This window comes from Dyella soli (assembly GCF_054482295.1).
The window spans coordinates 283,921-340,313 of the sequence record NZ_JBTFFU010000004.1 but is presented as its reverse complement, the minus strand read 5'-3'; the positions used below and the strand labels follow the sequence as shown (position 1 = coordinate 340,313).

General features: G+C 66.1%; 51 protein-coding genes and 1 pseudogene (2 of these 52 only partly in view). 27 read left to right on the top strand and 25 right to left on the bottom strand.

Translation table 11 applies throughout. From position 1 onward, the window contains the following. From ACXU4B_RS17905 to mnmG, 6 genes are all read right to left on the bottom strand, one after another. A protein-coding gene (locus tag ACXU4B_RS17905) for an autotransporter domain-containing protein (RefSeq protein ID WP_131412952.1) crosses the window boundary here: on the bottom strand, positions 1-408 show its beginning. It extends 1,617 nt beyond the left edge of the window; only the first 408 of its 2,025 coding nucleotides appear in the window; it begins with the start codon at positions 406-408; the stop codon falls past the left edge of the window. Between the two features lie 155 nt (positions 409-563). Beyond that, positions 564-2,906 (bottom strand): Tex family protein, encoded by a 2,343-nt coding sequence (locus ACXU4B_RS17900; protein WP_131412954.1) that lies wholly within the window; start codon positions 2,904-2,906, stop codon positions 564-566. Between the two features lie 90 nt (positions 2,907-2,996). Beyond that, positions 2,997-3,758: a winged helix-turn-helix domain-containing protein gene (locus tag ACXU4B_RS17895; RefSeq protein WP_165583252.1), complete on the bottom strand. Its 762-nt coding sequence runs from the start codon at positions 3,756-3,758 to the stop codon at positions 2,997-2,999. A 492-nt stretch (positions 3,759-4,250) separates the two neighbouring features. Continuing rightward, entirely contained in the window at positions 4,251-5,462 is a 1,212-nt protein-coding gene (locus tag ACXU4B_RS17890) for a winged helix-turn-helix domain-containing protein (RefSeq protein ID WP_131412958.1), read from the bottom strand. A gap of 143 nt (positions 5,463-5,605) precedes the next feature. Continuing rightward, entirely contained in the window at positions 5,606-6,394 is a 789-nt protein-coding gene (locus ACXU4B_RS17885; protein ID WP_131412960.1) for an RDD family protein, read from the bottom strand. Positions 6,395-6,469: 75 nt separating this feature from the next. Further along, the gene (gene mnmG, locus ACXU4B_RS17880; RefSeq protein WP_131412962.1) at positions 6,470-8,344 is read right to left on the bottom strand and encodes a tRNA uridine-5-carboxymethylaminomethyl(34) synthesis enzyme MnmG; all 1,875 of its coding nucleotides are present in this window, start codon (positions 8,342-8,344) and stop codon (positions 6,470-6,472) included. Between the two features lie 536 nt (positions 8,345-8,880). Between mnmG and ACXU4B_RS17875 the strand changes: the two genes are divergently transcribed. Further along, positions 8,881-9,066 (top strand): hypothetical protein, encoded by a 186-nt coding sequence (locus tag ACXU4B_RS17875; protein WP_131413491.1) that lies wholly within the window; start codon positions 8,881-8,883, stop codon positions 9,064-9,066. 211 nt (positions 9,067-9,277) lie between these two features. On the opposite strand, the gene pepN is transcribed toward ACXU4B_RS17875, so the two are convergent. After that, positions 9,278-11,935 (bottom strand): aminopeptidase N, encoded by a 2,658-nt coding sequence (gene pepN, locus ACXU4B_RS17870; RefSeq protein WP_131412964.1) that lies wholly within the window; start codon positions 11,933-11,935, stop codon positions 9,278-9,280. Positions 11,936-12,001: 66 nt separating this feature from the next. Between pepN and ACXU4B_RS17865 the strand changes: the two genes are divergently transcribed. Then, entirely contained in the window at positions 12,002-13,006 is a 1,005-nt protein-coding gene (locus ACXU4B_RS17865; protein WP_131412966.1) for an aldose 1-epimerase, read from the top strand. Then, positions 13,003-13,968 (top strand): pyridoxal-phosphate dependent enzyme, encoded by a 966-nt coding sequence (locus tag ACXU4B_RS17860; protein WP_131412968.1) that lies wholly within the window; start codon positions 13,003-13,005, stop codon positions 13,966-13,968. Before ACXU4B_RS17865 ends, ACXU4B_RS17860 begins: the two co-directional genes overlap by 4 nt. An 89-nt stretch (positions 13,969-14,057) precedes the next feature. On the opposite strand, the pseudogene ACXU4B_RS17855 reads toward ACXU4B_RS17860, so the two are convergent. Then, positions 14,058-14,264 (bottom strand): annotated as a pseudogene (locus tag ACXU4B_RS17855) (alkylphosphonate utilization protein); the annotation flags it as partial. Positions 14,265-14,314: 50 nt separating this feature from the next. After that, entirely contained in the window at positions 14,315-15,199 is an 885-nt protein-coding gene (locus ACXU4B_RS17850; protein WP_131412972.1) for a DMT family transporter, read from the bottom strand. A gap of 94 nt (positions 15,200-15,293) precedes the next feature. Here ACXU4B_RS17850 and ACXU4B_RS17845 point away from each other — a divergent pair, with 94 nt between their 5' ends. Then, positions 15,294-15,866: a DNA-3-methyladenine glycosylase I gene (locus ACXU4B_RS17845; protein WP_131412974.1), complete on the top strand. Its 573-nt coding sequence runs from the start codon at positions 15,294-15,296 to the stop codon at positions 15,864-15,866. Here ACXU4B_RS17845 and bioC read toward each other — a convergent pair whose 3' ends face one another. The 5 genes from bioC to bioB are packed head-to-tail and all read right to left on the bottom strand — an operon-like array spanning position 15,867 to position 20,711. Continuing rightward, positions 15,867-16,748: a malonyl-ACP O-methyltransferase BioC gene (bioC, locus tag ACXU4B_RS17840; protein ID WP_131412976.1), complete on the bottom strand. Its 882-nt coding sequence runs from the start codon at positions 16,746-16,748 to the stop codon at positions 15,867-15,869. Then, positions 16,745-17,515 carry a pimeloyl-ACP methyl ester esterase BioH gene (bioH, locus tag ACXU4B_RS17835; RefSeq protein ID WP_131412978.1) on the bottom strand — a complete coding sequence of 257 codons (771 nt, stop codon included), beginning with the start codon at positions 17,513-17,515 and terminating at the stop codon, positions 16,745-16,747. The genes bioC and bioH overlap by 4 nt, the downstream gene beginning before the upstream one ends. Next, positions 17,512-18,441 (bottom strand): sulfurtransferase, encoded by a 930-nt coding sequence (locus ACXU4B_RS17830; RefSeq protein WP_131412980.1) that lies wholly within the window; start codon positions 18,439-18,441, stop codon positions 17,512-17,514. Before ACXU4B_RS17830 ends, bioH begins: the two co-directional genes overlap by 4 nt. A gap of 27 nt (positions 18,442-18,468) precedes the next feature. Continuing rightward, positions 18,469-19,662 (bottom strand): 8-amino-7-oxononanoate synthase, encoded by a 1,194-nt coding sequence (gene bioF, locus ACXU4B_RS17825; RefSeq protein WP_131412982.1) that lies wholly within the window; start codon positions 19,660-19,662, stop codon positions 18,469-18,471. A gap of 8 nt (positions 19,663-19,670) precedes the next feature. Beyond that, positions 19,671-20,711: a biotin synthase BioB gene (gene bioB / locus ACXU4B_RS17820; protein ID WP_131412984.1), complete on the bottom strand. Its 1,041-nt coding sequence runs from the start codon at positions 20,709-20,711 to the stop codon at positions 19,671-19,673. A gap of 145 nt (positions 20,712-20,856) precedes the next feature. Here bioB and ACXU4B_RS17815 point away from each other — a divergent pair, with 145 nt between their 5' ends. From ACXU4B_RS17815 to ACXU4B_RS17805, 3 genes are all read left to right on the top strand, one after another. Further along, positions 20,857-21,063, top strand: a complete 207-nt coding sequence (locus ACXU4B_RS17815; RefSeq protein ID WP_131412986.1) for a hypothetical protein — start codon at positions 20,857-20,859, stop codon at positions 21,061-21,063. Positions 21,064-21,079: 16 nt separating this feature from the next. Beyond that, the gene (locus ACXU4B_RS17810; RefSeq protein ID WP_131412988.1) at positions 21,080-21,802 is read left to right on the top strand and encodes a ComF family protein; all 723 of its coding nucleotides are present in this window, start codon (positions 21,080-21,082) and stop codon (positions 21,800-21,802) included. Between the two features lie 79 nt (positions 21,803-21,881). After that, complete coding sequence (locus ACXU4B_RS17805; RefSeq protein WP_240734184.1) at positions 21,882-23,312, top strand: amidohydrolase family protein; 1,431 nt, start codon at positions 21,882-21,884, stop codon at positions 23,310-23,312. A gap of 74 nt (positions 23,313-23,386) precedes the next feature. Here ACXU4B_RS17805 and ACXU4B_RS17800 read toward each other — a convergent pair whose 3' ends face one another. Further along, entirely contained in the window at positions 23,387-24,703 is a 1,317-nt protein-coding gene (locus ACXU4B_RS17800; RefSeq protein ID WP_131412990.1) for a Xaa-Pro dipeptidase, read from the bottom strand. Between the two features lie 209 nt (positions 24,704-24,912). On the opposite strand from ACXU4B_RS17800, the gene ACXU4B_RS17795 reads away from it, so the two are divergent. Beyond that, the gene (locus ACXU4B_RS17795; RefSeq protein WP_131412992.1) at positions 24,913-25,848 is read left to right on the top strand and encodes a M14 family metallopeptidase; all 936 of its coding nucleotides are present in this window, start codon (positions 24,913-24,915) and stop codon (positions 25,846-25,848) included. 62 nt (positions 25,849-25,910) lie between these two features. Here the strand turns inward: ACXU4B_RS17795 and ACXU4B_RS17790 are convergent, their stop codons facing one another. Then, on the bottom strand, positions 25,911-26,441 hold the full coding sequence (locus ACXU4B_RS17790; protein WP_131412994.1) for a hypothetical protein: 531 nt from the start codon (positions 26,439-26,441) through the stop codon (positions 25,911-25,913). Beyond that, positions 26,438-27,241 carry a DUF2092 domain-containing protein gene (locus ACXU4B_RS17785; protein WP_165583253.1) on the bottom strand — a complete coding sequence of 268 codons (804 nt, stop codon included), beginning with the start codon at positions 27,239-27,241 and terminating at the stop codon, positions 26,438-26,440. The genes ACXU4B_RS17790 and ACXU4B_RS17785 overlap by 4 nt, the downstream gene beginning before the upstream one ends. Positions 27,242-27,606: 365 nt before the next feature. Between ACXU4B_RS17785 and ACXU4B_RS17780 the strand changes: the two genes are divergently transcribed. Both ACXU4B_RS17780 and ACXU4B_RS17775 read left to right on the top strand, forming a co-directional pair. Next, positions 27,607-27,888 (top strand): hypothetical protein, encoded by a 282-nt coding sequence (locus ACXU4B_RS17780; protein WP_131412998.1) that lies wholly within the window; start codon positions 27,607-27,609, stop codon positions 27,886-27,888. Positions 27,889-28,036: 148 nt separating this feature from the next. Next, on the top strand, positions 28,037-29,656 hold the full coding sequence (locus ACXU4B_RS17775; RefSeq protein WP_131413000.1) for an MFS transporter: 1,620 nt from the start codon (positions 28,037-28,039) through the stop codon (positions 29,654-29,656). Positions 29,657-29,698: 42 nt separating this feature from the next. On the opposite strand, the gene ACXU4B_RS17770 is transcribed toward ACXU4B_RS17775, so the two are convergent. Beyond that, positions 29,699-31,174, bottom strand: coding sequence for an ABC transporter permease/substrate-binding protein (locus ACXU4B_RS17770; protein WP_131413001.1), 1,476 nt, complete (start codon positions 31,172-31,174; stop codon positions 29,699-29,701). Continuing rightward, positions 31,171-31,941: an ATP-binding cassette domain-containing protein gene (locus ACXU4B_RS17765; RefSeq protein ID WP_131413003.1), complete on the bottom strand. Its 771-nt coding sequence runs from the start codon at positions 31,939-31,941 to the stop codon at positions 31,171-31,173. The genes ACXU4B_RS17770 and ACXU4B_RS17765 overlap by 4 nt, the downstream gene beginning before the upstream one ends. 289 nt (positions 31,942-32,230) lie before the next feature. Here ACXU4B_RS17765 and ACXU4B_RS17760 point away from each other — a divergent pair, with 289 nt between their 5' ends. Next, positions 32,231-32,734, top strand: a complete 504-nt coding sequence (locus ACXU4B_RS17760; protein ID WP_131413005.1) for a hypothetical protein — start codon at positions 32,231-32,233, stop codon at positions 32,732-32,734. Between the two features lie 90 nt (positions 32,735-32,824). Here the strand turns inward: ACXU4B_RS17760 and ACXU4B_RS17755 are convergent, their stop codons facing one another. Next, positions 32,825-33,490: a toll/interleukin-1 receptor domain-containing protein gene (locus tag ACXU4B_RS17755; protein ID WP_131413007.1), complete on the bottom strand. Its 666-nt coding sequence runs from the start codon at positions 33,488-33,490 to the stop codon at positions 32,825-32,827. 3 nt (positions 33,491-33,493) lie between these two features. Then, positions 33,494-34,357 carry a Tll0287-like domain-containing protein gene (locus ACXU4B_RS17750; RefSeq protein ID WP_205746618.1) on the bottom strand — a complete coding sequence of 288 codons (864 nt, stop codon included), beginning with the start codon at positions 34,355-34,357 and terminating at the stop codon, positions 33,494-33,496. A 330-nt stretch (positions 34,358-34,687) separates the two neighbouring features. Here ACXU4B_RS17750 and ACXU4B_RS17745 point away from each other — a divergent pair, with 330 nt between their 5' ends. The 10 genes from ACXU4B_RS17745 (at position 34,688) to ACXU4B_RS17700 (ending at position 47,920) form a co-directional block, all read left to right on the top strand. After that, a complete protein-coding gene (locus tag ACXU4B_RS17745; protein WP_131413009.1) occupies positions 34,688-39,676 on the top strand; it encodes an alpha-2-macroglobulin family protein in 4,989 nt (1,662 codons plus the stop codon). 46 nt (positions 39,677-39,722) lie between these two features. Beyond that, positions 39,723-42,164, top strand: a complete 2,442-nt coding sequence (gene pbpC, locus ACXU4B_RS17740; protein ID WP_131413011.1) for a penicillin-binding protein 1C — start codon at positions 39,723-39,725, stop codon at positions 42,162-42,164. Positions 42,165-42,320: 156 nt separating this feature from the next. Continuing rightward, a complete protein-coding gene (locus ACXU4B_RS17735) occupies positions 42,321-42,452 on the top strand; it encodes a hypothetical protein (RefSeq protein WP_276322582.1) in 132 nt (43 codons plus the stop codon). 75 nt (positions 42,453-42,527) lie between these two features. Continuing rightward, the gene (locus ACXU4B_RS17730; protein WP_205746619.1) at positions 42,528-43,202 is read left to right on the top strand and encodes a cysteine hydrolase family protein; all 675 of its coding nucleotides are present in this window, start codon (positions 42,528-42,530) and stop codon (positions 43,200-43,202) included. A 31-nt stretch (positions 43,203-43,233) separates the two neighbouring features. Beyond that, the gene (locus ACXU4B_RS17725; RefSeq protein ID WP_131413013.1) at positions 43,234-43,662 is read left to right on the top strand and encodes a DUF1801 domain-containing protein; all 429 of its coding nucleotides are present in this window, start codon (positions 43,234-43,236) and stop codon (positions 43,660-43,662) included. Between the two features lie 180 nt (positions 43,663-43,842). After that, the gene (locus ACXU4B_RS17720; RefSeq protein WP_131413015.1) at positions 43,843-44,364 is read left to right on the top strand and encodes a hypothetical protein; all 522 of its coding nucleotides are present in this window, start codon (positions 43,843-43,845) and stop codon (positions 44,362-44,364) included. A 55-nt stretch (positions 44,365-44,419) separates the two neighbouring features. After that, on the top strand, positions 44,420-44,926 hold the full coding sequence (locus ACXU4B_RS17715) for a DUF695 domain-containing protein (protein ID WP_165583254.1): 507 nt from the start codon (positions 44,420-44,422) through the stop codon (positions 44,924-44,926). A 109-nt stretch (positions 44,927-45,035) separates the two neighbouring features. Beyond that, positions 45,036-45,467, top strand: coding sequence for a WapI family immunity protein (locus ACXU4B_RS17710; RefSeq protein WP_131413019.1), 432 nt, complete (start codon positions 45,036-45,038; stop codon positions 45,465-45,467). A 782-nt stretch (positions 45,468-46,249) separates the two neighbouring features. Beyond that, the gene (locus ACXU4B_RS17705) at positions 46,250-46,672 is read left to right on the top strand and encodes a DUF7832 domain-containing protein (RefSeq protein WP_131413021.1); all 423 of its coding nucleotides are present in this window, start codon (positions 46,250-46,252) and stop codon (positions 46,670-46,672) included. Between the two features lie 597 nt (positions 46,673-47,269). Continuing rightward, positions 47,270-47,920, top strand: coding sequence for a hypothetical protein (locus ACXU4B_RS17700; RefSeq protein WP_131413023.1), 651 nt, complete (start codon positions 47,270-47,272; stop codon positions 47,918-47,920). Positions 47,921-48,269: 349 nt separating this feature from the next. Here the strand turns inward: ACXU4B_RS17700 and ACXU4B_RS17695 are convergent, their stop codons facing one another. Together ACXU4B_RS17695 and ACXU4B_RS17690 are read right to left on the bottom strand one after the other, a co-directional pair. After that, complete coding sequence (locus ACXU4B_RS17695; protein ID WP_165583255.1) at positions 48,270-49,037, bottom strand: sensor histidine kinase; 768 nt, start codon at positions 49,035-49,037, stop codon at positions 48,270-48,272. A gap of 273 nt (positions 49,038-49,310) precedes the next feature. After that, a complete protein-coding gene (locus ACXU4B_RS17690) occupies positions 49,311-50,171 on the bottom strand; it encodes an oxidoreductase (RefSeq protein ID WP_131413027.1) in 861 nt (286 codons plus the stop codon). A gap of 155 nt (positions 50,172-50,326) precedes the next feature. Here ACXU4B_RS17690 and ACXU4B_RS17685 point away from each other — a divergent pair, with 155 nt between their 5' ends. Next, positions 50,327-51,226, top strand: a complete 900-nt coding sequence (locus ACXU4B_RS17685) for an AraC family transcriptional regulator (RefSeq protein ID WP_205746620.1) — start codon at positions 50,327-50,329, stop codon at positions 51,224-51,226. 307 nt (positions 51,227-51,533) lie between these two features. On the opposite strand, the gene ACXU4B_RS17680 is transcribed toward ACXU4B_RS17685, so the two are convergent. Continuing rightward, complete coding sequence (locus ACXU4B_RS17680; protein WP_458910914.1) at positions 51,534-53,006, bottom strand: porin; 1,473 nt, start codon at positions 53,004-53,006, stop codon at positions 51,534-51,536. Positions 53,007-53,225: 219 nt separating this feature from the next. On the opposite strand from ACXU4B_RS17680, the gene ACXU4B_RS17675 reads away from it, so the two are divergent. From ACXU4B_RS17675 to ACXU4B_RS17660, 4 genes are all read left to right on the top strand, one after another. Next, positions 53,226-53,627 carry a VOC family protein gene (locus tag ACXU4B_RS17675; RefSeq protein ID WP_131413033.1) on the top strand — a complete coding sequence of 134 codons (402 nt, stop codon included), beginning with the start codon at positions 53,226-53,228 and terminating at the stop codon, positions 53,625-53,627. 103 nt (positions 53,628-53,730) lie between these two features. Beyond that, on the top strand, positions 53,731-54,231 hold the full coding sequence (locus ACXU4B_RS17670) for a hypothetical protein (RefSeq protein ID WP_131413035.1): 501 nt from the start codon (positions 53,731-53,733) through the stop codon (positions 54,229-54,231). A 119-nt stretch (positions 54,232-54,350) separates the two neighbouring features. After that, the gene (locus tag ACXU4B_RS17665) at positions 54,351-54,683 is read left to right on the top strand and encodes an autorepressor SdpR family transcription factor (protein ID WP_131413037.1); all 333 of its coding nucleotides are present in this window, start codon (positions 54,351-54,353) and stop codon (positions 54,681-54,683) included. After that, complete coding sequence (locus ACXU4B_RS17660; RefSeq protein ID WP_458910913.1) at positions 54,680-55,111, top strand: hypothetical protein; 432 nt, start codon at positions 54,680-54,682, stop codon at positions 55,109-55,111. Before ACXU4B_RS17665 ends, ACXU4B_RS17660 begins: the two co-directional genes overlap by 4 nt. A gap of 138 nt (positions 55,112-55,249) precedes the next feature. On the opposite strand, the gene ACXU4B_RS17655 is transcribed toward ACXU4B_RS17660, so the two are convergent. Continuing rightward, positions 55,250-55,996 carry a 2OG-Fe dioxygenase family protein gene (locus ACXU4B_RS17655; protein WP_131413041.1) on the bottom strand — a complete coding sequence of 249 codons (747 nt, stop codon included), beginning with the start codon at positions 55,994-55,996 and terminating at the stop codon, positions 55,250-55,252. Between the two features lie 185 nt (positions 55,997-56,181). Between ACXU4B_RS17655 and ACXU4B_RS17650 the strand changes: the two genes are divergently transcribed. Next, on the top strand, positions 56,182-56,393 hold the 5' portion of the coding sequence (locus ACXU4B_RS17650; RefSeq protein ID WP_131413043.1) for a hypothetical protein. Its footprint extends 46 nt past the window's final position; only the first 212 of its 258 coding nucleotides appear in the window; it begins with the start codon at positions 56,182-56,184; the stop codon falls past the right edge of the window.

Below are 56,393 nucleotides of genomic sequence, written 5' to 3'. Positions count from 1 at the left end.
GTCATTGGCGCCGCCCCAGATGGAATAGAGGGCCTTGCTGTCGACCTTGCCTGCGGCCAGGTAGGCAGCCACCTGGGTGGTGATGGTCGGCACGCCCGCCGGGGTGCCCGGCGAGTTGTTCAGCACGCCGGCGCCGCCCCAGGCGAAGTCAGTGCCGCCGCCCAGCGATGCGGTCAGCGGAAGACCGTAGTGGCTGGCCACGTTCTGCACGGTCACCGCACCCGGGTTGGTGGTGAACTCGAGCGGCGGCTGGATGGCCGGGTTGGTGGCCAGCGAAATATTGCCGGCGTCGCTCAGGCTGTCGCCGAAGACGTAGACGTTGCTGAAAGGTGAATTGGCCGCGAAGGCGGTCGAGCTGAAAAGCAGCGCGGCGGTGATGGCGCCTGCCATGAGACGAATGCGGGGCATGGTGGTAACGCTCCTGGACCGGGATGGTCTTTGTTATTCCGGCGTTACGTTAATGCATGCCCATACGTAAGCGCATGCTGCGCCGCATCGCGGCGCCTTGCCCTGTCAGGTGACCGTGCTGGCGCCCGCGCCGAGCGGCGCGGGCGCTTGGGGGCTCAACGCTTCATGGCACGCGACAGCGCATCGGCGAAGGCGTTGTTGGCCGGTGCCGGCGTGGGCTTGGGCGCGCCGCCGCCCGGACGCGGTCCGCGGCCGTCGCGCGGGCCGTTGCGGGTGTCGTCGCCGCCGGCCGGGCGACCGCCGCGGGCTTGCTGGCCCGGTTCGTCGTCCAGGCGCATGGACAGGCCGATGCGCTGGCGCGGGAGGTCGACCTCCATCACCTTCACCTTGACGATGTCGCCCGCCTTCACCGCGTCGCGCGGGTCCTTCACGAAGGTGTGCGACAGCGCCGAGACGTGCACGAGGCCGTCCTGGTGCACGCCGATGTCGACGAAGGCGCCGAACGCCGCCACGTTGGTCACGCGGCCTTCCAGCACCATGCCGGGGCGCAGGTCCTTCAGGTCTTCCACGCCCTCGGCGAAGCTCGGGGCGACGAACTCCGGACGCGGATCGCGGCCAGGCTTCTCCAGCTCCTTGAGGATGTCGCGCACGGTCGGCACGCCGAACTTCTCGTCGGTGTACTGCTCGGCCTTGAGGCCGCGCAGGAACGTGGCGTCGCCGATGATGGAGCGCACCTCGCGCCCGCACTGGGCGATGATGCGTTCGATCACCGGGTACGCTTCCGGATGCACCGCACTGGCATCGAGCGGATTGTCGCCACTGGGCACGCGCAGGAAGCCCGCGCACTGCTCGAACGCCTTGTCGCCCAGGCGCGGCACTTTCAGCAGCGCCTTGCGGTTGGCGAACGGGCCGTTGGCATCGCGATGCTTCACCACGTTCTCGGCCACGCTGGCGGAAAGGCCGGCCACGCGCGACAGCAGCGCCGCCGAGGCGGTGTTCACGTCCACGCCGACCGCGTTCACGCAATCCTCGACCTTCGCATCCAGTGCGCGTGCCAGCTTCACCTGGTTCACGTCGTGCTGGTACTGGCCCACGCCGATCGACTTTGGCTCGATCTTCACCAGTTCGGCCAGCGGATCCTGCAGGCGGCGTGCGATCGACACCGCGCCGCGCAGGCTCACGTCCAGATCCGGGAATTCCCGGGCGGCGGTTTCCGAGGCGGAATACACCGAGGCGCCGGCCTCGCTCACCACAACCTTCGAGAGCTTGTGGTCCGGATGCGTCCTGGACAGGCCCTTGATCAGTTCGCCAGCCAGCTTGTCGGTCTCGCGCGAGGCCGTGCCGTTGCCGATGGCGATCAGGTCCACGCCATGCTTCTGGCACAATCGCGCCAAGGAGGCCAGCGATTCGTTCCACTGCCTGCGCGGCTCATGCGGGTAGATCGTGTCGGTGGCGAGCAGCTTGCCGGTGGCATCGACCACGGCCACTTTCACGCCGGTGCGGATGCCCGGGTCCAGGCCCATCACCGTCTTGGCGCCGGCCGGTGCGGCCAGCATCAGGTCCTTGAGATTGTCACCGAACACGCGGATGGCTTCGTCTTCCGCGCCTTCGCGCACGCGGCCGAACAGGTCCAGCGTGAGATGCAGGTGCAGCTTCACGCGCCAGGTCAGGCGCACGGTCTCACGCAGCCACGCATCGGCGGCACGCCCGCGATTGACGATGCCGGCGTGCGACGCCACGCGCCCTTCGCCTTCCACGTGGCCTTGCTCGGCATCGACGTTCGGCGCGAGTTCCAGTTCGATCACGCCTTCGTTGCGCGCGCGCATCAGCGCGAGCAGGCGATGCGAGGGAATCTTGCCGATCGGCTCGATGTGGTCGAAGTAGTCGCGGAACTTCGCGCCTTCGTTCTCCTTGCCTTCCACCACCTTGGCGCGGATCTGGCCCTTGTCCCACAGCCAGTCGCGCAGTTCGCCGAGCAGGCCGGCGTCTTCGGCGATGCTTTCCATCAGGATCGCGCGGGCGCCGTCGAGCGCGGCGCGCGCGTCGGGCACGCCCTTGTCCGCATCCACGAAGGAAGCGGCGAATTCTTCAGGCGAGCGCGAGGGATCGTCGCGCAGGCCGGTGGCCAGCGGCTCCAGGCCCGCTTCACGGGCAATCTGCGCCTTGGTGCGACGCTTGGGCTTGTACGGCAGGTAGAGGTCTTCCAGGCGCGCCTTGGTGTCAGCGCCGAGGATCTCGCCCTTCAGCGCATCGCTGAGCTTGCCCTGTTCCTCGATGCTGGCGAGGATCGCGCTGCGGCGCTCCTCCAGCTCGCGCAGGTAGCGCAGGCGCTCTTCGAGCAGGCGCAGCTGGGTGTCGTCGAGGCCGCCGGTGGCTTCCTTGCGGTAGCGTGCGATGAACGGCACGGTGGCGCCGCCGTCGAGAAGATCCACCGCGGCGTGGACCTGTTCCGGCTTGGCGGCGATGTCCTGGGCAATACGTTGTTCGATGCTGAGCATGAGTCTGAAACGATTCCTGTGCGTTCGACATGACGGCAGGGCACCGGGGCGGCCTGCCGAACGGTCGATGATAGCAAGACGTTCCTGAGCTCATTCCCGCGCGGCGGGGCCATGGTCCGGACCGATCGTGAGAAAGCCGGCGGCACGGGCTTCCGTGGCCTCGCTGTCGCGGTCAGGCTGGTAGTCCGTGGCGATGCGCCGGGTGCGTGGCCAGTGCCGGGGCCGCAGGGTGTGCGCATCCGGGCTGTGGGCAAAGGGCATCAGCACCAGCGCCGGCTGCGGCGTCATGCGCGGTGTGGACAGGTGGTCGTGCGGCGGGTGCCACAGCACGACGGCGAGCGTGGCGACGATCATGACCAACGTGATGGCGGCGGCCAGCCACCGGGTAATCCATGGCTCGGGCCGCGCCGGGGGCTTCGCGGGCGGCGCCGGGGCCACGGCTTGCGGCGCGGGTTCGCTGGCAGGCTCCAGGGCTTCAACTTCGGGCGCGGGTTCGGCTGCCGCGACAGTAGTTGCCACGCGCCGCACGTCGCCGATGAATCGATAGCCCAGGCTGTGCACGGTGGCGATGTAGCGCGGATGGCCGGCACAGTCGCCCAGCGTATGTCGCAGCTGCGAAACCGCCCGCGTGAGTACGCCCGGCGTGACGTGGCGGTGACCCCAGGCGGCGTCGAGCAGTTCGTTCTTGCCGACGACCTCGCCGGCCTGCTGCAACAGCACGACCAGAACGGCGTAAGCCTTCGGTTCGACCGAGACGGTTTCGCCCGCTCGCTCGAGGCGATGGGCGCGCGGCTCGACAACAATGTCGTCGCATTGATAGATCCAGCCGCTGTCAGGTGGGTACTGGGCCATGACCTTGCCTGTTACGCGGCCCCCTGTAATGGGGAGCATGCGCCATGCGGGCGGGACGCACATCCGCCAGAGGTCATAAGGTGCCTGCCCTGCGCGCACCGGTGCATGCATAGTGCGCATGCCACAGTCGATGCGGTGTCCATTTGTCATCCGGTCGAGTCGCGCGACCGCGTTTGCTGTCCGTACAGCGGCCTTGATACCTGCATGGCTTCAGCGCGTGAAAGCAGCGTTCAGCGCGGGCTTCAAGCGCGTGATGTATCCCGCGGAATGAGCGCCTCATCAGGCATTCCCTACATCCAATCACCGAAGCGCGGGAACGCTCCCCATGTGTCCCCGCTCGGGTTCCAGCCGCGGGTCGAGCCGTTGCTGCGGCGGCTCGAACGCCGTGTCGGCGGCCGGAGCAGTCCCGCCAGGTCGCGCCGCAACGCCGTGGCATCGTCGGCAGTGAGCAGGGCGGCGAAAAGGCCGCCGCGGAAATTCGCATGAAAAGCCTCATGGATTGAGGCGCTTGAGGGTGTGGTGGAGGGTGGCGTTTTGCGGGTCGATCCTGCGCACTTCATCGAATACGCGCTGCGCATCGTCCTGCCGCCCCTGCTTCCACAGCACCTCGCCCAGATGCACGCCGACATCGGCGTCCTTGTGTGCCGCCCAGGCGCTGCGCAGGGTTTGCTCCGCCTGTTCCAGGTGACCCAGGCGGTATTGCAGCCATCCCCAGGAATCGTCCATCGCCGAATCATCCGGCCGGGCCGCCCGTGCCCCCTCGATCAGCCGCTGCGCTTCGGGCAGATCGCGGTCGGCATCGGCCAGCGCGTAGCCGAGCGCATTGCTGGCGTCGGTATCGCCCGGCTTCAGCGCCAGCAAATGGCGGAAGTCGTCCAGGGCCTGGTCGGTCTTGCCTTCCGCGGCATAGGCCAGGCCACGGCCATAGAGCAGCGCCGGTTCATCGGGCATCACCTGCAGGGCGCGGCTGAAGGCATGCTCGGCGAGTGCATACTGTCGATCATTCATGTAGATCTCGGCGTCTGCCTCGTAGGCGCGACGCAGCATGGCTGGCTGGTCGAGGTAATCGGCCTGCATCTGCGCCAGTTGCTCGTGTGCTTCGGCGCCACGCCCCAGCTCCTGCATCAGCATGGCGCTGCGCAGGTCGGCGTCGAAGTCGTGATCGTCTTTCTGGCGGGCCACGTGCAAGCGACTCATGGCAATCAGCAGGCTCAGGGCGGCCACCAAGGCGGCCCATGCGACGAGCCGCGCCCGTGACCGCCTTGTGAAGGCGCGTGGGCGATGGGCATCGGGCATCGCCGCCGGTTCCGGCATCGTTGTGGCAGCAGGCAGCACCGATGGAAGGCCAGGTGTCTCCGCGCTTGCCTGTCGGCGTTGCACGTTGCCGATGAAGCGATAGCCAAGCGTATGGATCGTGGCGATATAGCGAGGCTCGCTGACCGAGTCGCCAAGCGCCTGGCGCAACCGTGAGATGACGCGGGTGAGCACGCCGGGCGTGACATGCCGATGGCCCCACGCGACGTCGAGCAGGGTGTTCTTGTCCACCACCTCGCCGGCGTTCTCGATCAGCGCGACCAGCACGGCAAAAGCCTTGGGCTCTACCGGGATGGTTTGATGCGCGCGCTCGAGCCGATGCGCATGTGGCTCGACGATGATGTCATCGCACTGGTAGACCCAGTGGATCACGGGCTCGCTCTGGGTCATGTCGGCGACCGACGGAGGCTCCCTGAGCGTGCAAGCATGCGCGCCGTGGGAAAAAGCGCCATCCGTCAGACGTTATACGCAAAAAAAAAGCCGCGACGCATGACGACGTCGCGGCCTTTCATCGAACCCCTGGCGCGCTGGCGTCAGGCGTTGAACGATCCGTGGTCTGTACCGGTGGATGGCCGGCGCAGCTCGCTTTCACCCGGTCGTCCATTGAGCACCAGCGTTTGTGCGAGCAGGTCGTGAAGACCTTGCTTGCGCTGCGTCCACGCCACCATCAGGAAGCCGATGCACAGGATGAAGGCGCTGAGCAGCTTGCCGAAGTAACGCCCGGTGGCACGCATGAAGTTGATGCGCTGGCCATCCATACCGGTCACGCGGATGCCGAGTGCGCGCTTGCCGAGCGTGGCTTGCCAGGGCGAGCTTTCGCACAGGGCGAAATAGAGCCAGGTCAGCACCGTCTGCGCCAGCAGGGCCGGTCCGAGGGCATGGAAGTAGTTGTTGAACGCCTCGATGGCAAGCTGCGGGTCCGTGCCGGCAGCCAGCTTGGCCTGCAGGTAGGATTCGGCCGCCTTGTTGGCGCCGAACATGCCGCTGATCAGCATGTTGGGAATCCACAGCACGATGGCATCAAGCACGTATGCCGCCACGCGCTTCCAGAAGCCGGCGTAGTCGGCGAGTGCGGCGGCGGAAGCGTCGGCACGCCCCGATGCGCCTGGTGCGATCGGTGGCGGTGGCGGTGGCGTGAACGCGGGCGGTGCCGCGGCACGCACTTCTTCGGGAAACAGCGTCGACAGCGGCTGCCAGTCCGTCAGGCCTTCGTGCCATCCGAGGTCGCTTGCACTGACCTCGCCGCTGCGCAGCCACTGGCGAACCTCGGCCTCCTGGTAGGGGCCATGGCGTTCGCCGTCTCGTCCGATCCAAACTTCCATAAATCCATGGCTCCGCTAGTCGACGTCGCCCATGATGCCATGCACGGGTGCGCGCATTCACGCGCGGCGTGCGGATCAGGCCGCGTGACGCTTCAGGTGGACGAGCAGCAAAGAAATCGCCGCGGGCGTGACGCCGCTGATGCGCGCCGCCTGGCCGATGGTTTCCGGCAGCGAGCGCTTGAGCTTGAGCAGCACTTCGGCGGAGAGGCCGCGCACCTTGTCGTAGTCGAAGCCCGGCGGAATCGACGTCGACTCATGGCGACGCTGCCGCTCGATCTCGTCGCGCTGGCGATCCAGGTAGCCGGCGTACTTGGTCTGCACTTCGACTTGCGCGGCGACATGCTCGTCAACGACGGCAGGGCCGATGCCGTCGACCGACGTGAGCATCGCGTAGTCGAGCTCGGGTCGGCGCAGCAGGTCGAGCGCATTGGTTTCGCGACTGAGCGTGATGCCAAGCTGGCGCTCGATGGTCGCGCCCAGCGTATTGGCCGGCGCGGCCCAGATCGCGCCGAGGCGCTGTGTCTCCTGCGCCACCGCGTCGCGTTTCGCACGCAGGGCGTCGTAGCGCGCCTGCGGCACCACGCCAAGGCGGTGGCCGGTTTCGGTGAGGCGCAGGTCGGCGTTGTCTTCGCGCAAATGCAGGCGGTACTCCGCGCGCGAGGTGAACATGCGATACGGCTCGATGGTGCCGTTGCTGGTGAGGTCGTCGATCAGCACGCCGACATAGGCTTCATCGCGGCGCGGGTACCACGGCGCGCTGCCCTTCACCGCCAGCGCGGCGTTGAGGCCGGCGATCAGCCCCTGCGCGCCCGCTTCCTCGTAACCGGTGGTGCCGTTGATCTGGCCTGCGAAATACAGGCCGGGAATGCTCTTGGTCTCCAGCCACGGATGCAGGCCGCGCGGGTCGAAGTAGTCGTATTCGATGGCATAGCCGGGGCGCGTGATGTGCGCGTGCTCGAAGCCCTTGATCGAATGCACCAGCGCGAGCTGCACGTCGTAGGGCAGCGAGGTGGAAATGCCGTTGGGGTAGACCTCGAACGTGTCGAGGCCTTCGGGCTCGATGAAGATCTGGTGCGAGGTCTTCTCGGCAAAGCGCACCACCTTGTCCTCGATCGAGGGGCAGTAGCGCGGGCCGATGCCCTCGATCTGGCCGCTGTACATCGGCGAGCGGTCCAGCGAGCCGCGGATCAGCTCGTGCGTCTGCTCGCTGGTGTGGGTGATCCAGCAGCTGACCTGGCGCGGGTGCTCGGCGCGCGAACCGAGGTACGAGAACACCGGCGCGGGATCGTCCCCGGGCTGCTCTTCCAGGCCGGCGAAGTCGATGCTGCGCCAGTCGATGCGCGGCGGCGTGCCGGTCTTCAGGCGGTCCGCGGCCACCGGCAGTTCGCGCAGCTTCTGCGCCAGCGTGCTGGCCGGCGGGTCACCTGCGCGCCCGCCGGCGTATTGCGCCTGGCCGATATGGATCTTGCCTGCCAGGAAGGTGCCGGCCGTGAGCACCACGGCGCGGGCGTGGAAGCGGAGGCCCATCTGGGTCGCCACGCCGGTCACCCGCCCGCCTTCCAGGATCAGGTCATCCACGGCCTGCTGGAACAGCTGCAGGTTCGGCTGCGTTTCCACGATCTGGCGGATGGCGGCCTTGTACAGCGCGCGATCGGCCTGGCAGCGCGTGGCGCGCACGGCCGGCCCCTTGGAGGCATTGAGGGTGCGCCACTGGATGCCGGCGCGGTCGGCGGCGCGCGCCATGGCACCGCCCAGGGCGTCGATCTCCTTGACCAGGTGACCCTTGCCGATGCCGCCGATGGCCGGATTGCAGCTCATCTGGCCGATCGTCTCGATGTTGTGGCTGAGCAGCAGCGTGCGCGCGCCCGTGCGGGCGGAGGCCAGGGCGGCTTCGGTGCCGGCGTGGCCGCCGCCGATCACGATGACGTCGTAGTGGGTCGGATGAAACATGAAACTGCCCCGAAAGCGCAGGAATGGACCAAATGCGGCGCTATGGTAACGCCAGCGGACGGCGCCAGCGGCTGGCACGCTTCCTGCTTCACAAATCAGGCACTTTCCACGGGCAGAAGCTGCGCGGCAACGCGCGCCGAGATCGAACGACAGGGGTTCGGTTGCGTGCCGGGAGAGGAAGCAAGACGGCGCCCCTTGGGGCGCCGTCGCCTTTTCAGGCCTCAATTAAGATCTGGCGCCCGGCGGTCTCAGGAACAGGGGGAATCCAGGATGACCGTGTTGCCGGGCGCCAGAAACCGTGAAAACAGGTCGCTGGCAGCAGCTGTGTGCTGCGCGTCTGGGGTGGATATTTACGCTTGGCGCGTGAACGTGAAGTGACTAAAACGCCTGTTTGTGCCGAGGCTTGGCACGTGCTGACGCGCAGCGTCATTCCGTGATTCAGGCCCAGACGTAGCGTGATGCACATCACATTGATGGCACGGCCATTGCTTCTCCTGACATGCCAACCAAGGCAACCGTTCCGGGAGACTCAGGTCATGGATTGCAGCTTCGATTTCCAACCGGTTTATCAGCATCACGATCTGCTGATCGAGCTCGGCCGCGTTGAGATGGCCATGGAACATCTGGAAGGACGCACCGAACACGAACGGCAAAGCTTGCGTCCGCGCCTGCTGTCGCGCATGAGCCGACTGCGGGACGAATTGCAGCACATGGCGGTCTGACGCTGGCCCGGCAAACGCGTGCCGGGCATAAGTTCAAAGTCAGATGGACGGCTAAACGCCATATGCCTTTCGCGAAGCAAGACGCGACGACCTTCGACAGGTCGCCACTCCGGCACTCGCATTGCGCGGTGCCCACCTATTGACGAATGACGCCCGGGTGCCCCGTCTCTGACGGGTCGCACTCGGGCGTTTCCTTGCGCGCGGCCGGCACTCAGTCGTGCAGCATGCCCTGCACGATCTCGGTGAGGTTGCGTGACAGACCCGGCTGTGCAGCCAGCGTGCCGATGGCCGTGCGTGCCGCCGCGCGCCGCGTCGGCTCCAGGCGCTGCCAGCCGTTGAATGCCGTGGCGAGCCGCGCAGCGACCTGCGGGTTGAGCGCGTCCAGCTGGACGAGGCGCTCGGCCAGCAGGCGGTAACCGCTGCCATCCGGTCGGTGGAAGCCATCCGGGTTGTTGCGCGCCCAGGCGCCGAACAGCGCATTGACGCGGTTCGGGTTCTTCAGGGTGAATGCGGCATCCGCCTCAAGCTCGCGCACGCGTTCGACCACCACCTCGGCGGGCAGCTGCGCCTGTATCGAAAACCACTTGTCCATGGCGAGCGGATTGTCGGCGTAGCGCTCGCGGAAATGCAGCAAGGCGGCGCGCGTTTGTGGCGCGTTGCCACGCGCCAGCACCACCAGTGCGGCGAGCCGGTCGGTCATGCTGGGCGCGCTGTCGTACTGCTGCGTGCCCAGGGCGTGGGCCGCCCACGGGTCGAGCAGCGCGAACAGCTCGAGCACCCGCCGCTTGAGCCGGCGCTGCGCCTGGCTGGCGGCATCGAGGGCGACCACGGCCGGCGTGGCCAGCGCCTGATGGCGGGCGTGCAGCGCCTCGCGCCCGATGCGCAGAGCGAGGCTTTCCTGGAGCTGCTGGCGCAACGCATGCACGTGCGACGGGTTCACCACCCGCTCGCGCTCGGCCAGTTCGATCTCGCCCGGTGGCGTCAGCAAGTCGGCCAGCAACGCGGCGTCCACCGAGCCCTCGGCGAACAGTGCGGACAGGGCCTCGCACCACGCATCCAGTGCGGCGGTGTCGTTGCCGTCGCGCAGGTTGTCGAAGGCGCGCGCGGCAAGCTGCTGCCCGGCCTCCCAGCGATTGAAGCCGTCGGCGTCGTGGCGCAGGAGCAGGGCCAGGTCAGCCGGTGCATAGTCGCATTCGAGGATGACCGGTGCCGAGAAGCCGCGCAGCAGCGACGGCACGGGCGCGGCATCCACTTGCTGGAAGACGAACGTCTGCTCCGCGCGGTCCAGTACCACCACGCGTTCGACGCCGCCCGACGTCGCGGCCGGTTCGCCTGCGAGGTGCAACGGAATCATGCGCCCGTCGCGACGGAACAGCGCCAGCTTCACCGGGATCGGCAGCGCCTGTTTGTGGGGCTGGTTGGGAGTGGGCGGCGTGTGTTGCGACAGCGTGAGCGCATAGGTGCGCTGCGTGGCGTCGTAATGGCCGCGCGCATGCAGGCGCGGCGTGCCGGCCTGCGCGTACCACGCCAGGTAGGGCATCAGATCGACGCCATTGGCGTCGCCCAGCGCGCGCAGGAAATCCTCCAGCGTGGCGGCGTGGCCGTCGTGGCGGGAAAAATACAGGTCCATGCCGCGCCGGAAACCATCGCGACCGAGGCTGCCCGCCACCATGCGCACCAGCTCCGAGCCCTTCTCGTAGACGGTGGCGGTGTAGAAATTGTTGATCTCGCTGTACTGCGCGGGCCGCACGGGGTGCGCCAGCGGGCCGGCGTCCTCGGGGAACTGTGCGCGACGCAGCAGCGCCACGTCTTCGATGCGCTTGAGCGGCGCGGAGTTCATGTCGGCGGAGAACTGCTGCTCGCGAAACACCGTGAGGCCTTCCTTCAGCGACAGCTGGAACCAGTCGCGACAGGTGACGCGGTTGCCGCTCCAGTTGTGGAAGTACTCGTGCGCGACCACGGCTTCCACGGCGCGGTATTCGTCGTCGGTGCTCGAATCCGGGTCGGCCAGCAGGTACTTCGCGTTGAAGATGTTGAGGCCCTTGTTCTCCATCGCACCCATGTTGAAGTCGTGCGTCGCGACCACGTGGAACACGTCGAGGTCGTACTCGCGGCCATAGGACTGCTCGTCCCAGCGCATCGACCGTTCCAGCGCGTCCATCGCGTAGTCGCAGCGGCCGATCGCATCGGGCTCGGCCCAGATCACCAGCTTCACGGCGCGCCCTCTGGCGGTGACGTAGTCGCGCGCGATCTGCTGCAGGCGGCCCGCGACCAGCGCGAACAAATAACTCGGCTTGGGATGCGGATCGACGAAGCGCGCCCAGTGGCGCCCGTCCTCGAGCTCGCCGTGGCCATCCGGATTGCCACCGGCAAGCAGCACGGGAAAACGCGCGCGATCCGCGCGCAGCGTGACCGTGTAACTGGCCAGCACGTCCGGCCGGTCCGGGAAGAAGGTGATGTGGCGGAAGCCCTCGGCCTCGCACTGGGTCAGCAGGAAGCCGCCCTCGCGCGTGCCCGACAGGTACAGGCCCTCGAGCGCCGTATTGGCCGCCGGCCGCACCCGCACCCGCGTCTCGAGCAGGCTGCCGTCGCGCGCGCCTTCGACCTCCAGCACGCCGTTTTCGTAGCGCCACTGGCCCTCCGGCAGCGCCTGGCCGTCAAGCGCGATCGACAACAGTTCCAGCCCTTCACCGTCCAGTCGCAGCGGTTCTTGCAGGGTCGCATCGCGCTGCAGGTGCAGGCGCGAGCTGACCACGGTGTCGTCGATGCCGAGGTCGAAGCTCAGATTCACCTGCGAGACCCGCCAGGCGGGGGCGCGGTAATCGCTGAGGCGGATCAGGACAGGCGCGGCGTCGTTGCGAGTATTCATCGGGACAGCTGGGGCGGAAGGGATCAGTCAGGCTAACATGCGGCCCTTTCCGGGCAGGACAAGTCGATGTCGGAATTCCTTGCGGAGCGTGGGCACCTGGGCCAGCACGAGCTGGCCGTGCTGGCCGATCCGACGCGCGGCCGCCGCGTGCGCATCGCCCGCCGCGGCGCCACCCTGCTCAACTTCGAGCTGCCATGTGCCGACGGCGTGCGCGACCTGGCCGACGGCTACCGCGACGCGGGCGAGCTCGACGCCCGGCCCAGTTCCCGCTTCGCCGTGATGGTGCCGTTCGCCAACCGCATCGACGCGGCGCGCTACCGTTTCGATGGCACGGCGCATGACCTGCAGCCGGGCGTAGAGGGCGCGCAGCGCGCGGCGCGCCATGGCTTCGTGCGTGGCGTGGACTTCGATCTCGTCGCGCTGTCCGCTGATGCGCAGTCGGCGCGCGTCACCTTCGCCACGCAGTCGATTCGGCCCGGCGTGCACGCCGGCTACCCGTTTGCGATCGACCTGTCGGTGACCTATACGCTCGACGCCGCGGGCCTTGCGCTGGAAGTCACGATGCGCAACGCGGGCGAGCACGCGGCGCCGTGCTTCTTCGGCTGGCATCCGTATTTCCGCCTCGGCGAGTCGCCCATCGACAGCTGGGAGCTGCAGATTCCGGCGGGCACGCTCGTGCGCACCGATGCGGAGTTCATTCCGCTCGCGGGTAACGCCGCGCGCATCGCCATGGAGCGCGAGCCCGCGCTCGATTTCCGGCAGCGGCAACCGATCGGCGCACGGGAGTTGAACCATGCGTTTGCCGACCTGCGCCTGGACGCCGACGGCAGGGCGCGCACGCGCCTGCGCGATCCGGCCAGTGGCTTGTCCATCGCGGTATGGCAGACAAGTGGCGTCATGCTCGCCTTCACCGCGGACACGGTGACGCGCGACGTGCGCCGTTCGGTGGCACTGGAGCCGATGGAAAGCTGGGCCGATGCCTTCAACCGGCCCGATTGCGCCGCGGCCATCCGGCTCGAACCAGGCGCCGAGCGGCGCTTCCTTTGCGGTGTGGAGATCGAAAGCCCATGAATCCTTCGTTGAACCCTGCGGCGCTGCCCACCTTCGCGCAGATCCAGGAAGCCGCCGCGCGCATCGCGCCGTATGCGGTGCTGACGCCGGTGTTGCGCAGCGCCGTGTTGAACGCGCTGGTGGGCGCGGATCTTCATTTCAAGTGCGAGAACCTTCAGCGCGGTGGTGCTTTCAAGTTCCGCGGCGCCTGCAATGCGGTGTGGTCGATGGATGACGGGCAGGCCGCCGGCGGCGTGGTCACGCATTCGTCCGGCAATCATGGCAATGCGCTGGCGCTGGCGGCCGCTACGCGTGGGATTCCCGCGCACGTCATCGTGCCCGACGGCGCCGTGCGTACCAAGGTCGAGGCGATCGAGCGCGCTGGCGCCATCCTGCATCGCTGCGCGCCCACGCAGGCCGCGCGCGAAGCGAAGGCCGACGAAGTGCGCCTGGCTACCGGCGCCGAGCTGGTGCATCCGTTTGCCGACACGCGCGTGATGGCCGGGCAGGGCACGGCCGTACTTGAACTGCTGCAGCAGACCGGTGGCGTGGACGCCATCATCACCCCGGTCGGTGGCGGCGGCCTGATGGCAGGCAGCGCCATCGCCGCGCACGGCGTGGCACCGCACATCGCCGTGCATGGTGCCGAGCCGGTGGGCGCCGACGACGCCGCCCGTTCGCTGGCGGCAGGCCGGCGGGTGGGGCCCTTCGTGCCCGACACGATCTGCGACGGCCTGCGCACGCTCATCGGCGAAACCAATTTCGACGCGCTGCGCATGCATCGGGTGGAAGTCACCACGGTCAGCGACGCCGAAGTCATCGCGGCGATGAAGCTGCTGTGGAACGAGCTAAAGCTGGTGGTGGAAACCTCGAGCGCCACGGTGCTGGCGGCGGTGCTCAAGCGTCCGGAGCGCTTTGCCGGACAGCGCGTGGGCCTGGTGCTCACGGGCGGCAATGTCGACCTCGACGCCTTGCCGTGGTGAGCGCCTGCGCAAGGTATTGACCGCGGCGCGCTGCGCCGGCCGGACCCTCGCGCGCCCGTTCCCGGGGATCGCGAGGGCCAGCCGCTGGCTCAGGCTTTCTTGACGAAGCAGGTCTTCAGCACCAGGGTCGAGCGGCCGTCGCGGCACTCGATCTCCTCGGGATTGTCGTGGTCCACGCGGATATTCCTGAACACCGCTCCGCGCTTGAGCGTCTGCGACGAGCCCTTCACCTTGAGGTCCTTGATGACCAGCACCGAGTCGCCATCGGCGAGTACCGTGCCATTGCTGTCTTTTACGTCCATGGGGGAATGCCTGGCGTTGCGGGGACGCTAGTGTAAGCCGCTGCTCAGCCGCGCCGGAGGCGCAGGCCGCTCACCGCGACCAGTCCCAGCAGCACGAACGCGATGCCCAGCCCCTCCATCGCGCTGGGCCGCTCGTGCAGGATCGCCCACGCCAGCAACACACTGACGATGGGCACGCCGAGGCTGGCGAGGCTAGCCACCGCCGTCGGCAGTCGCTGCAGCACGACCAGCCACAGGCCCCAGGCCACGCTCGACGCCATCACCACGCTGTAGGCGAGGCCGCCGATGAAGTCCAGGCTCCAGTCGATCGAGCGCTGCGGCACGCACCAGGCAATCGCCACCAGCGCCATCGCGCCGAACAGCATCTGCCACGCCGTGAGGTTCAGTGGCGAGGGCGCGTGGCGCAGGAACACCTGCTTGCTCAGCACCGTGCCCATGGCCCACGCCGCGCCGGCGCCCACGGCAAGCAGCGTGCTCTGGGTATTTCCCATGCCGCGCCAGGGTTCGATGATGCACGCGAGTCCGACCGCGGCCAGGCCCAGGCCGAGCCAGCGGCGCCGCGTGAGTCGCTCGTGCAGGATCAGCCACGCCAGCAACACGGCCCAGAACGGCATGGTGTAGGCCAGCAGTGCGATGTGTCCGGCGCCGCCGCTGACCAGCGCCCACTGCCCCAGGCCCTGGAATGCCGTGGTCTGGCACAGGCCGACCAGCACGGTGGGCAGCAGCGGCGGTGGACGCAGCGGTTGGCGCGTGACCAGCAGCGCGCCGAACAGCACGAGTGCGCCGAGCACGTAGCGCAGGGCGGCGAAGTCGAACGGGCCGGCGTGTTGCAGCACCTGCTTCATCACGACCCAGCTGTAGGCCCAGATGAGGATGGTGGCGAGCAGCGCCAGTACGGCGCCGCGCTGGGGATGTGGCGTAGTGGGCATGGTGGTCGGGTGACGGCGGGAGCCGCCAGTCTAGCCGCGCGCCAACGGCGGCGCCGGGCGGCACAATGGGGGCCCGACCTCGCGAAGCCGGCCCATGACCCTCGCTGACCGCCGTACCCGTTGCCCGTGGGGCAACAGTCCCGACATGCACGACTACCACGACACCGAGTGGGGCACGCCGCTGCATGACGATCGCGCGCTGTTCGAGTTCCTGTGCCTGGAGGGCGCGCAGGCGGGCCTGTCGTGGCGCACGGTGCTGCTCAAGCGGGACCACTATCGACGCGCCTTCCACCAGTTCGACATCGCAAAGGTGGCGGCCATGAAAGACCGCGAGCTGGAAAAGCTGCTGCTCGACCCGGGCATCATCCGCAACCGGCTCAAGGTGTATGCGGCGCGTGACAACGCCGTGGCTGCACTGGAGGCCATCGCGGAGTTCGGCAGCCTCGATCGCTACCTGTGGTCGTTCGTCGACGGCAAGCCGATCCGCAACCGCTGGACCGGCCAGGGCGACGTGCCCGCCAGCACGCCGCTGTCAGATCGCATGAGCAAGGAACTGAAGAAGCGCGGCTTCCGCTTCGTCGGCACCACGATCTGCTACGCCTTCATGCAGGCCACCGGCATGGTCAACGACCATGTAGTGAGCTGCTTCCGGCACAAGCAGGTCTAGTCAGCGCCGGCGCGAACCGCGCAGGCTGTCGAGCGAGAAGCTGGCGATTTCCCCGCCGCCGGCCATGCGTCGCGACTGGCCCGGCGGCGGACCCCAGGCATGCGCAGTCACCACTTCCCAGGTGGCGGGAATGCGCCCGTCGATGCGCATCGCCTCGTACGCGGCGAGCATGCGCTGGTAGTGGCGCTTGCCGAGCAGGTGGCGCTCGCGTTCGCGATCGGCGTTGGTGGCGCCCAGGCCCTGCAGTTCCTTCAGCAGCAGGCGCGGCTCGCTATAGGTGAGCGTGTAGCGGTCGACGTCGAGCACCGGATCGCGCAGCCCCGCGCTGATCATCGCGTCGCCGAGGTCGTGCATGTCGAGGAAGCGGCTCACGTGCGGCTGCTGGTCGGCTTGCGCCCAGGCGGCGCGCAGTTCCTTCAGCGTGTCGGGCCCGAAGGTGGAGAACACCAGCAGGCCGCCGGGCTTGAGCACGCGCACGCATTCGCCGAACAGCGCGGGCAGGTCGTCGACCCACTGGAAGCACAGGTTGGAATGCAGCACGTCCACGCTGTGGTCGGGCAGCGGCAGCGCGGTGGCTTCCGCGCAAACGCGCTGGAACGGCTTCAGCCAGCCGATGTGTTTCTTCGCGGCGCGCAGCATCGGCAGCGCCAGGTCCATCGCGATCACCTGCGCCTTGGGATAGCGCTTGCGCAGCAGCGTGGTGCCGCGACCGGTGCCGGCGCCGACGTCGATCACGCGTTCGGGCGTTTCCAGGTAGAAGCCGAGTCGATCGAGCAGCAACGTCTGCACTTCACGCTGCAGGGCGTCGTGTTGCTCGTACGTGCTGGCGGCGCGGCCAAAGTTGCGGCGCACCTGGCGCCGGTCGAAATGCGATTCGCTCATCGAAACGTTTCCAGCAGCGGCGCCAGCGCGCCGGCTACGTCGTCGGCATAGCCGAAGAAGGGGGCGTGTCCGGCGTGCGCGATCTCGACATAGTCGCCATGCCCGTGTTCGGCGGACCACGCCATCGCCGGCGGCGGTACCAGCCGGTCGCGGTGGCCGGCGATCCAGGTGTTGGGCACGCTGAGCGAGGCCAGTGCGGCGCGGCGGTCGGTGCTCTCCAGGATGCGGATGCCTTCCTGCAGCACGCGCATGTCCGGTTCGCCGCGCGTGAATACCAGGCTGCGCAGGTGGCGCAGTTCGGCGCGCGGATCGGGGCTGCCCATGGCTTCCAGCGCCATGAAGCGCTCCAGCGTGGCGTGGTAGTCGGTTTCCAGGTCGTCGGCGAGCTGGCGCACCAGCCGGGCGTCGCTGCCGTGCGGCCAGTCCGCATCACGCGAAAACTTGGGCGTGCCGCTGATGACGCCCAGGCCGCGCACGTGCTGCGGATGTTCCAGCGCGCCGGTGAGCGCGATCAGGCCGCCCAGCGACCAGCCGATCCACACCGCCGGCGGCGTGCGCTCGGCAATCGCCCGCGCGCAGGCTGAAGGCTCCAGCGGCAGCGTGCTGTCGCGCGAATAGCCGTGGCCCGGAAGATCCACCACATGCATCGCGCAGCGATCGGCCAGCGCTTCGACCAGCGGTTCCATCATACCCCCGTGCATGGCCCAGCCGTGCAGGATGACGACGGGGATCGAGCCGCGACCGTGCGTTTCGATATGGAGACTCACAGGTCCTTCTCCCCGCCGGGGAGAAGGTGCCCCGAAGGGGCGGATGAGGGGTGGGTGCTCGCGGGAGCGTTGAACGAAGCGCGCGCTGAAGACAGGTCGGCGCTAGAGCCGCCCCTTACCCCAACCCTCTCCTCGCTCTTCAGAGCCGAGGCCATCCATGGCCTCTCCCCGCGTGCCCCGCCGGGGAGAGGGAGCAACGACGCGGGCGCCAGGCTCTTGTCCACCGCGCCGCGCTCGTCGAACACGAAGCAGTCGCCGCGCCAGTGCGCGCCGTCGGTCTCTTCGAAATACTTCAGGATGCCGCCTTCCAGCTGGAATACGTTGTCGATGCCGAGGTCCTGCATGTGCAGCGCCGCCTTCTCGCAGCGGATGCCGCCGGTGCAGTACGACACCACGGTCTTGTTCTCGAAGCGCGCGCGGTCGGCGGCAATCGCATCGGGAAATTCGGTGAAACTGCCCAGGCGGTAGTCGACGGCATCGTGGAACAGGCCCACGTCGGTTTCGTAATCGTTGCGCGTATCCAGCAACACCACTTCGCGGCCCTGGTCGTCATGACCCTGGGCCAGCCAGCGCTGCAAGGTGCGTGGCGCGACCGCTGGCGCGCGCGCGCCTTCCGGGCGGATCGCCGGCATGCGCATGGTGATGATCTCTTTCTTCAGGCGCACGCGCATGCGGCCGAACGGCACGCTGGCGGAGACGGAGACCTTCGGCTCCAGGCCGACGAATCGCGGGTCGAGGCGCAGCCAGTCCATGAAGGCCTCGATCGGTTCGGATGGCCCGGCCAGGAACAGGTTGATGCCCTCGGGCGCGAGCAGGATGGTGCCCTTGAGATCAAGCGCCAGGCAGCGTTCGAGCACGCGCTCGCGCAGCGCGGGCAGGTCGTCCAGGCTGACGAAGCGATAGGCGGAGAGATTGATGATGGACATGGCGGGAGGGGTACGGCGAGGCCGCCATTATACGGGGGCCCCGGCCGGGCCCCCCGCGGGCAGGCGCGCGAGCGCTTCCAGCAGGCGATCCACGTCGGCTTCCTCGTGCAGCGCCGACAGCGTGATGCGCAGTCGCGCCTTGCCTTGCGGCACCGTGGGCGGGCGGATCGGGGTGAGCAGGAAACCCTGCCGTTCCAGCGCTTCGGCGGCGTCCAGCGCCGCTTGCGCGTCGCCCAGCAGCAGGGGCTGGATGGCGGTGGGCGAGGGCATCAGCGGCAGGCCAAGCTGCGCGGCGCCCTCGCGGAAGCGGGCGACCAGTGCGTCGAGCTTGTCGCGGCGCCAGCCCTCCGACTGGGCCAGCCGTGTGGCGGCCAGCGTCGCGGCGGCCAGCGCGGGCGGCATGGCGGTCGTGTAGATATAGGTGCGCGCCGACTGCACGAGCCCGTCGATCAGGGCGGCCGGACCGGCCACGAAAGCGCCGCTGCAGCCGAGCGCCTTGCCCAGCGTGGCCATCAGCACCGGCACCTCGTCCTGCCCCAGGCCCGCCTGGGCGACGCTGCCTTCGCCGCGCTGGCCCAGCACCCCGAGCCCATGCGCGTCGTCGACCATGAAGGTGGCGCCGGCGCGTCGGCACAGCGCGGCCAGCTCCGAGAGCGGCGCGATGTCGCCATCCATGCTGAATACGCCATCGGTAGCGAGCAGGGCGGCGGCATCGGGGCGGCTGTCGAGTTGCCGCGCGGCGGCAGCCACGTCGGCGTGCGGATAGCGCTTCAGTTCGGCGCCGGCCAGTTGGGCGCCATCGAGCAGGCAGGCGTGGTTGAGCTTGTCCTGCACGCACAGGTCGTCGCGCTGCAACAGAGCCTGCATCACGCCCAGGTTGGCCATGTAGCCAGTGGAAAACAGCAGCGCGCGTTCACGGCCCGTCCACTCGGCCAGCTCTTCTTCCAGCGCGGCATGCGCGCTGCGGTGGCCGCAGATCAGATGCGCCGAGCCGCTGCCCACGCCGTCGGCATCGGCGGCGCGCTTGAGCGCCGCGACCAGTCCGGGGTGTTGGGCCAGGCCGAGATAGTCGTTGCTGCAGAACGCCAGCAGGCGACGGCCATCGCGCTCCACCCAGGCACCGCTGACGCGGTCGACCGTGCGCAGGCGTCGCCGCAAACCGGCCTGCGCGCGTTCGGCGCTGTGTCGCGCGAGGCGGTCGGTGAGCGAAGGGCGTGTCATGGCGCCGCTCAGGCGGCGGCGCTGCAACCGCAGCCGCTGCCGCAACCGGCCGTGTCGGCTTCCATGATGTCGGCGTGCACGGTGCCGGCTTCTTCGATGACTTCCAGCGGATGCAGGTCGAGCCGCGCGAACAGCCGGCGGTCGTGCTCGACGTCCGGATTGCCGGTGGTCAGCAGCTTCTCGCCGTAGAAGATGGAGTTGGCGCCGGCGAAGAAGCACAGGGCCTGTACCGCATCATCCATCTGCTGGCGCCCGGCGGAGAGGCGCACCATCGATGCCGGCATCAGCAGGCGTGCCACCGCGATGGTGCGCACGAATTCGAACGGATCCAGCGCCTGCACGCCATTGAGCGGCGTGCCTTCCACCTGCACCAGCTGGTTGATCGGCACCGACTCGGGATGTTCGGGCAGGGTGGCCAGCGTCTGCAGCAGGCCGGCGCGCTGGTCGCGGCTCTCACCCATGCCGACGATGCCGCCGCAGCAGGTCTTGAGGCCCGCTTCGCGCACATGGCCCAGCGTGTCCAGGCGATCCTGGTACTGCCGGGTATGGATGATCTCGCCGTAGAACTCCGGCGCGGTGTCCAGGTTGTGGTTGTAGTAGTCGAGGCCGGCCTGCTTCAGCGTGGCGGCCTGCTCGCCGCTGAGCATGCCCAGCGTCGCACAGGTTTCCAGGCCCAGGCCCTTCACTGCGCTCACGATCTCGGCCACCTTGGCCACGTCGCGGTCTTTCGGGCTGCGCCAGGCGGCGCCCATGCAGAAGCGGCTGGCACCGGCGTTCTTGGCGGCCTGCGCGCGGGCCACCACCGCCTCCACGCTCATCAGCTTCTGCGCCTGCACGCCGGTGTCGTAGCGCGCCGCCTGCGGGCAATAGGCGCAATCCTCGGGGCAACCGCCGGTCTTGATCGACAGCAGGGTGGACACCTGCACCGCGTTCGGGTCGTGATGTTCGCGATGCACCGAGTGCGCGCGATGCAGCAGCTCGTTGAACGGCAGGGCAAACAGCGCGGCGACCTCGTCGCGGGTCCAGTCGTGGCGGATGGGCTGGGACATGGCAATGGCTACGTAAGGCAGGGAAGCCCGACAGTGTGGCAGGGCGTTTTTTCATGTCAACTTTCTGCGACGCCCCATGGTTGACGATGCGCGAACGTATGGCGGGCGCTACCATCCGGCCATCCATCTTTCGGGAGACTCCGGCATGAGTGCAGGACAGGGAAGCTCGGGCAATGTGCTCGCCGCCATCTGCAGTTTCTTCATCCCGGGCCTTGGCCAGCTGGTGCAGGGTCGTTTCTGGATCGCGCTGGTGATGTTCGTCCTGGCCGGCATCCTGTGGATCGTCTGGCTCGGCTGGATCATCCATCTGTGGTCGATCCTCGACGCCGCGCTGTTCAAGCCCAAGACCTGAAGCGAGACCCCTGCGCATGGAAGCGCTCGGCTGGTGGCGCAAGGCGACGGACGCCGTGCAGGGTTTCGTGCTGCCCCTGCGCTGCCTGCTTTGCGGCGGACCCGGCACCGACGGCATCGACCTGTGCCGCGCCTGCGCCGCCGAAGTGCCGCGCAACCGCAGTTGCTGCGCCCGCTGCGCCCTGCCGCTGGCGGCGCCGGCCGCGCTGTGCGGCCAGTGCCAGCGCCGGCCGCCACCGTGGGACGCGGCCTGCGTGCCGTTCCGCTACGCCTGGCCGCTGGACCGGCTGGAGTCGCGCTTCAAGTTCGGCGCCGATCTCGCCGCGGGACGCGTGCTGTCGGCGCTCTGGTTGCGCGAGATGCCGGATGTCGCGCGTCCGCAGCTGATCCTGCCGGTGCCCCTGCATCGCTCGCGCCTGCGCCAGCGTGGCTACAACCAGGCACGCGAACTGGCGCGACCGCTGGCTGGCGCGCTGGCGCTGCCGCTGCGCCATGACCTGCTGGAGCGAACACGCCCGACCCACGCGCAGACCGAACTGGATGCGATCGCGCGGCGCCGCAACGTGCGCGCGGCCTTTGTCGCCAGGGCGGATGTCACCTGGCCAGCCCATGTGGCGCTGTTCGACGACGTGATGACCACCGGCGCGACCCTGGCCGAATGCGCGCGTGCACTCAGGCAGGCCGGCGTGCAGCGGGTGGACGTGTGGGCGCTGGCACGCGCACCTTTCCTGCGGGGATAGCGCGCAAGGGCCGGCGCCGCGCCGCGCGGTGCCACGCTTCGGCTAGGATGCGATGCCAATCCCTCATGGAGTCTGGCCCGTGGCGCTGCGTCCCCTTCTTCCGGCGATGTTCCTGCTCGCACTCCTTCCAGTGGCGCCATCGCACGCCGCGGACGCCAAGCCCGCCACTGACAAGGACTTCGTCAGCTATGCCCAGCCGGTGATCGCGCTGACCCACGCCGAGGTGGTCGACGGTACCGGCAAGACCGCGGCCCACGACCAGACCCTGGTGATCGACCACGGCCGCATCGTGGCGCTGGGCAAGTCGAGCCGCGTGAAGACGCCGGACGGCGCCACCGTCATCGACGCGCATGGCAAGACGTTGCTGCCGGGCTTCGTGATGATGCACGAGCACATGTTCTATCCGGCGGGCGACGCCGCCTACAACGAAATGACCTTCAGCTTCCCGCGCCTGTACCTCGCCGGCGGCGTCACCACCATGCGCACCGCCGGCACGATGATGCCGTACGCCGACCTCAACCTGCGCGACGCCATCGCCCGCGGCGAGCTGGTCGGCCCGGACATGGACGTCACCGGCCCGTATCTCAACGGCCCCGGGCTGCCGATTCCCGGCGTGCACGTGCTGAGCGGCGTGGACGACGCCGAGCGCACCGTCAACTACTGGGCGGACGAAGGCGTGACCTCGTACAAGGGCTACATGCAGATCACGCGCGCGGAGCTGCAGCGTGCCATCGAGGTGGCGCACCAGCGCGGCCACAAGGTGACGGCGCACCTGTGCTCGGTGACCTATCGCGAAGCGGTCGGGATGGGCATCGACAACCTGGAACATGGCTTCTTCGTTGCCTCGGACTTCGTCAAGGACAAGAAGCCCGACACCTGTCCCGCCGGCGCCGACGTGCAGAAGTCGCTGGCCGAGCTCGACACCTCATCGCCGGAGGCCAAGGCACTGATCCGGCTGCTGGTGGACCACCACGTGGCGCTCACCTCCACGCTCACCGTGTTCGAGACCTTCGCGGCGGGCCGACCCAAGGCGCCGCAGGGCGCGCTCGACCTGATGATTCCCGAGGTGCGCGCGCAATACGAAAACCAGTGGGCGAAGATCCAGGGCAACAAGAGCGTGTGGGTCACCCTGTATCCCAAGCTCGCGAAACTGGAGAAGCAGTTCGTGGATGCCGGCGGCACGCTGATGGCGGGCACCGACCCGACCGGTTACGGCGGCGTCGTGCCGGGCTACTCGTCCAAGCGCGAAGTGGAACTGCTGGTCGAGTCGGGCTTCACCTTCGAGCAGGCGGTGCGCGTCGCCACCTACAACGGTGCGCACTACATGGGCCGCGATGCGGACGTCGGCACGCTGGCCGTGGGCAAGCGCGCCGATATCGTGGTCATCGACGGCGACCCGCGCAAGGACAGCACGGCCATCGAACACATGCCGCTCGTCTTCAAGAACGGCGTGGGCTACGACACGCAGGCGATCCTGGGCGCCATGGGCAATACGGTGGGCCTGCACTGAGCGGGCTCAGGCCAGCGGGAACGGCGCGCCGACGTCGGTCGGCGCGCAGCCCGCGATGACAGGGAACGCGCGCGTCAGCGCTTGAATTCGTTCTTGTCCACCACGCCGCCCTTCATCACGAAGGCGACATGCTCCATCTGGCTGATGTCCTTGATCGGGTCGCCGCTCACCGCGACCAGGTCCGCGTAGTAGCCCGGCGCCACCGCGCCCACCTTGTCCTTCATGCCGAGCAGGTCCGCGGAATTCACCGTGGCCGCCTGGATGGACTGCATTGGCGTCATGCCCCACTTGGTCATCAGCGCGAACTGCTTGCCATTCCAGCCGTGCGGGTAGACGCCGGCATCGGTGCCGAAGGCAAGCTTCTCGCCCGCCTTCACCGCGTGCTGGAAGTTCTCGCGCTGGGTGCGGCCGACCAGCCTTTCCTTCTCGAGCGTGCTGGCCGGGAAGCCCTTCTTCGAGTATTCGCTGAGGATGTAGTCGTCGTTGTAGACGTCGAAATCGAGATAGGTGCCGTGCTGCTTGGCGAGCTTCAGGCCTTCCTCGTCGATCATGCTGCTGTGCTCGATCGAGTCCACGCCGGCGCGGATGGCCATCTTGATCGCTTCGGCGCCATGCGCGTGCGCCGCCACCTTCTTGCCCCAGCGGTGCGACTCGTTGACGATCGCATTCATCTCTTCCTGCGAGTACTGCGGCGCGCCGACCGAGGCCTCGGCGCTGAGCACGCCGGCGCTGGCCATGAACTTGATCACGTCGGCGCCGTTCTTGACGTTCTCGCGCACGCGGTGGCGAATCGCATCCACGCCGTCGGCCACGCCTTCCACGTCATGGAACTCGATCCATGGCGAGAAGCCCGTGGTGCCGTCGGCATGGCCGCCGGTGGCGCCCAGCGGCGGGCCCGACACCAGCATGCGCGGACCGGGGATGTCGCCACGATTGATCGCATTGCGCAGCGCCACGTCGACATAGTCGCCGGCACCGAGGTTGCGCACCGTGGTGAAGCCCGCGTCGAGTGTGCGCTTGGCGTAGGTGGGGGAAAGAATGGCCGAGTCGATCGAACTGCGCTTGAGGATGGCCTCGTAGTAGTCGCCCTTGACCTCGCCCGGATCGCCGGTCAGGTGCACGTGGCAGTCGATCAGGCCCGGCATCAGCGTGGCGCCGCCAAGGTCGATCACGCTGGCGCCCGCCGGCACCTGGCCGTCATAGCGCACTTCGGTGATGCGTTCACCCTCGATCACCACCAGCGGGTTGTCGCGCACCGTGCCGGTCTGCACGTCCACCAGGTGGGCGGCGCGAACGATGACCCGCGACGGCGCCGGCGCATCGTCGGCGTGCGCAACGGCGGTGGTTCCAAGAATCAGGGCGACGGCGGCAAACAGGGGTGACAGGCGCATGGGAAGACTTCTCCGTGGGCGATGGGCAAGGTGGCTGCACGGGCGGACAGCCAGACAATGCGCATTGCGCCACGGTCCTGCGATATCCCCCACCGTCACCTTACCGCGAATGGCGGGCCGGACAACCACGTCTTTGGTCACGGTGACGGGCCGCAGGCTGCCCGGCACGCGAATGCTAAAGTAAGGCTTTCCACCGCGACGACTTCAGCATGAGCAGCCCCGCCTTCTATCCCATCGGCACACCCGGACAGCCCTGGGGCGCGGCGGAACTGGCTGCCTGGCGGGCGCAGCGGGTCAGGCAGCGGAGTTATGCGGATGACGTCCTTGGCGTCATCGAGCCATGGCGCGCGTCGTTTGACGTGGTCGAGTACGGCGCGCTGGATTACGGCCCGGAACACTATCCCTTGGTGGCCATCCGCAGCCGCGACTGGCGCGAGGAGTTGCCGGTCCTGCTGGTGACCGGTGGTGTGCATGGCTACGAAACCAGTGGCGTGCATGGCGCGCTTCAGTTCGTCCGGCAGCATGGCCGCGACTATGATGGCCGGGCCAACTTGCTGGTGGTGCCCTGCGTCAGTCCATGGGCCTACGAGCGGATCAATCGCTGGAACCCCGACGCGCTCGATCCCAATCGCAATTTCCGCGAGGACAGTCCGGCAGGCGAATCCGCCGCGCTGGTGAAGCTGTTGGCGCCGTTGCGCGATCAGGTACTCATGCACATTGACCTGCACGAGACCACCGATTCGGACGAGTCGGAGTTCCGGCCGGCCCTGGCTGCCCGCGACGGCAAGGACTTCGAGCCCGGCGAGATTCCCGACGGCTTCTATCTGGTCGACGATATCGAACGTCCCCAGCCTGCGTTCCAGCAGGCGGTGATCGAGGCGGTGGCGAAGGTGACCCATATCGCCATGGCCGACGCGCGCGGCGAGATCATCGGCTCGCCACTGCTGGTACCGGGCGTGATCAAGTTTCCCGTGAAGCAGTGGAGCCTGTGCGCGGGCATTACCAACGCACGCTACGCGACCACGACCGAGGTCTATCCCGACAGCCCGCGCGCCACGCCGCAGCAGTGCAACGATGCCCAGGTGGCCGCGGTGCGCGCGGCGATCGACTACGCGCTGGCGCACCTCGATGGCGATCCGGACTGACTTTGCGAAGCCGACTGGAGCCAGGCCGCGGCGCGACCTGGTTCCAGCCTGCGCTGGCCTGCTCAGTAAGGCGGATTGACGACCACGTACGAGACCTGGCTGCCCGAATACTGGGGCTGGTACCAGGTCGATCCGCACTGCGAGTAGGTGACGCCGTTCTGCACGATGGTCTGGCAACTCGGCGGCACGGTGTTGACGACCGAGCCGATCACGGCTGCGGTCACCGCCACGGTCGCCGTGACGGCGGCGGCGGTGGCGATGGGATGGTTGTTCCAGCCGTTGTTGTCCCAGCCGTTGTCGACGTCGACATGCACGTCGCGATTCACGTTGACGTTCTGGTTGACGTTGACGTTCCTGTTTGAGTTGACGTTGCGGTTACTGTTGCTGTTGACGTTGGCACTGCGATTGCCGCTCATCTCGCGGTTGCCACCACCACCACCGCCGTTGATGCTGGATCGCGAGCCGGCGCGCGCCTGGCCACCCCCGCCGCCGCCGCGAACGGCTTCGGCCATGGGAGCCGCGACCAGGCAGGCGGCCAGCAGCGTGACAGTGCACCACAGGCGGGAGCGGGCGATGCCGTTCTGACGTTTCATGGCGATGCCTCCTTGGCCGGCGCGGCACGCTCACTGATCTTGATGGGATGGTCGTCCGCCTTGGGCGTAAAGCTGAAATCGCTGTCCGCCAGCGGGCTGGTGGTGTCCCAGGTGAGCGTGGCGACATACTCGGGCTGGGTCGGGTCGTCGAGGTTGGCGATCACGAGTTTTTGCGGAAGCAGCGTGTCCCGCGCAATCCATACCTGCCAGTCGACGCCGGACTGATGCATCAGCAGGTGGTCGCACTCGACCTTGTTGATGCGCGCAGGACCGATCACCGTGGCCGATTCGATCGCGGACAGCGGTGCCTTGTCGGTCCCCCAGTAGAACAGGTCGGCCAGCGGCATCTCCACGCCATATTTCTCCTGCGCGGTGGCGACGAGCTGGTGCACCGTGCCGGTGAGGGGCTTCTGTGCGTAGTAGTGCATGCGCGGCGCATAGATGGTGAACTTCGAGCCGTCGTAGTAGAAGCTGCGCTGCTTGCGATCGCTGTCGACGGCGGCAAAGAACTTGTCGGGCGCACGGATCTTGTAGGTCACGTTGCCGCCGTAGGTCACCTTCTGCCCGGTATCGAGCACTTCTTCCATCGTGGCATCGGCGCGGACGGTAAACGACTTCAGCGAACGCAATTTCTGCGCCATCAGGTCGATGGCATGCACGGCCGAGGGTTCCACCGCCGGCGTCGGCGCTTGCTGCGGGTGGCTTTGCGCTACGGGCTTGTGCGCCTCCTGCGCCATGACCGGCGCGACGCAGGCCATGGCCACCAGCAGGCCCACGGGCAATATCCATTGGCGAGACATGATGCAACCTCCTGCGACAGCGTTAGGTTGGGTTCCGTGGCATCCGCGCCAGAGGGGAAGGGCCGGTGTCGTGCGGGCGAACCTCAAGGAGCTGGCATGCAGCAACGGCTTCGTCGCCAGCGCTGGTGCAACGCCGGGACCACCGGCACCGCGGGTTGCCCGGGCTGCCCCTGCGTCAGGCGACAGCCGCATCGAGCCGCACTGACTCTAGCAACTCCCTTGCGCGTGCAATACGGAGGTTTTGCGGAGTTTGGTTGCCGTATTTCTACCTAGGCGCCGGCGTGCGGCAACGCCTGGTGACGCGTCCTGTTGCGATGCCACGGGCCGCCGGGCAAGCTAGTCCGTTTAACCAAGACGGAGTTGTCATGTCGAGCCACGAAACCATCCTCCAGATCATGCCCGCCAGCGGCTGGGTTGCCATTTACGACATGGACGGCGAGGAAACGCCCGAGGCCATCGTGTGCTTCGCGCTGGTGGAAGCCGTCGAGGACGGCGTCACCCGTCGCGATGTTCGCCCCATGTGCGCCGACGGGAAGCTGATCGATTTTGCCGACGACGCGGAAAACTTCCTGCGCGTGGAGCAGCTCGCCGACTTTGAGGAGCACGAAGAAGAAGACGAAGAAGAGGACGAAGAAGTCGAGGCGTAATCCCGCCACTTCCTGCTGGAGCCGGTGGCGGAACGCCGCCGGCGCCTGGCCGGCCTCACGCCTGCAAGCGCGCGCCGGGCAGGTTGCACACGACCCGTCGCGATTCCCAGAGTAAGCTTTCGGGGGCTTCGGGAACCGTGCGGGTGCCATGAGCCAGATCGGAACGCCGCCCTGCGACCATGGCGTCATCCTTCGCGGGGCGCCGGCAATGCCTTGTGCCGCCGCCGCGCGGCGCTGGACGCTGTTCGCGGCGATCCTCGGTTCCAGCCTGGCTTTCATTGACGGCACCGTAGTCAACGTCGCCCTGCCGGCCATGCAACGGGCGCTTGGCGCCACCGTCGCCGACGCGCAATGGATCATGGAGTCCTACGCGCTGTTCCTGGCATCGCTGTTGCTGGTGGGCGGCGTGCTTGGCGATCGCTACGGTCGCAAGCGCATCTTCATGACGGGCACGGCCCTGTTTACCCTGGCTTCGGTGTGCTGCGCGTTTTCCCCCGCCGTCGGGCCGCTCATTGCGGCGCGCGCGATCCAGGGCACCGGTGCGGCGCTGCTGGTGCCGGGCAGCCTGGCGCTGATCAGTGCCAACTTCTCGCAGGCGGAACGCGGCGCCGCCATCGGTACCTGGTCGGCGTTCAGCGGCATGACCGCGGCGATCGGACCGGTCATCGGCGGCTTCCTGGTCGACCACTACTCGTGGATGTGGGCCTTCCTGGTCAATGCGCCGATCGGTGTGTTCCTGCTGTTCGTCTGCGCGGCCAGGGTTCCGGAGAGCCACGGCACGATCAGCCGTGGTCCCGTCGATGTCGCGGGCGCGTGCCTGGCGACCGTGGGCCTGGCGGGCCTGGTGTTCGCGCTGATCGAGGCGCCTCGCCAAGGCTGGATGGCGACGCCCGTCTGGCTGGCTGCCGTCACCGGCGTGGCGGCGCTGCTGCTGTTTGTCGGCGTGGAGGCGCGCAGTGCCGCGCCGATGCTGCCGCTGGCGCTGTTCCGTTCACGCCAGTTCGCCGGCGCCAACATCCTGACCCTGCTGCTGTATGCGGCGCTGGGCGGCAGCCTGTTCTTTCTCCCGCTCAACCTGATCCAGGTGCAGGGCTATGGCGCAACCGCAGCGGGGGCGGCGCTGTTGCCGTTCATCGCCATCATGTTTGCGCTGTCGCGTTGGGCGGGCAGCCTGGTGGACCGCTTTGGCCCGAAGTTGCCGCTCGTGGTGGGGCCGGTGATTGCCGCGGCCGGATTTGCGCTGTTCGCGCTGCCGGCGATCGGTGGCAGCTACTGGCTCACCTTCTTTCCACCGGTGTGCCTGCTCGGGCTGGGCATGAGCGTGACCGTCGCACCGCTGACGACCACCGTGATGAACGCCGTCGGCGAAGATCGCGCCGGAACAGCGTCAGGCGTCAACAACGCGGTATCGCGCACCGCGGCGCTGCTCGCCATCGCACTGTTTGGCATCGTCCTCACGCTGGCATTCCATGCGCGCCTGGCCGAGGAGCTGGCGGCCGCGCAGGTCCCGCCCGCGCTGGTCGATGCGCTGGCGGCCCAACGCGACAAACTCGCCGGCATGGTGATTCCCGCCGGCTATCCGTCCGACCTCACGGCGGCACTGAAACATGCCGTCGGTGTGTCGTTCGTCGCGGGCTTCCGCCGGGTCATGCTGCTTGCCGCCGCGCTGGCGCTGTTGAGCGCCGGCAGCGCGGCCTTCTTCATCAGGGGCGGCATGCCGCTGCGCGCGGTGGCCAAGGCTCACCCGCGGAATGCACGCGGTCGGTAGTCACGCCGCCCGCCGGCAACATGTCGCAGCGACCGTGGCGTGCTATTGCCGCGCCTGCAGGCGCAGGCCGCGCGGTGTCAGCCAGCGCTCGACGCCTTCGAAGACCGCCTGCACCAGCAAGGCCAGCACGGCGGCGGGCACGGCGCCCTCGAGGATCAGGCCGATATCGTTGAGGCGGATGCCGGTGAGGATCGGTTGGCCATAGCCGCCCGCACCGATCAGCGCGGCCAGCGTGGCCGTGCCGACATTGATCACCGCCGCGGTCTTGATCCCGGCCAGGATCGATCGCGTGGCCATGGGCAATTCGACGCGACGCAGGCGAACGCCGGCGGGCAGGCCCAGCGCGGCGGCGGACTCCTGCAGTTCGATGGGAATGCCGACCAGCCCCACATGCGTGTTGCGCACGATCGGAAGCAGGCTGTACAGGAACAGCGCGGCGATGGCCGGCCAGGTGCCGATGCCGAACAGCGGAATCATGAAAACGAACATGGCCAGCGAAGGCACCGTCTGCAGGATGCCGGTGAGGCCGATGACGACCTGGCCCGCACGTTTCCATCGCGCGCACAGGATGCCCAGGGGAATGGCCAGCACCACGGCCAGGCCTAATGACAGGATGACCAGCTTCACGTGCTCGGCAGTGCGCTGCAGCAGGCGCTGGCCGAAGCCGCCGTCGCCGGCGTCCGCGGGCACGGACAGGAAACGCGCGGCGACGTCGCTTTCCTTCATGCCGCGCAGTTTCACATCGGCATTCATGCGCTGCATCGACGGCTCGTCGATGCGGCCGCCCAGCGCGCGCAAGGCGGCGACAAAGGCGGGTGCGGTCCGCTCCAGCTCGAGGCGGTAGAGGAAGACCGCCTCGTAGCGGGGAAAGTAGTGGCGATCGTCGTCGAGTGTGCGCAGGTGGTAGTAGGGGATTTCCGCGTCGGTGCTGTACAGGTCGATGGCATCGACGGCACCGCTGGCCACGGCCTGGTATGCGAGCGTGTGGTCCAGTCCGCGCACCTGCGTCGGCGCCAGCCCGTAGCGCTGGCGGATGCCGGGCCAGCCGTCCTCGCGCTGCATGAACTCGTTGGAGAAACCCAGGTGCAGTCCGGGATGCAGCGCCAGGTCGGAGATGCGGGCGATGCGCAGTCGCGCCGCCTCGTCCTCGCGCATGCCGATGGCGTAAGTGTTGTTGAAGCCCAGCGGCTCCGTGATGCCAAGGCCGAGCGGCCTCAGTTTCGCGCGAAGGTCGGCGACGTCGGCGTCGTAAGCGACACCTTTCAGCAGTTCGTGGGTGATCGTGCCGGTGTATTCGGGGTAAGCGTCGATGTCACCGTGTTGCAGCGCGCTCCACAGGATGCGCGTGCCGCCAAGCTCGCGCCGATGCATCGCGTCGATGCCCGCCGCGTGTGCGTCCAGCCTCGCCAGCTCGGCCAGGATCACCGACTCGGTGAACTGCTTGGAGCCGATGCGCACGGGCGCCGCCTCTGCCAGCAGCGGCAGCAGCGCGAACACCGCGCAGCAAAGGCGCTTCATGCGAACGACCCGGGCAGGCTTCGCTGCGCCTGCACGAAGCGGGTGACGAAGGCATCCGCGGGCCGCTGGCAAAGATCGTCGAGGCTGCCGTCCTGGATCACACGACCGTCGCGCAGCAGCACGAGTCGTTGGGCGAACCAGGCCGCCTCGGCCACATCGTGGGTCACCACGATCACGGTCTTGCGCAGCTGGTCGAACAGTTGCCTGAGCACGTCCTGCAGCTCGTGCCGCACCAGTGGGTCGAGGGCACCCAGCGGCTCGTCGAGCAGCAGGGCGTCGGGATCGAGCATCAGCCCACGCATCAACGCCACGCGCTGGCGCTGGCCGCCGGAAAGTTCGGCCGGGTAGCGTGTGAGCACGTCCTGCGAAAGATGGGTGAGGCCGGCCAGCTCCTGCGCCCGCGCAAGCACCTGCTCGCTACGCCAGCCCAGATGGCGCGGCAACAAGGCAAGATTGCCGAGCACGGTGAGATGGGGAAACAGGCCGCCATCCTGGATCACGTAGCCCACCCGGCGCCGGAGCGCGAGCACGTCGGCACGCGCAAGGATGCGGCCATCGGTCTTCACCACGCCACGATCCGGCCAGTCCAGCCCGAGCAACAGTCGCAGCACGGTCGACTTGCCGGCCCCGCTGCTTCCGATCAGGGCCGTGGTGCTGCCCGGGGCGAAACTCAGGCTGACGTCGTCGAGCGCCAACACGGCGCCATAGTGCTTGCCCACGCCCTCAAGCGCGAAGGCGGAAGCGGCGCCGGCATCAGTGGCGGGCAAGAGGTGCTCCCCACGTGCATGGCGAAGGAGGGCATGCGACCCGGCGACGGGAGCGCCGGATGGGCCTGGCGGCCAGGCGATGGAATGCGCGTGCCCGTGACATGGGCAAGGACTCTACCGCAAGCCTCCGGCAGCGGCCACGCCGGGCCAGGTCACGATTTGGCCGGATGCGGCGCGGGCATTCGTCCGATAAGGTGGGAGAACATGGAATCGTCGTGCCTGCCTTCGATCCGCCGCGGCATGCCGTTGCAGGGGATGTTCGTCCAACGACCAAAGCAAGGGGAGAATCATGCGTATGACCTTCGTGTTGCCCGCCCTGTTGTTCGCCGGACTGGTTGCGCCGGCGATGGCCGCTGCGCCAGCGCAGGCGGAGCACGCCCGCGTCATCGAATACACCAGTTTCCTCGAGTCGCACCCGCTGGATGCCAGGTCGCCGGCCATGCGGGCATGGCTGCTGGACTGGGAAGACAAGAGCACGGATGTCGTCGATATGGTCTGCGACGCCGTGCTCGCGCCGCTACCCGGCAAGGAGGTCGATTTCACCGGCGAGCTGCTGGCGCAGTTCGTCTTTGGCAGCGCCACCAACCAGCTGGCCCATCCCGAGCAGAAAGACAATCTCGTGGCGAACCAGCTGGCCGGCATGCGCAGCCTGCTCAAGGTCTACGCCATCGTCCTGCCACTCAAACCCCATGCGCGCAATCCGCGCTTTGACGAACTAAGCGAGAAGGAAGCCAACGGAACGCTCGAGGCGTACCTGGTGCCTGTCATCAACACATCGTGCAAGAAAGCCTAGGCCTGTAAGCAGAAGGTCTGCTTTCGACGGCGTACTCACCTGCCGGGTGCGCGAGGCGCGAAAGCCGGGCATGCATGATCGCGTCGCCAGCTATGGGCCCTTGCCGATGCGCCAGCAGGCTTCGAGGAAGGCACGTCGTTCCGGCTCGCCGTCTATTTCCGTGGCGAGGCGCCGCGCCAGCGCATCCAGGTCGCCGCCAGCCTGCGTCGCCCGCCGGACCAGGTGGGCGGCCACGGGCCCGATGCGCCGGGCGAGTTCCGCTTCCAGCAGGCGCAGCTGCGCCGCATCGACGCTGACGGCCGGCGAGGTGGCATCGGCGGGCGGGTGTCGGGCGGGAAGGTCGTGCGTGGCCTTGCCGCCGAGAGCTGTAGCGAGGTAGTCGCACAGGCGGTCGATGTGCGCCTCCAGTGGTGGCGGGAACGCATCCATCCAGTGCTGCGTGCTGAGGAAGTACTCCAGGCTCTTCGACGGCAGCACATCCTCGATCCGGAACGGCAGCACCGGCACCTGCTTGTGCACGGCCCGCTCCACCTCGCGCCGCACCTGGCCCGAGTCGTTGCTGCTGCGGGAGAACACCAGAACCATCAGCCGCGCACTGGCAATCGCGTCGATGATTTCGGCGGCCCAGTCGGCTGCCGGGGACACGTCGCGCGGCGCGATCCACACGCTGGTGCCGCGCGCTTCCAGGCGCTGCACGAGCGTGAACGCAGCTTCCCGGTCAGGCAGCGAATAGCTGACGAACAGGTCGTGTGCCATGGCTCAGTCGCCCAGCATCCGCAGCGCCTTGTCCAGGCTCTTGCGCATGCGCTCGAAGGCGGCCGACAACGCCGCCACCTCAGGACCACCGCCACGCGGGAAGGCCGCGGCTGCGGTATTGCCAAGGCTCACCTGGTCGGCCAAGCGCGCGATCCGGCGCACCGGGCGGATGACCAGCACATAGAGCGAAGCGTTGACGATCACCAGCACGCTGGCCAGCATCACGGCGATGGCCGTGAGCACGTCGCGGCGCACGCGTGCGGCGCTTGCCTCGGCACTGGCGAACGGCACCGAAACCACCTGCGCGCCGACGACTTCGTTCGCCTGCCAGCCAAAGCCGTGGTCGCTGCCATAGCGTGCCAGCATGGTGGCGGGTGCCGCCGACGGCAGGCTGTGGCAACCGAGGCAGCCGGCATCGACGCGGATCGGGCGGGCCAGGTAAAGCGCCCGGCCCATCGGGGTGTCGCGGGTCCCGCTCACTTCCCTGCTGCTGGCGTCATTGCGGAAGCGCTGCACGATGTCGGCCTCCCAGTCGGTCGCACGGTCGCGCGGATTGGTCGGGTTGAGCGTCGCTTCCTTGTACGTGTAGTCGGGATGCGCCTTGTGCAGCGTGAGGAAGTTCTGCGTTGCGGCATAGAACGGCACGCTTTGCGGGCGAAACGCGCTGGCCATCTTGTCGTCGAGCAAAGGCCCGATTTCGGTCTCGGTGTAGGTGCGGATCGCCGCCGCGCTGTCCAGCATCAGGCCGGCCTGGGCGAGCACTTCGCGCGTGGCGTTTTCCTGCAGCGTCGAGTTCACGACCACGGAGATCGCGACCATGCCGAGTGCAAAGGCGACAAGCAGTATCAGGTTGATCCGCAGCAGCACGCTCGGCCCCCCTTGCCGGAGTGCCGGTCCACGGACCCGACTCCGACGGTGTTCATGCCTGTTGGAACATCGCTGGCGCCCCGGAAACGCGCCACGCCGGCCACCGCGCGGATCATGACACAAAGCCCACGGGCAGGACCGGCCCGGCTTGCCGGCGTCTCGCGTGGCGGGCTGCTTCGTGCTGCCGCCCCGGCAGCGAACCCCGCAGCGCCGCTGTCCGACACACCGATGCCAGTGATCGGGTCACGCATTCAAGCAAGTTGCCAGCGCGCCGCCTCGATTCGGCCATAAAGGCGTGCGAAACTCCTTGCGTACCTTGGGGGAAAATCTATGGATCGGAGTTCGGTTGGCGGCCGTGCCTTGGGCATGGCTGCAGTGGTGCTGTGCCTTGCAGTATCCGCACTGGCCGGTTGTGGCCGCCATGAAGGCGACAAGCCTCCGTTGCAGGGCCATCCTGCGCCCGCGGCCTCGACAGGACATGCGGCCAAGGGGGCTGCGTTTACCCTGGTCAGCGAGGGCTCGCGCGCGGAGGATTCGCACACGGAACTCGTGCTCACCTTCAACGCGCCACTGGCATCGGCCCAGGCGTTCGACAGCCTGGTGTCGGTGACCGGGCCCCAGGGCGAAACCATCAGCGGCAGCTGGAGCCTGAAGGACGACGGCAAGACCCTGGTCTTCCCGTTCGTGCAGGCCAACCAGCATTACGCCGTGCAACTGCGCGCGGGCTTGATGGCCGCCGATGGCCAGTCACTCGGGACGGACCTGAAGCGCGATGTCTATTCGGGCAGCGTGCCGGCCGCGGTGGGCTTTGCCTCGGTGGGCAGCGTGCTACCGGCACGTGGCTCGCGTGGCCTGCCGCTGGTGTCGGTCAACGTGCACGATGCGGACATCGAGTTCTTCCGGGTTCGCGACGACGCCATCTCTGACGTGTTCTGCGCCTTCCCTGCCAACAAGCATCGCAGCGAATACGACCTGCAGCACGAGATCCGTCCCTGGGACCGCTGCAACGAAGGCAAGCGCGACCGTCGTCCCATCACGGACATGGGTGAATCGGTCTACGCCAACCACTACACCCTGGGTGGCGAGCCGAATGCGCGCACGATCACCTATATCCCCGTGCAGAAGGTGCCCGCACTGTCGCAGCCGGGCGTCTACATGGCGATGCTCAAGGCGGGCGGCACCTACGCCGGCACTTACGACACGGCCGTGTTTTTCGTCAGCGACCTCGGCCTGCACCTGCGCGTGTACCGTGACAATGCGCTGCTGCATATCGCCTCGCTGCACGACGGCTCGCCGGTGGGGGGCGTCGCGGTGGAAGTGGACGATGCGAATGGCAATGCCAGGCTCAAGGCCACCACGGACGACGACGGCAATGCGCTGATCGCCTACAAGGTGGAGCCCACCGACGTGCTGATCGCGCGCAAGGGCAAGGACGTCTCCGTGCTGCCGTTCAACCGTCCGGCGCTGGACATTTCCAATTTCGAGGTGACGGGCCGCAAGCAGGCGCCGTTCGAAGTCTTTGCCTGGTCCGGGCGCGACCTGTACCGACCCGGGGAGACCTTGCACGCCTCCGCGCTGTTGCGCGACTACGACGGCAAGGCGATGAAGCAGCAGGCGCTGTTCGTCCGCCTCAAGCAGCCCGATGGCCGCAGCCTGGTCGATACCCGGCTGGATCCGAAAGAGCTCAATTATTTTGAACTGAGCCGCACGATTCCCGAGGACGCGCCCACCGGCCTGTGGCAGCTCGAGTTCCGCCTCGATCCGGCCAGCAAGGAAGCGGTGCAGGCGTTCCCGTTCCACGTCGAAGAATTCCTGCCCGAACGGCTGAAGGTGGATCTTTCCAGTCCGCAGGCCCGGCTGGCGCCTGCCGAGCCGCTGAAGCTGGTGGTGGCGTCGAGCTATCTCTACGGTGCGCCGGCCGACGGCAACCGCGTGACGGCGAAGCTGCTGATGAAGCCCGAGGTGCATCCGCTGCCGTCGTTGCCGGACGTTTTCTTCGGCAACCCGCTGGTCGGCCTGCCGGGCGTCGCCGCAGACGTGCTCGACGCCAAGCTCGATGCCCAAGGCCACCTGGAACAGGACATCGCCCTGCCGGACGAAGTGAAGCCGGTGGCACCGCTGACGGCGACCCTGTCGGGCAGCGTGTACGAAAGCGGTGGTCGCGCCGTCACGCGCATCCTCAATCGCGTGTACTGGCCGGCGCCCGCGCTGGTGGGCGTGCGTCCGCTGTTCGATCCGAAGCAGGGCGCGCCCAGTGAGGGGCGTGCGGTGTTCGAGGTGATGCGCGCCAATGTCGACGGCAAGCTGGTGGCGGGCAAGCATCTGAAGGTGCGCCTGCAAGAGGAGCGCCGCGATTTCTACTGGTTGTACGAGCATGGCGACGACTGGAAGTCCAACGCCAACGTGCAGCTGTCGCTGGTCGAAGAGAAAGACGTCGACGTCGCCGCGGGTCAGTCCGTGAAGGTGGACTTCCCGGTCCTCTGGGGCGGCTACCGGCTGGAGGTGTACGACCCGGACACGCAGCTCACTTCGGTGTTCCCGTTCTTTGCCGGCTACAGCTGGGAAGACCAGAACACCGGCAAGGAGGCGCGCCCGGACAAGGTGAAGGTGGCGCTGGACAAGGCCCGCTACCACGCCGGCGACACCATGAAGGTCACCGTGACCCCGCCGCATGACGGGCCTGGCGTGCTGATGGTGGAGTCCGACCACTTGCTCTACACGCGCAACATCAAGGCCAGCGCCGGAGCGACGTTCGAGATTCCGGTGACCAAGGAATGGGAGCGCCACGATGTCTACGTGGTGGCGCTGGTGTTCCGCGGCGGCGACGCTTCGGAGAAGACCACGCCGGCCCGCGCGATGGGTGTGGAACACGTGGCGATGGAGCGTAACGACCGGCGCATCCCGCTGAAACTCGCCGCGCCTGCGCTGATGCGCCCCGGGCATACGCTCGACGTGACCGTGCAGGCCGCGGGCCTGTCCGGGCAGAAGGCCTACGTCACCGTGTCGGCCGTCGACCAGGGCGTGCTCAATATCACCAACTATCCCGTGCCCGACGCCTGGGCGTGGATGTTCGCCAAGCGCGCGCTGAGCGTGGAGGCCTATGACCTCTACAGCCGCGTGATCGAGGCGATGGAAGGCGCGGAAGCCCGCTTGCGCTACGGCGGCGACATGAGCGGCGCGGGCTTGCCGCACGGTGCCCGCTTGAATCCCAAGGTGCAGATCGTCGACCTGTTCGCCGCGCCGGTGCAGTTCGATGCCCAGGGCAAGGCGACCGTGCATCTGGCGGTGCCTGACTTCAACGGCAGCCTGCGGCTCGCCGCGCTGGCCTATGCCGACGAGCGTTTCGGCAATGCCGATGGCGCCGTCACCGTGCGGGCCCCGCTGGTGGTGGAGCCAAGCACACCGCGCGTGATGGCAGGCGGCGACAAGGCGCGCATCAGCATCGACCTGAGGAACCTCTCGGGCAAGGACGGCGTCGCCAAGGTGAGCGTGAAGGCGGACGGCCTGATCAAGGTGGCCGACGCCAACCGCAGCGTGCCGCTGAAGGACGGTGCGAACACCACGCTGACCATGCCCGTCACCGCGGACGCGGGCGTGGCCGTGGCGAAGGTGGACATCCACGCCGAACTCAATGACTACAAGGTGGATCGCCACTTCGAGTTCGCCGTGCGCAGCGCCTGGCCGGAAGTGGTGAGCACGGTGCCGATGGCGATCGAAGACGGCAAGCCGGCCCGGCTGGACCCGGGCGCCATGGGCGGACTGGTGCCGGCGACGGTCCGCAACCGCCTGACCCTGAGCCTGCTGCCGCCACTGCCGTACAGCGCCGCATTGCACGATCTGTTCCTGTATCCGTATGGCTGCATCGAGCAGACCACCAGCAAGGGCTATGCGGCGTTCTACATGGACGAAAAGACCGCGCGCACGCTGGGCACGACCGGGCTGGGCGAGGCGACGCGCAAGGCTGCCGTGGAAAGCTCGCTGGCGCGCATCGCATCGTTCCAGGCCAGCAACGGGCACTTCAGTTTCTGGGGTGGTACCAGTCCCATCGAAACTTTCATGACGCCGTACGTCGTCGACTTCATGCTCGATACGCGCGACGCGGGCTTCGCCGTGCCGCAGGAAGTGCTGCAGAAGGCCCTGCAGCGACTCAGCGACGACCTGCTCGCCGGCGGCCATGCCTACTACTCCTATGAGCACCACGATCACCTGCGCATCGCCGACGAGGCTTACTCGGGTTACGTGCTCGCCCGCGTCAACCGTGCGCCGCTGGGCACGCTGCGCGCAATCTTCGACAACGAGCGGCAGAAACTCGTTGGCCCGCTGCCGCTGGTGCACTTTGCCGTGGCGTTCAAGCTGATGGGTGACAACGAACGCGCCCAGAAAGCCATCCAGGAAGCGTTCGCCTGGGACAAGGAACGGCCGTGGTACGTGGGCGATTACGGCTCGGAATTGCGCGACCTGGGCGTGATGGTGGCATTGACCCACGCCTACGGCATGAACAAGCCCGAGTACGACGCCAAACTGATCGACTGGGCCCGCAACGCGACTACCAAGGTGCATGCCACCGACGAGAAGGTTCCGTACTACCACTGGTCGTGGTCGCACCTGAGCACGCAGGAACAGGTGGCGATTGCGCGCGTGGCCCATGCGTTTGACGCAGCCGGGCGGGGCACGCTCACCGCCTCCGTGCGCGTGGGCGGCAAGAGCGAAAGCGTTCCGGATGGCAAGACGATCTGGGTGCGCGACCTCACGCCGGCCGAGCTGGACAGCGGTGTGGTAGTGCAGCCCGAAGGCAAGGGCACCGTGTTTGCGACGCTGGACGTGGCCGGCATTCCGCTGAAGGCGCCGGCGGCCGACCCCAGCCAGGTCGACGTGCGGCGCAGCTACTTCACCACCGATGGTCGCCCGTGGACCGGCGGCAAGCTGCGCGAAGGCGACACGCTCATCGTGGAAGTGCGCATGGAAGCCCGCGTGGACATGCCCGATGCGCTGGTCACCGACCTGCAGCCCGGCGGGCTGGAGGTGGAAAACCTCAACCTCGGCGGCGCCAGGCAGTGGCAGGACGTGGTGGTGGACGGCATCCGCCTGGACGAGCACGAGGGCGCGGCCGATGTGGTGCACGAGGAATATCGCGACGATCGCTACGCGGCGGCCCTCAAGCTGCGTCGCGGCGGCACCGCGCGGCTGTTCTACGTGGTGCGGGCCGTCACGCCCGGTACCTACACGGTACCGCCGCCGCTGGTGGAAGACATGTATCGACCGGCGATCCGTGGCTACGGCACATCCGCCATCGGCCAACTCACCGTCGAGGAACCCTGAGCAGGGCCGGGCCGCGCGCGTCGCGGCCCGGATGCCGGTCTGATCGATGCGCACTCCCGACCCATCCAGTCATTCCGCGCCGGCAAGCAGGCCGTGGCGTCGCTTTCTGCGAACGCTCGCGATGGCGAGCATCGGCCTGCTGCTGGCGGCCGTGCTGCTGGATCGCCTGTTTCCGCTGCGCTTGCCTGGCCCGGACACCGGCAGCACCGTGGTGCTGGCGAAGGACGGCACGCCGCTGCGCGCCTTCGCCGATGGCGACGGTGTGTGGCGCTATCCCACGTCCGCCGCCCAGGTATCGCCGCTCTACCTCGAGGCCCTGCTCACGTACGAAGACCGCGCGTTTTACCGCCATCCGGGTGTGAATCCGCTGGCGCTGGCGCGCGCGGCCTGGAGCCTGCTGCGGCATCACCGGGCCATCTCTGGCGGTTCCACGCTGACCATGCAGGTGGCGCGCATCGTGATGCCGATGCCGCACTCGGTCGGCGGCAAGCTCGTGCAGATGTTCCGCGCCTTCCAGCTGGAAGCCCACCTGAGCAAGGCGCAGATCCTCGATATCTATCTCAACCACGCGCCCTTCGGCGGGCCGATCGAGGGCGTGGAAGCGGCGTCGTGGGCCTACCTCGGCAAGCCGGCACGACAGATGTCGCGCGCGGAAGCGGCCTTGCTCGCGGTGCTGCCGCAATCGCCCAGCAGCTTCCGGCCCGACCGCCATCCGGACGTGGCGCGTCGCGCGCGCGACAAGGTGCTCAGGCGCATGCAGGAGCTCGGCTTGTGGAGCGCCGACGAGGTGGCCGATGCCCGGCTTGAAGCGGTCACTGCGCGCTCGCTGCGCACGCCGCTGGATGCGGCGCTGCTGGCCGAGCGCCTGCATCGGCAATTGCCGGGCGAACGCCGCATCGTCACCACCATCGACGCCAACCTGCAGCGCGCCGTGGAAGACCGCGTGAGCGAATACCTGTCGCGCCTGCCGCCGCGCACGTCGGCCGCGGTGCTGGTGGTGGACAACGCCACGCTGGAGGCGCACGTGTACGTCGGCACGGCCGACTTCGGCGATCCGCGCCGGCTCGGCCACGTCGACATGGTGCGCGCGTCGCGTTCGCCCGGCTCCACGCTCAAGCCATTCCTCTACGGGCTGGCGCTGGACGACGGATTGATCACTTCGCAGAGCCTGCTGGTCGACGCGCCGCAGGACTTCGGCGGCTACCGCCCGGCCAACTTCGACGAGGCCTTTCACGGTCCGGTCAGCGTGGAGCAGGCCCTGCAGCTCTCGCTCAACGTGCCCGCGGTCGACGTGCTCGACCGCATCGGCGCCAACCGCTTCGTTGCGCGGCTGGCCAACGGTGGCGTGAACCTGCGCTTTCCCGAGGGCGGATCGCCCAACCTGGCGGTGATTCTTGGCGGTGCCTCCACGCGGCTGGAGAACCTGGTGGGCGCGTATACCGCGTTCGCGAACAGTGGTGTCGCGGGCACGCCGCGCTACCTGGCCTCGCAGCCGGCGCAATCGCGCCGCCTGCTGTCGCCAGGGGCGGCGTGGATCATTCGCGACATCCTTTCCAGCAATCCCGCCGACGTCGCGGGCGCACCACTCGATGGCACCGTGCGTTCGCAAGACGCCATCGCCTGGAAGACCGGCACCAGTTACGGCTACCGCGATGCATGGGCCATCGGCGTCACCGATGACTGGACCTTCGGCGTGTGGATCGGTCGCCCCGACGGCACGCCGTCACCGGGCCAGTACGGCGCCGTCACCGCGCTGCCGCTGATGTTCAACGTGGCGAGCATGCTGCCCGACAGTCATTCCAACCCGCGCCTGCCACGCCCCGCGTCGGTCAGCGCCGTGGATGTGTGCTGGCCACTCGGCGGCGCGGCGGCCACCACGCCTGCCGAGCTGTGCCGTGACCGGCGCACCGCGTGGACGCTGGACGGCGCCTTGCCGCCCACGTTCCCCGAGCGCGACCTTTCCGCGTGGATGGGCGGCCTGCTGACCGTGCGCGTGGACTCCCATCAACGCCGCCTCAGTGCCACATGTCACGGTGCCGACGAACACACGGTGACGCTGGCTCGCTGGCCCGCCCTGGCCACGCCGTGGCTGGGGCCGGCGGACGCCGCCGCTGCGGCCTTGCCACCGCTGGCGCCAGGCTGCGATCCCGATTCGCTCGACGTGGCCAACCCCATCCGCATCGCAGGCATCAGCGACGGGGCGGTGCTTCGCGCCGCCCCCAACAGCGGTGCACCGCTTTCGGTCACCCTGCGCGCGCTGGGCACGGTGGAGCCGGTGCAGTGGCTGCTCGACGGCCGCCTGCAGGGTGACAGCCTGGGCGCAGCCCCCATGCGCGTGGTACTCGCCCAGCCGGGCATGCACCAGATCACCGCCCTGTCATTGCATGGCGCCTTTGCACGCCTCACGCTTTCCGTACTGCCACCACCCGCAGCCGCGGCAGGCGCGATCCGCACGACCACCCCTCATGCAGCTCTGGCGACGCCGTAAGCCCCCCCTTTGAGGATGGGCAAACGCTGGCAAATCAACGCTATCGTCGCCGTCTGGTGATGCTCGAGGCCGCCGCCGCGAGCCACCATGACCTAGTCTCATTGCGACCTGAGCACGGCTGTGCGTTTGTCGCCTCGGCACCCGGAGGAAGGGGCGATGCTTTTCCATTTGCTGGCCAATGGCGCAGCCATAGCGATCGTGCTGGCGATCGCTCGATCAACCGCCACCGACGGGACCTTCTCCACGCGTCGCAAGCCCAAGGACCAGGTCGCCCGGCGACCGTCCTGAGACAGCCACCCGGCCAGGCAGGGCCGTGCCGGAAAATCGGCTAGGCTCGCACCGACATTTGATCGGAGGTGGCTCTTGGCCCGCATCAGGCTTTCCTGCGAACGTGGTCGCTCGATCGAGCTGGACCCCGCGCGCACTGCACTCGGCTGCATCGATTTCCAGGCGGATTTCGTCTTGCCGGAGGGCCGCGCAGGCGCTCTTGGTTCGCCCATCGACGCGCTGCTGGCGGCGATTCCGGCCGCACAGCGTGCGCTGGCCGCGGCACGCGAGGCCGGCATGCTCGTGTTCTTCACCCGCGAGTGCTACGCGCCCGACCTGGCCGATCTCAACGCGTTTCGCCGCCAGTACGATCTGGCGGTCGGGTCGCCCGGGCCGCTGGGCCGCTTTCTGGTGAAGGGAGAACGGGGCACGGAGATCATTCCCCATCTGCGCCCCATGGATCGCGAGCCCGTCATCGACAAGGCGGGCTTCAGCGCCTTCCATCAGACCACCCTCGACACCATCCTGCGCGTGCGCGGCATCGATACGCTCTTGCTCATGGGCTACACGACGCAATGCTGCGTCGCCTCGACCCTGCGCCACGCCGTCGACTTGGGCTATGGCTGCGTGCTGCTGAAGGATGCCTGCGCCGCCTACGACCCGGCCGATCACGAGGCAACCGTGCGCGTGATGTACAGCGAGGGGGACAACTTCGGCTGGGTCAGCGATGCCGAACGCCTGGCCAGCGCCGTGCACACCCCGGGCCATTGAACCCGCGAGCGAGCCAAGCAAGGGGGTCTGTATGAGCGTCGACGAACAAATCAAAGCGTATATCGCCGCCCAGCCCGAACCAAAGCGCAGCGATATGGAGGAATTGCACCGCATGATTCTCAATGTCATGCCGAAGTGCAGATTGTGGTTCCTGGACGGCAAAGACGACTCGGGCAAAACCGTGTCCAACCCCAACGTCGGGTATGGAACGCAGACGATCAAGTACGCCAACGGAAATACCAGGGAGTTCTACCAGATTGGCCTCAGCGCAAACACCACAGGAATTTCCGTCTACATCCTGGGAATCGAAGACAAGAAATACCTGGCGCAGGCGTACGGTAAAGACCTCGGCAAGGCCAAAATAGCCGGGTATTGCATCAAGTTCAAAGCGCTGAGCGACATAAGGATAGAGACTCTCAAAGCAGCCATACGATATGGCCTCGACCAGACAACCATCTAGCGTGGTTGTCAGAAGAGTCACGGTGCATGTGTGTTGTCTGGGAACATCCAGCTTCTGGCGGGACGGGGCGCAACGAGTATCGGGAGGTCCGCTTCCGACCCGAAGCGGACATCGTGGAGTCGTTGGCAGTTGTGGCCGACACATTCGGGGGAGCTTATGCGGCTTATATGGATGATGGTGATGTTGGTGTTCGTGTCCACACCAGTGAGTGCCGAGGTCGAGAAGACCGCGCTCATGTGCAAGTCGAGCATCTGCTTCTATTGGTGGCCCAAGTTGCCTGAATTAACGGGGTGGCACCACGACCACGATGGGAGCTACCAAATCAATGCGAACGTCCTTGTCCCTGATGGCAAAACGTTCGCCGATGCCGCCGCCGTGATCTATGTCGAAGCCATCTACAAGCCAAGAGTTCCCGAACTGACGTCGGTGGATGCGCTCATTGCTAGCGACAAGACGCAGTTCTTGGAAGGCAAGCCCGGCACGTTGATCAATGACTCGCCCGGATTGATCACGGGCGACGGGAAGACGCTCAAATCCTTTACTTTCTTTCCTAGCAAGCAAGGGGATTGGGAGAGGGTTTCCTTCGGCGAGGAGGGCGACTTCTACTTGATATTTACCGTCAGCTCGCGCTCCGAGCAAGCTTACAGGGATGCCGAACCCGTTTACGAAAAACTGGTTGGCCAGTATCGCGAGAAGCTGTAAGTGTCCGCTTCCGACCCGAAACGGACCTTGGAATGAAGGGCCAAGGTAAATGCAAATGAGCAGCCAAAAGATAAGCATTCTTTCAATGATGGTGTTGCTTGCAGTGTGGGCGTTCAGTCATTCATCTGTCGCGTCGGAGCTGCACTGGACTGTTACCCAGCACAGATATGAGGGGCTTCCGCTTTTCACGAGGTATCCAGTCATACCGGATTACGACAAGTTGAGGGCAGGACTTCCTATCCGCGTGACTGTAAGTCTTACCCTTTCTAACGTGACAACGGACGGATTGCCCGAGGCGGCCTATAACAGGAGTTTGGAGCCGCTCGACAACTTCATTGTCGAATACTTTGAGGATCGCGGGCAGGGACAGTGCGTGCTAGTCGAAACTTTCAATGGCAACCGCTATTTCTATGTCTACATAGCGGAAAGTGCGAACTTAGATGGATTTAAAAGCGCGCTTGCGGCCACGTTTCCCGGCAACGAGATCGAGGTTTCCATCGTCAAGGACCTTGGCTGGTCCTTCATCAAGAGGTATGCGGCAGAGTATTTGGTGGCCCATTGAGGACTGCCAACATAGTTCAAGTAGCTCTGATATGTCTGCTTCCGACCCGAAGCGGACCTATCGTGAATGGTCTAAGCCCCAATCGTGGGCACCTGACCAAAGGAGAGAGATGCAATCCGTTGTCTTTAGTGGTGATGGTGGCGAGCACCTTAGGATCGATGTTCTCGGATACGAGCGAGCCCCGGTTGGCGAGTACTTTGACGACAACTGGTTGTCGGTCCAAGTGACAATTAAGGCTGGGGGCTTCAGCGGGTCCTTCAGTGCGAGCTTTCTTACAGGTGAGCTGGAGACTTTGCGCCAGGGGTCGCTTTCGCTGTATGAGTCGCTTACAGGGCACGCAAAGTTCGAAACACTTGAAGGTCAACTCAGCCTCGATCTTGTTGGTGACGGCCACGGACACATTCGCCTAACTGGGAGCGCCGAGGATCGAGCGGGGTTGGGGAATACTCTCGCGTTCGCCTTTACGTTTGACCAAACCCAGTTGCAGTCAACGGTGCAGGGGCTTGCCCGGGTACTTGATACTTTTCCAGTACGGACCTAGCGTGCGGCCGGCTGCTTAAGGCAACTCAAAAGGTCCGCTTTCGACCCAAAGCAGACATTCCCGGTATGCGGTGCAATTGAGATTGAGGGGAAGTTGATGACTCGTATGGCAAGGATGTTGCTCGTAGCGGTCGCGACGCTCTCGATATCGAAAATCGCCCACAGCGATCAAGTAACGGCCGTTGACACCAACGCGGACAAGGCAGTTCTGGGTGCCGTCGTCTCCCTTCAGTGCGAGGGGAAAGACAGGGGCCGTGTCTTACTTTCCTCTAAGCCATCAGCTCCAGACGTAACCCAAATGGGTCGCCCAGATGGCGTCACCAGTGACCAGATTGCAGGGCTTGTAAGCCGCACCGAAGCAACCGTTGCACTACCGAAAGGCATCGAGTGCCCTCGGGTACGAGTGGTGCCGTATGCGAAACTCAAAGCAGCCTTTGATAGGCCGGCGAAACATCCTATGGAGTTTCCGGTCCCCGCTGGCGTCCGGATCCCAATTGGAGCGAACACAGGCTTCACGGACACTTTCCCGGACACTGGCGTCCTCCTCCGGCTCAGCATGCCGATCTACTCCGAAACCAAGGGCACGGCTGTCGTCTATTTCTCAGAAGACTGCGGGGGGCTGTGTGCCCATGGAGAGTACGTGCAACTGCAGCGCGTAAAGGACAGTTGGCGGGTAATCAGGCGCATGCAGGCTTGGACCTCCTAGCCTAACCTTCGTACGCTAAGAGTGTCCGCTTTCGACCCATAGCGGACAATTGCAGGCGGGCCAAACAGGGGACAAGCATGAAGTATGACGACGCGAGCTGGCATTCCGGAGGTCAGTTTCCGGAGGGCTCGCCAGCAGAGTATGGGGGTACGCACATCGCGTTACTGCTTAAGTGGTGCGTACTAAAAGGATGGGCTGGCCAACTTCACAAAGGCGAAGGCGCCACTGCATTGGGTCAGCTGATGCACGGTGAGATCAGCGCAACGGACTTCCTGTTTGAATTTTGCGACGGCAAATTGACCGACGAAGACCTCGACGACCAGGGAAACGCATTCGTAAGCGTCTATTACGGCGATCATGGCGACTATTTGAATGACTACGCCGACAATTTCGGCGAGCTGATGTATGTCGCGTCGGAAGGTGAGCACGACTTCAGGCTGTTCTCCTCAATGGTCGATGCCAGGTACAACGCTTTTGTTGAGTCTCAGGCGGGCCTTTAGAGTCCTCTTTCGACCCAAGGCGGTCGCAAGAGGAAAGCCTGAGGGTGGGGCCGAGGCCCTATTCGCTGATAGGTTTTGCCGCGCCGTGGCCACTATCGCCCTGTTGATTTTCGCTGTCGCCGTCATCGTCGCACGTGCCACCCGGAGCTCCTTGGCCGGCGACGTAATGGGATGATTCCATTGATTCTGCACCCTGCTGCTGCCCAGCACTTGCCGGGCTTGGGCCTTTGGTTGCCTGGTCTTTCGCTTTCGCGTCGGAGTCGCCTTTCGCTTTGTGACTGGTCATCGTTACTCTCCCGACTGCATGGGCTGGCGCCAATCCCGCTAGCATTATCTGTCGGCAATACGAAGCGCGCCGATAAGTTTCGGTGAAGGAGTAAGAACCTGGATCAATATCGTGGCAGGACGATGGGTTCAGCCTGATGCCTGGCTGGAGAATGGAGAGCGCCCAGGTTGACGTCGGCAGTGTTGTGGAACCAGGAACGTCGAGTTCCAGCGTCCGCTTCCGACCCACAGCGGACGCCCTGGACCGGTGTTCGGGAGCATTGCTAGGATGTCATTGGCCGCTTGGCCGAAGGGATTCCAACAGGGGAAAACATGAAGAAGTTCTGCTGTGTGGCGGCCCTTGCCGTCGTTGTGAGTGGGTGTGTGTCCGCGCCTACCAAGTCGTTGGATTCGGGTTCAACTTTTCAGGGCAAGCATGTTGTGGTTACGCAATATGCAAAGCCGGACTTCTCCGCAATGACGCCGGGCAAGGCTGCGTTTGGCCTGTTTGGGGCGATGGCCATGATCAGTGCAGGCAATGAATTGGTTAAGTCCGAGAATATCGAAGACCCGGCCATCGAGATCAGCGACCACCTCGCCAGTGACATGGCGGTAAAGCGATCGGCAACCATACTTCCGGCCTCACACCAAATTGCCGTCGACGACAATCCGTCTTCCTTGGTGAAGATCTATCCCGGCGCTGACGTCATCCTCGATGTAAAGACGATCAATTGGATGTACAACTACTATCCAACCAATTGGGGCAAGTATCACGTTATGTATACGGCGCGGGTGCGCCTGATCGATGGCAAGACCGGTGCGTTGGTTGCACAGCACATGTGCAAGGTTGATCCGACCGATCCCAATGACCCGCCGAGTAACGATGCACTTCGGGCTGATCATGCGGCACTGCTAAAGCAGTTTCTCCACAAGGCTGCCAACACTTGCATTAGCGACGTGGAGCAACAGGCACTGAGAGTCTGAGGCGGCTCCTTGGCTGTCTGGAGTTTTCTTGGACCGCGCCGAGCCAAACGCTAGGGCACGATGAGTGTCTGACCCGTTCGGCCTGGCCATCCAGGACCCCGCTCGTTGATAGGCGGCGAGACTCGTAGAGACGCTCGTTCAGGGTGTGGACGACGAGGCCCGTTTGAAATGCCCGCTCTCGACCCGAAGCGGACCAAGAAAAAGGCCGGGGCGTCTCTTCAGGGGGTGTTCGAAAAATGCCGAAGCCCTCTGTGGCGCGCCCCAACGTGATATCGGGGCGAGATCGTCGCACGCGCGGTCATCGCGGCCAACGGCTGCGAGTCATCAGGGTCGCCGTGCCATCCGAGTATCAGAAAGTGCGGGTTGGGTAAGCAACTTCCTTCGGCAGCCTTAGTTCTACCGTCGTCCCGTGGGGAACCGCGCTCACGATCGACAGACGGCCCCCCAGCCGGGCAGCACGTTCACGCATTCCTGCTATGCCCCAATGGCCCTCTCTTTCCGTGCCTTGGACTATCCCTGCAGGCATACCAACACCGTTGTCGGCAATGCTTACCGATAGAAAGCTGTCGGAGTAATGCACAGCAACGACCACCAACTTGGCCTTGGCATGCCTGAAAGCATTGGTGGCGCTCTCCCGGACGATAGCCGCAGCCTCCTCGGACGCTTCGAGGCGAAGCGGCCGGGGATTCCCGACGACCCGCACGGAGTAGGTCGTTGCGATATCCGCTGTTGACGCGAAGGAGCGTATGGCGTCCAGTTGCGTGTCGAGATCAACCTTGGAGGACGCGCTCCCACGAAGGCGACAAATCGCATCCCGTCCTTCGATCACTATCTGCCGGAAATGCTCTTCAATTTCACTTACCCGACGTCGGTGATCCTCCGAGAGATCACGGGCGTTGGCGAGCCTCTCCAGTTTGAAGAGCGTGCCATGCACCTTTTGAAGCAGCGTGTCATGAAGATCCCTTGCCATGCGTTCGCGCTCAAGTAGACGCTCCTCCATGATTAGCCTATGGAGCCGCTTGAAAACTCCGCGACGAAGAACGTAAGCAAGCACCACGAAAACCACTGCGGCCATGGCGGGGACGAAGAACGTGAGCCAGCCATCCAGGTTCCACATTCGCCGTACCCTCGGGATTCCAGAGCCGAGCATCAAAGGACGATCCTTGCGATGGCAAGGCAACGCCGATCAGGATTTCGGCATGTCGATATGGGTGGATGTCGCGCCTCTGCCAGGGATGGTCATGGGCAGCAACCCGCTAACGCCGGGCACTTGGCACTCGAGAATGCAGCCTGCAAGCCGATGCCAAGCGTTGATCAAGGCGCACTAACTTGCCGAATGGCGATGAGGTCGCTGCAAATTCCTCGCCATTCGGAAACACGCCATCACTCTTCAGTAGCGAGGGACCACAACGTCGTCGTAGTTGCCGTCCGTGCTAATCGATAGCGCGCGCCACAGGTCAAGCTCGGTGCGCATGCTGTGCAGTTTCGCGTCCGCTGCGTTGAACGCGATTGATCCGGCGACAAGCCGAAGCGGCGGCTGCGCCTCGTTGGCTAGTAATACCATCGCATCGGCGAGTTTCGCCGGGTCACCACCCTGACGACCGTCGCGCTCCTCCAGGCCGGCGCGCAACTGTGCACGGCGATCGTCATAGTCCGCCACGGCGTTGGCGCCGGACCGCAATGATTGCGCGGTGAGGAAGTCCGTACGGAACGGACCGGGCTCGACAATGGTCACAGAAATATCGAATGGCGCGATCTCCTTCGCCAGCGACTCCGAGAAGCCTTCAAGTGCAAACTTGCTGGCGCAATAGAGCGAGCCAAGCTCCGCGCCGAGTATCCCGGCCAGCGAGGAGATATTGAATATCCGGCCTCTGCGCGCGCTACGCATATATGGAAGCGCTGCCCAGGTTACGTGGAATACGCCGAACAGGTTGGTGTCGAACTGCTCCTCGACGTCCTTTATCGTTGTCTCTTCAAAGAGCCCGAGATGACCATAGCCGGCGTTGTTCACCAGCACATCAATGCCGCCGAATCGTGCAATGGCCGCGGCCACGGCGGCGCGCGCCTGGTTCGCGTCGGTCACGTCGAGTTCCACGGAATGCAGCTGTCCGCTGTCCGGCCCAAGCTTGTTCGCGACGGCGGCCTTGTTGCGCCCCGCCGCAACCACCTGATCTCCTGCGCGCAAGGCGGCCTTGGCAATCTCGAAGCCCAGGCCGCGACTAGCACCCGTGATGAACCATGTCTTTTTCATTCTTCAGTCTCCTCGATGGTGATGACCGATGAGACCACGAGGCAACCAAGGGACCCTAGACCAATCCGGGCGCAGCCTTGCCTAATCCTGTCAACAGCGCGTGGATGGCGTCGCCAGCGCTTGCTTCATACGAATGCATGCAGTTGAATGCCGTCATGCAAGCACTGGAGGAAATTCGCGCGCTCATCTTGCGCCACGCGAAGGCCGGCGATGGCGCGACTTCGCTCGCGAATGTGCGTCTCCGCAAGTCCGAAGCGGTAACGTGGCCGATCAATTCCGTATGCGAACCGGCGTTCGCACTCGTCGCGCAAGGCAAGAAGCGCACTGCGCTCGGCGACATGGCATTCGAGTATGGGAGCGGGCATTACCTCATAGCCTCCGTTGACTTGCCGGTCGTTGGCGGAGTCGTTCGAGCCACGCGCGCTGAGCCGTACCTCGGGTTTGTCATGACGCTGAACCCGGCGACGATAGCGACATTGATGCTTGAGATCGCGTCGGACGACCGACGCGCCGGAGAACCGTTGGGCCTGGCGGTTAGTCGGGCCTCTCCCGACCTGCTGGATGCTGTCGCGCGCGTCCTGCGCCTGCTTTCGCGGCCGAAGGATGTCGCTGTGCTCGCTCCTATGTTGGAACGCGAGATTCTCTGGCGGCTGCTGACCGGCGAGCAGGGAGCGATGCTGCGCCAAATCGGACTGGCCGGTAGTCGCCTTTCTCAGATACGGCGGGCGATTCACTGGATCCGCGTGCACTATTCGGAGCCGCTTGCAACAACCGAGTTGGCCCAGGTGGTGGGAATGAGTGACTCCTCGTTCCATCGTCATTTCCGGGCAGTGACCTCCATGAGCCCCTTGCAGTATCAAAAGCGGATTCGTCTGCAGGAAGCCCGTTCACGGTTGCTCGCGGACGCCGGTGTCATCGCCAGCGTGGGATACGACGTTGGTTACGAAAGCCCCTCGCAGTTCAGCCGCGAATACAGCCGATTGTTTGGCGTTCCTCCCGGAAAAGACATGGCGCGCCTGCGAGGGATGTCCCAGGTGGATCGTTCCGCCACGTAATGCGTCGGGGTTCTGCTCGACGACAGAGACCTCCAGGTTGGTACCAAAAATGGTTTCTCGGCGAGGACGATCAGCCGCCGAAGTAATCGGGAGCGTCTGCATTCGACCCGAAGCGGACAGGGGCAATGCCGGAGACCCGGTTGGAGAGAAGTCCGCCTGGGATACGCTGCTGCGTGTCGCGTCGCTCAAGTTGACGCTCGCGTCCCGATCAAGGCGATGGATCGCAACCCAAGGCCAAACGGGGTGGATTCTTCGTTCGACCCCGTTTCATGGCCACAATGATGCCGCGCTGGTATGCGTGGCCGAGTCAGAACATATAACCAAGGCCGAGGTTGAAGCGGTCGTTCTTGTGGTTGTCCTGATACTTCTGGTAGTCGGCCTTGCACACTACCTGCGGATAAGGGCTGAAGGTGAGGCCCATGGTCGCGACGTGATCGGCATTCGCAGGATCGGCGGCGAAACCCTCGGGCATATGTGCCTGCGTGTTGTACCGCTCATAGCGCACGAAGGGCGTCAACGTCATGTTGCCATGCTCCCACACCGTGTATGCGGCCTGCATGAGCCAACCGTAGAACGCACCAGGTACGTAGGGGCGGGTTGACTGCGTGGCGTTGTTGAAGGCCTGTATCGAGGCGTCGATCTTTGCCGCCTCGCCGATGGTGCCCCGGGTGTAGAGCGCCTGCAGATCCCAGCCATGGCCCTGCCAACGGGTATGCACGTCCCACAGTGTCACCCGGCCCTTGATTCCGGAAAGGTCCGGGCCATCGGCGTTGGCCTTGTAATCGGCATTGTCATGCGTGGAATTGCCAGTAAACACACCGCCGCCGACGGTCCAGCCCGGAATGCCCTGATAGTTGAGCGCGCCATAGACAGAAAGGTCATGCGCCTTGGCGAGCTGCAGTTCCTGGTGGATGGCGTGCAGCGGTGCGCTCGGGTCATCGAACTTGGCGACGTCAAACCCGGTGGTCACGCCTACATCCCACGCGAAGCCTGACTTGGTGCTGCCCCATAGTCCGATGCCGCCTTCGCGCCACGTCGAGGGAATGATGCGGGTCTCCACCTCGTTGCGTTCGACGCCGTAGAACATGGGCGGTTCGTGCGACTGGTTGATGAACCCGAACGGCATAAGGAACAAACCGGCCTTGAGGTTCACCCCCGAGGCGATCTGATAATTGAGGAACGCCTGCTCGATTTCGCTCTCGCCCTGGTCGCTGGCGCTGGTGACGGCATGTTCCCATTCCATTTCGCTGTTGAAGCTCAAGCGATCGGAAAACTGGTGATTGAGAAGCAGGACAAAGCGCCGCAAATCGGCCTGCGTGCGGCTGCCATCGTGCACGTAGTTGTTGTAATTGAGCTCGCCATAGCCGCCAAAGGACGTGTCCGAATTCGCCCTGGTCATGGCAGGTGCCGGTGAGGCCGTCGCGACGGCTGCGTTCGCTGTTGCACTGGCAGCTGGCGAGTTGGCAGGGATGGTTGAATTCATGGACACCCCGGCAGGGACCGGGTTTGCCGATGCCATCTGGGCGGGAGCCGCTGCAGCCGACGCCGGCTTGCCTTGAAGGGCGGCCATCTGGTCAGTCTGTTCGTGCAGCTGCTTGATTTCCGCCGCCTGCGACTGGAGCTTGGCGTCCTGCGCATCGAGCCGCTGCTGGAGCTGGTTGATCAGCGCCTTTAGCTCCGCCTCGGACGCATGGACCGAGAGGGGTGCAAAGGCGAGCGCGCCGAGCACGGCAAGGCCCAGCACGCCCGGTTTACGGCGTTTCGGAAGAAAGTAAGACATGGAGCGCCCCCAGTAGCTGAGGCGCGAATTTAAATGACAACCATTCGCACTTGCAATATGGGGGTCAGCATGTCCATGTCCGCTTCTGACCCCTGGCGCCCCCCAACAGCGGTCGTCGATGCCCCTCCGCCAGATCGTTCGCGACAAGGGCAGGCCAGTCCGCTCGGTAGCTGCGCCGCAGGGCACAGCCTCGCCACGCACAGCACCAAGGAGAATTCCGTGGGCAAACCAGTGCTCATCAGCCTCCCGGTCGCCAACCTCTCCAAGTCCATGGCCTTCTTCGAGGCGCTCGGCTTCTCACGCAATCGGCAGTTCACCGACGACTCGGGCGCGTGCATCGTCGTCAGCGACACGATTTCCGTCATGTTGCTTACGCACGCCAGGTTTCGAGACTTCACGCCCAGGGCCATCTGCGATGCGAGCAAGGCCGTCGAGGTGTTGCTCTCCCTCGGTTGCGAGAGCCGCAATGAAGTCGATAGTCTCATCGCCAGGGCGATCGCCGCGGGTGGCTCGACCTTCGACAAGCCGGAGGATTTCGGCTTCATGTATACGCATAGCTTTGTTGACCCGGACGGCCATGGGTGGGGGCTTCTCCCTATGAACGCCATGCCGGCGCCGTAGTGAGGCGCGTGTTTCAGGCACGCACTCTCTCTGACAGGCGGCCATCGACCGATGGGCCGGGTGCGACGTGCACACGCAGCACTTCATCAAACGGGGGGGCGATGTGAAGACGCCGGACGAGTTTGCCCAGGTGCTCAACAACCGGACGGCCGACCCGACCTGGGTGGCAAGACGGCGCAAGCCGCCGGTGATCATCGTCACCATCATCCTCGCCATCTTCATGCTGGTCGCAGGTGGCAGCGGCGCCGTGCGCCTGACGCTCGCGACGGCACGTGTGCTGGAGAACGGAGGCTCCGTCCTGTTGGTGGCAGGTGCCTTCGGCCGACAGCTGGCCATCGTGGGCCTCGCGGCGGCAACGCTGCTTGCGTGCTTCAGGCGTCCACCCTGGGGGCGCCTTGTTTCGACGGTGTTCGCCCTGGCCTTCAGTGCGGTGATGGGCTACGTGCTGGTCTTCCCGGATCCGCATCCGGTATTCCAGATCGCCGCCGGAGCGGAGCAGGTCGGCGCCTATGCCGCCCAGGTATTGATGGCCGCCGGCATCCTGGCCTACGCGTGGGCGATGGCCCTGGGCGCCAAAGCCCGGGCCTATTTCGCGGACAACTGACCCGGGGCACCCGGCGAACGGGCCGTTCCTTCCCGATAAAATCCCTGCATTTCCAACAACTTGGCCTGGCATCGAAATTTTACTTGACTGCTATTTCGATGATTAGCTAAATAACGACAATGAACGCCGTGTTCAAAGCCCTGGCCGACCCCACCCGCCGCAAGGTGCTCGAGTTGCTGCGCCAGCGTTCGATGACCGCCGGAGAGTTGTCGGAACATTTCCCGGTATCGCGGCCGACCATGTCCGCGCACTTTGCCGTGCTGCGCGAGGCGGATCTGATCGAGGCCAACAAGGTCGGCACCAGCATCATCTATCAGTTGAAATTGTCGGTGCTGGAGGATGCGCTGTTGAGCTTCACCCAGTTATTCGCCATCGGTGCCGGCGAGCGCACGACAGCGGCTTCCGCTGGCGAGGCCAGGCCCAAGGCAACCCGTGAAGGAGCCGACGAATGAGCGAGAACTCCCATCTTCTCCGCGCGAAGAAAGAAATCGTGTTCGGCCTCAAGCTTGCGGCCGCCATGATTGCCGGCGCCCTCTCGCTCGCCCTGGCTCACAAACAGGGATGGGTCGACGGCGCGCAGGTCATGCGTGGAAACAACATCATCATCGGTCTCGCCCTCGCGGCCTTCTGCAACCTCATGCCGAAACGGATGAACGGATCGCCGAGATCCGTTAGCCACGCAACGCTGGCGCAGTCGCTGGGACGCGTCGGCGGTTGGTGCATGACACTGGCCTTCCTTGCCTGGACCGCGCTGTGGGCATTCGCACCGCAGGAAGTCGCCAGGATGGGCTCGGTGGCTGCTGTCGGCGCTGGCGTCACCGTGATGATCGGCTATGCAGTGTGGAAGTGCGCCACCTGGCGCGCGCCGCGCAGCGATTGAACCTCTGGGTCAGCGCCGGGTGTAAAGCCAGGCGTCCGCTTTCAACCCACGGCGGCCCCGGACCTGGCTGCTGACCGGCTTCCTGGGCGCCGCGAAGATTTCTTGCTTCAGGTAGCCATGCAGTATCGCCGCCGGCGATTACTCCGGCGCGCTCGCCGAAGCCTTGAAGGTCACCACAAGCACATCACGACATGCCGGCGCGTCCGCATCCAGCGGCCGCACCGGGGTCACGCCGTGATACACGCTGTGGTCGTCGATGAGCGCGGCGTCCAGTGCATGGGTCAGCGTGAAATCGCCAAGTGGTCGCCCATCCGGCGCATGGATGGTGGTGGTGCCGCTGGCGATGTTCTGGCGATTTACCAGCAGCACGAGGACGTAGTCGACACCATCGCGATGGCTACCTTCGGGCGTGGGTTCGCCGGCGGTCTCTGCCGTCGCTTCGATGCGGAACTGATGCACCTCGATATGCCAGCGCAGCGCCTTCGGCGCCAGGGTTCCGAAAAACCGGTGGCAGAAGCGCAGGATGGTGCCCATGGTGGCGCCGTTGGCGACCGATGCGGCTACTGGCTCGAACCAGCGCTGGAGGTCGCCTTGCAGCGGGTTGTACTGCAGGCTCTGGAAGTGCGCCTGATGCGCCTCGGGCACTACGGGGCCATCGGCCGCGGCGGAGAATGTCGCGTGGCGACGGCGGCGAAACCGACCCTTGGTGGCCAGGTATGGATCGGGTTCCAGCTGGTTCCAGCTCTCGACAAAGTCCGCCCAGTCCGTCATCTCGCCCAGGGCAGTGAGGAGCGGCCTCATGCTGGCGCCCTCGACAAAGGCGAATCCGGGCGACTTCAGCCGGGCCAGCAGCGTCGAAACGAACGAGTCGGCAGGGTTGTGCATGGTTCCATCTTAGGCGGTCGGGGGCGTCGATGCGGCACGTTGCGCCTTGAAGCCTGCGCTCAGGTTTCAGGCGGACAGGCCGTCTGGAGGCTGCAGGCGTGGAGCCGAGGTAGCCTTGAGACCTCTGGCTATGCCATTCCACCGCAGACGTCGGCGGATCCACGCACACTCACGGCGAGTACGACATGCACACGGTCATCGTCATCGGCAGTGGTCTTCTCCTGCTCGGCTTCATGTTGCTGGTCGGCAACTGGACTGGCCTTGGCGTGACGCGAGGCGCACTACTTTTCGTACCGGTCTGGCTTGCCTTGTCCGCGGTGAATCTCTGGCTTGGCGTCAGCCGCGCGGGCTATGGCGTCGGCGAGGAGATGCCCATCTTCCTCATCGTGTTTGGCGC

Excerpts from the sequence above, each read along its gene's own strand:
- pbpC (WP_131413011.1), top strand. The coding sequence starts at position 39,723 with ATGCGCACTCCCGACCCATCCAGTCATTCCGCGCCGGCAAGCAGGCCG.
- ACXU4B_RS17755 (WP_131413007.1), bottom strand. The coding sequence starts at position 33,490 with ATGGCACACGACCTGTTCGTCAGCTATTCGCTGCCTGACCGGGAAGCT.
- ACXU4B_RS17900 (WP_131412954.1), bottom strand. The coding sequence starts at position 2,906 with ATGCTCAGCATCGAACAACGTATTGCCCAGGACATCGCCGCCAAGCCG.
- ACXU4B_RS17860 (WP_131412968.1), top strand. The coding sequence starts at position 13,003 with ATGAATCCTTCGTTGAACCCTGCGGCGCTGCCCACCTTCGCGCAGATC.
- ACXU4B_RS17885 (WP_131412960.1), bottom strand. The coding sequence starts at position 6,394 with ATGGAAGTTTGGATCGGACGAGACGGCGAACGCCATGGCCCCTACCAG.
- ACXU4B_RS17745 (WP_131413009.1), top strand. The coding sequence starts at position 34,688 with ATGGATCGGAGTTCGGTTGGCGGCCGTGCCTTGGGCATGGCTGCAGTG.
- ACXU4B_RS17850 (WP_131412972.1), bottom strand. The coding sequence starts at position 15,199 with ATGCCCACTACGCCACATCCCCAGCGCGGCGCCGTACTGGCGCTGCTC.
- ACXU4B_RS17720 (WP_131413015.1), top strand. The coding sequence starts at position 43,843 with ATGTTGGTGTTCGTGTCCACACCAGTGAGTGCCGAGGTCGAGAAGACC.
- ACXU4B_RS17815 (WP_131412986.1), top strand. The coding sequence starts at position 20,857 with ATGAGTGCAGGACAGGGAAGCTCGGGCAATGTGCTCGCCGCCATCTGC.
- ACXU4B_RS17800 (WP_131412990.1), bottom strand. The coding sequence starts at position 24,703 with ATGCGCCTGTCACCCCTGTTTGCCGCCGTCGCCCTGATTCTTGGAACC.
- ACXU4B_RS17665 (WP_131413037.1), top strand. The coding sequence starts at position 54,351 with ATGAACGCCGTGTTCAAAGCCCTGGCCGACCCCACCCGCCGCAAGGTG.
- ACXU4B_RS17770 (WP_131413001.1), bottom strand. The coding sequence starts at position 31,174 with ATGAAGCGCCTTTGCTGCGCGGTGTTCGCGCTGCTGCCGCTGCTGGCA.
- ACXU4B_RS17895 (WP_165583252.1), bottom strand. The coding sequence starts at position 3,758 with ATGGCCCAGTACCCACCTGACAGCGGCTGGATCTATCAATGCGACGAC.
- bioB (WP_131412984.1), bottom strand. The coding sequence starts at position 20,711 with ATGTCCCAGCCCATCCGCCACGACTGGACCCGCGACGAGGTCGCCGCG.
- ACXU4B_RS17795 (WP_131412992.1), top strand. The coding sequence starts at position 24,913 with ATGAGCAGCCCCGCCTTCTATCCCATCGGCACACCCGGACAGCCCTGG.
- ACXU4B_RS17780 (WP_131412998.1), top strand. The coding sequence starts at position 27,607 with ATGTCGAGCCACGAAACCATCCTCCAGATCATGCCCGCCAGCGGCTGG.
- bioF (WP_131412982.1), bottom strand. The coding sequence starts at position 19,662 with ATGACACGCCCTTCGCTCACCGACCGCCTCGCGCGACACAGCGCCGAA.
- bioC (WP_131412976.1), bottom strand. The coding sequence starts at position 16,748 with ATGAGCGAATCGCATTTCGACCGGCGCCAGGTGCGCCGCAACTTTGGC.
- ACXU4B_RS17725 (WP_131413013.1), top strand. The coding sequence starts at position 43,234 with ATGAGCGTCGACGAACAAATCAAAGCGTATATCGCCGCCCAGCCCGAA.
- ACXU4B_RS17715 (WP_165583254.1), top strand. The coding sequence starts at position 44,420 with ATGAGCAGCCAAAAGATAAGCATTCTTTCAATGATGGTGTTGCTTGCA.
- ACXU4B_RS17685 (WP_205746620.1), top strand. The coding sequence starts at position 50,327 with ATGCAAGCACTGGAGGAAATTCGCGCGCTCATCTTGCGCCACGCGAAG.
- ACXU4B_RS17785 (WP_165583253.1), bottom strand. The coding sequence starts at position 27,241 with ATGTCTCGCCAATGGATATTGCCCGTGGGCCTGCTGGTGGCCATGGCC.
- mnmG (WP_131412962.1), bottom strand. The coding sequence starts at position 8,344 with ATGTTTCATCCGACCCACTACGACGTCATCGTGATCGGCGGCGGCCAC.
- ACXU4B_RS17680 (WP_458910914.1), bottom strand. The coding sequence starts at position 53,006 with ATGTCTTACTTTCTTCCGAAACGCCGTAAACCGGGCGTGCTGGGCCTT.
- ACXU4B_RS17830 (WP_131412980.1), bottom strand. The coding sequence starts at position 18,441 with ATGTCCATCATCAATCTCTCCGCCTATCGCTTCGTCAGCCTGGACGAC.
- ACXU4B_RS17695 (WP_165583255.1), bottom strand. The coding sequence starts at position 49,037 with ATGTGGAACCTGGATGGCTGGCTCACGTTCTTCGTCCCCGCCATGGCC.
- ACXU4B_RS17790 (WP_131412994.1), bottom strand. The coding sequence starts at position 26,441 with ATGAAACGTCAGAACGGCATCGCCCGCTCCCGCCTGTGGTGCACTGTC.
- ACXU4B_RS17890 (WP_131412958.1), bottom strand. The coding sequence starts at position 5,462 with ATGACCCAGAGCGAGCCCGTGATCCACTGGGTCTACCAGTGCGATGAC.
- ACXU4B_RS17875 (WP_131413491.1), top strand. The coding sequence starts at position 8,881 with ATGGATTGCAGCTTCGATTTCCAACCGGTTTATCAGCATCACGATCTG.
- ACXU4B_RS17655 (WP_131413041.1), bottom strand. The coding sequence starts at position 55,996 with ATGCACAACCCTGCCGACTCGTTCGTTTCGACGCTGCTGGCCCGGCTG.
- pepN (WP_131412964.1), bottom strand. The coding sequence starts at position 11,935 with ATGAATACTCGCAACGACGCCGCGCCTGTCCTGATCCGCCTCAGCGAT.
- ACXU4B_RS17735 (WP_276322582.1), top strand. The coding sequence starts at position 42,321 with ATGCTTTTCCATTTGCTGGCCAATGGCGCAGCCATAGCGATCGTGCTG.
- ACXU4B_RS17845 (WP_131412974.1), top strand. The coding sequence starts at position 15,294 with ATGACCCTCGCTGACCGCCGTACCCGTTGCCCGTGGGGCAACAGTCCC.
- ACXU4B_RS17710 (WP_131413019.1), top strand. The coding sequence starts at position 45,036 with ATGCAATCCGTTGTCTTTAGTGGTGATGGTGGCGAGCACCTTAGGATC.
- ACXU4B_RS17775 (WP_131413000.1), top strand. The coding sequence starts at position 28,037 with ATGAGCCAGATCGGAACGCCGCCCTGCGACCATGGCGTCATCCTTCGC.
- ACXU4B_RS17760 (WP_131413005.1), top strand. The coding sequence starts at position 32,231 with ATGCGTATGACCTTCGTGTTGCCCGCCCTGTTGTTCGCCGGACTGGTT.
- ACXU4B_RS17690 (WP_131413027.1), bottom strand. The coding sequence starts at position 50,171 with ATGAAAAAGACATGGTTCATCACGGGTGCTAGTCGCGGCCTGGGCTTC.
- ACXU4B_RS17865 (WP_131412966.1), top strand. The coding sequence starts at position 12,002 with ATGTCGGAATTCCTTGCGGAGCGTGGGCACCTGGGCCAGCACGAGCTG.
- ACXU4B_RS17700 (WP_131413023.1), top strand. The coding sequence starts at position 47,270 with ATGAAGAAGTTCTGCTGTGTGGCGGCCCTTGCCGTCGTTGTGAGTGGG.
- ACXU4B_RS17705 (WP_131413021.1), top strand. The coding sequence starts at position 46,250 with ATGAAGTATGACGACGCGAGCTGGCATTCCGGAGGTCAGTTTCCGGAG.
- ACXU4B_RS17660 (WP_458910913.1), top strand. The coding sequence starts at position 54,680 with ATGAGCGAGAACTCCCATCTTCTCCGCGCGAAGAAAGAAATCGTGTTC.
- ACXU4B_RS17810 (WP_131412988.1), top strand. The coding sequence starts at position 21,080 with ATGGAAGCGCTCGGCTGGTGGCGCAAGGCGACGGACGCCGTGCAGGGT.